54 protein-coding genes, 1 pseudogene and 1 other annotated feature (2 of these 56 cut by a window edge) are annotated in these 57,671 nt (G+C 52.4%); of the genes and pseudogenes, 29 read left to right on the top strand and 26 right to left on the bottom strand.

Features of this window, described 5'->3' with window-relative positions; genetic code table 11:
* From EH228_RS00490 to EH228_RS00510, 5 genes are all read left to right on the top strand, one after another.
* Nucleotides 1-690, top strand: the 3' portion of a protein-coding gene (locus EH228_RS00490; RefSeq protein WP_152319742.1) for an arabinose ABC transporter substrate-binding protein. 294 nt of this gene lie to the left of the window's left edge; 690 of the gene's 984 nt are visible here — the last part of the coding sequence; the start codon falls outside the window, past its left edge; it ends in the stop codon at nt 688-690.
* A 17-nt stretch (nt 691-707) separates the two neighbouring features.
* Complete coding sequence (gene araG, locus EH228_RS00495) at nt 708-2,231, top strand: L-arabinose ABC transporter ATP-binding protein AraG (RefSeq protein WP_152319743.1); 1,524 nt, start codon at nt 708-710, stop codon at nt 2,229-2,231.
* A 17-nt stretch (nt 2,232-2,248) separates the two neighbouring features.
* Nucleotides 2,249-3,238, top strand: a complete 990-nt coding sequence (gene araH / locus EH228_RS00500) for an L-arabinose ABC transporter permease AraH (RefSeq protein WP_152319744.1) — start codon at nt 2,249-2,251, stop codon at nt 3,236-3,238.
* 9 nt (nt 3,239-3,247) lie between these two features.
* A complete protein-coding gene (gene araC, locus EH228_RS00505) occupies nt 3,248-4,165 on the top strand; it encodes an arabinose operon transcriptional regulator AraC (protein WP_152319745.1) in 918 nt (305 codons plus the stop codon).
* Nucleotides 4,166-4,269: 104 nt separating this feature from the next.
* Nucleotides 4,270-5,310, top strand: coding sequence for an oxidoreductase (locus EH228_RS00510; RefSeq protein WP_152319746.1), 1,041 nt, complete (start codon nt 4,270-4,272; stop codon nt 5,308-5,310).
* Between the two features lie 44 nt (nt 5,311-5,354).
* On the opposite strand, the gene add is transcribed toward EH228_RS00510, so the two are convergent.
* The 3 genes from add to malX form a co-directional block, all read right to left on the bottom strand.
* Nucleotides 5,355-6,353, bottom strand: coding sequence for an adenosine deaminase (gene add / locus EH228_RS00515; protein ID WP_152319747.1), 999 nt, complete (start codon nt 6,351-6,353; stop codon nt 5,355-5,357).
* A gap of 95 nt (nt 6,354-6,448) precedes the next feature.
* Entirely contained in the window at nt 6,449-7,636 is a 1,188-nt protein-coding gene (locus EH228_RS00520) for a MalY/PatB family protein (protein WP_152319748.1), read from the bottom strand.
* Nucleotides 7,637-7,662: 26 nt separating this feature from the next.
* Nucleotides 7,663-9,267 carry a maltose/glucose-specific PTS transporter subunit IIBC gene (gene malX, locus EH228_RS00525; RefSeq protein ID WP_152319749.1) on the bottom strand — a complete coding sequence of 535 codons (1,605 nt, stop codon included), beginning with the start codon at nt 9,265-9,267 and terminating at the stop codon, nt 7,663-7,665.
* A 196-nt stretch (nt 9,268-9,463) separates the two neighbouring features.
* Here malX and malI point away from each other — a divergent pair, with 196 nt between their 5' ends.
* The gene (malI, locus tag EH228_RS00530; RefSeq protein WP_152319750.1) at nt 9,464-10,498 is read left to right on the top strand and encodes a Mal regulon transcriptional regulator MalI; all 1,035 of its coding nucleotides are present in this window, start codon (nt 9,464-9,466) and stop codon (nt 10,496-10,498) included.
* 35 nt (nt 10,499-10,533) lie between these two features.
* Here the strand turns inward: malI and EH228_RS00535 are convergent, their stop codons facing one another.
* From EH228_RS00535 to manA, 3 genes are all read right to left on the bottom strand, one after another.
* Nucleotides 10,534-11,706 carry a serine hydrolase domain-containing protein gene (locus EH228_RS00535; protein WP_193323243.1) on the bottom strand — a complete coding sequence of 391 codons (1,173 nt, stop codon included), beginning with the start codon at nt 11,704-11,706 and terminating at the stop codon, nt 10,534-10,536.
* A 353-nt stretch (nt 11,707-12,059) separates the two neighbouring features.
* Nucleotides 12,060-13,565: a YdgA family protein gene (locus tag EH228_RS00540; protein WP_152319752.1), complete on the bottom strand. Its 1,506-nt coding sequence runs from the start codon at nt 13,563-13,565 to the stop codon at nt 12,060-12,062.
* A gap of 134 nt (nt 13,566-13,699) precedes the next feature.
* Nucleotides 13,700-14,884, bottom strand: coding sequence for a mannose-6-phosphate isomerase (gene manA, locus EH228_RS00545; RefSeq protein WP_152319753.1), 1,185 nt, complete (start codon nt 14,882-14,884; stop codon nt 13,700-13,702).
* A gap of 198 nt (nt 14,885-15,082) precedes the next feature.
* Between manA and fumC the strand changes: the two genes are divergently transcribed.
* Nucleotides 15,083-16,480, top strand: a complete 1,398-nt coding sequence (gene fumC, locus EH228_RS00550) for a class II fumarate hydratase (RefSeq protein WP_152319754.1) — start codon at nt 15,083-15,085, stop codon at nt 16,478-16,480.
* 556 nt (nt 16,481-17,036) lie between these two features.
* Here fumC and EH228_RS00555 read toward each other — a convergent pair.
* A complete protein-coding gene (locus tag EH228_RS00555) occupies nt 17,037-17,438 on the bottom strand; it encodes an H-NS family histone-like protein (RefSeq protein ID WP_152319755.1) in 402 nt (133 codons plus the stop codon).
* 651 nt (nt 17,439-18,089) lie between these two features.
* Between EH228_RS00555 and EH228_RS00560 the strand changes: the two genes are divergently transcribed.
* Nucleotides 18,090-19,163 (top strand): AbrB family transcriptional regulator, encoded by a 1,074-nt coding sequence (locus tag EH228_RS00560; RefSeq protein ID WP_240116201.1) that lies wholly within the window; start codon nt 18,090-18,092, stop codon nt 19,161-19,163.
* Nucleotides 19,164-19,225: 62 nt separating this feature from the next.
* On the opposite strand, the gene bhsA (EH228_RS00565) is transcribed toward EH228_RS00560, so the two are convergent.
* On the bottom strand, nt 19,226-19,483 hold the full coding sequence (gene bhsA, locus EH228_RS00565; RefSeq protein WP_152319757.1) for a multiple stress resistance protein BhsA: 258 nt from the start codon (nt 19,481-19,483) through the stop codon (nt 19,226-19,228).
* A gap of 53 nt (nt 19,484-19,536) precedes the next feature.
* Nucleotides 19,537-19,791 carry a multiple stress resistance protein BhsA gene (gene bhsA, locus EH228_RS00570; RefSeq protein WP_152319758.1) on the bottom strand — a complete coding sequence of 85 codons (255 nt, stop codon included), beginning with the start codon at nt 19,789-19,791 and terminating at the stop codon, nt 19,537-19,539.
* Nucleotides 19,792-20,111: 320 nt separating this feature from the next.
* Here bhsA (EH228_RS00570) and EH228_RS00575 point away from each other — a divergent pair, with 320 nt between their 5' ends.
* Together EH228_RS00575 and msrA are read left to right on the top strand one after the other, a co-directional pair.
* Nucleotides 20,112-20,750, top strand: a complete 639-nt coding sequence (locus EH228_RS00575) for a TetR/AcrR family transcriptional regulator (protein WP_152319759.1) — start codon at nt 20,112-20,114, stop codon at nt 20,748-20,750.
* A gap of 34 nt (nt 20,751-20,784) precedes the next feature.
* Nucleotides 20,785-21,312, top strand: coding sequence for a peptide-methionine (S)-S-oxide reductase MsrA (msrA, locus tag EH228_RS00580; protein ID WP_152319760.1), 528 nt, complete (start codon nt 20,785-20,787; stop codon nt 21,310-21,312).
* Nucleotides 21,313-21,426: 114 nt separating this feature from the next.
* On the opposite strand, the gene EH228_RS00585 is transcribed toward msrA, so the two are convergent.
* On the bottom strand, nt 21,427-22,677 hold the full coding sequence (locus tag EH228_RS00585; RefSeq protein ID WP_152319761.1) for an MFS transporter: 1,251 nt from the start codon (nt 22,675-22,677) through the stop codon (nt 21,427-21,429).
* A gap of 100 nt (nt 22,678-22,777) precedes the next feature.
* Here EH228_RS00585 and EH228_RS00590 point away from each other — a divergent pair, with 100 nt between their 5' ends.
* From EH228_RS00590 to bioD, 3 genes are all read left to right on the top strand, one after another.
* Entirely contained in the window at nt 22,778-23,671 is an 894-nt protein-coding gene (locus EH228_RS00590; protein WP_152319762.1) for a LysR family transcriptional regulator, read from the top strand.
* 135 nt (nt 23,672-23,806) lie between these two features.
* The gene (gene mlc / locus EH228_RS00595) at nt 23,807-25,024 is read left to right on the top strand and encodes a sugar metabolism global transcriptional regulator Mlc (protein WP_152319763.1); all 1,218 of its coding nucleotides are present in this window, start codon (nt 23,807-23,809) and stop codon (nt 25,022-25,024) included.
* Nucleotides 25,025-25,162: 138 nt separating this feature from the next.
* Nucleotides 25,163-25,834, top strand: coding sequence for a dethiobiotin synthase (gene bioD, locus EH228_RS00600; RefSeq protein ID WP_152319961.1), 672 nt, complete (start codon nt 25,163-25,165; stop codon nt 25,832-25,834).
* Between the two features lie 220 nt (nt 25,835-26,054).
* On the opposite strand, the gene EH228_RS00605 is transcribed toward bioD, so the two are convergent.
* Nucleotides 26,055-26,354, bottom strand: a complete 300-nt coding sequence (locus tag EH228_RS00605) for a DUF1161 domain-containing protein (protein ID WP_152319764.1) — start codon at nt 26,352-26,354, stop codon at nt 26,055-26,057.
* 48 nt (nt 26,355-26,402) lie between these two features.
* Nucleotides 26,403-26,753 carry a DUF1283 family protein gene (locus tag EH228_RS00610; protein ID WP_152319765.1) on the bottom strand — a complete coding sequence of 117 codons (351 nt, stop codon included), beginning with the start codon at nt 26,751-26,753 and terminating at the stop codon, nt 26,403-26,405.
* Nucleotides 26,754-26,883: 130 nt separating this feature from the next.
* Between EH228_RS00610 and EH228_RS00615 the strand changes: the two genes are divergently transcribed.
* Nucleotides 26,884-27,213, top strand: a complete 330-nt coding sequence (locus EH228_RS00615) for a YnfA family protein (protein ID WP_152319766.1) — start codon at nt 26,884-26,886, stop codon at nt 27,211-27,213.
* Between the two features lie 182 nt (nt 27,214-27,395).
* On the opposite strand, the gene ydfG is transcribed toward EH228_RS00615, so the two are convergent.
* Complete coding sequence (ydfG, locus tag EH228_RS00620) at nt 27,396-28,145, bottom strand: bifunctional NADP-dependent 3-hydroxy acid dehydrogenase/3-hydroxypropionate dehydrogenase YdfG (protein WP_152319767.1); 750 nt, start codon at nt 28,143-28,145, stop codon at nt 27,396-27,398.
* A gap of 518 nt (nt 28,146-28,663) precedes the next feature.
* Between ydfG and guaD the strand changes: the two genes are divergently transcribed.
* The 8 genes from guaD to dcp all read left to right on the top strand — a co-directional run bounded on the left by guaD (nt 28,664) and on the right by dcp (nt 39,476).
* Nucleotides 28,664-29,995: a guanine deaminase gene (guaD, locus tag EH228_RS00625; protein WP_152319768.1), complete on the top strand. Its 1,332-nt coding sequence runs from the start codon at nt 28,664-28,666 to the stop codon at nt 29,993-29,995.
* Nucleotides 29,992-31,437 carry a xanthine dehydrogenase small subunit gene (gene xdhA, locus EH228_RS00630; protein ID WP_152319769.1) on the top strand — a complete coding sequence of 482 codons (1,446 nt, stop codon included), beginning with the start codon at nt 29,992-29,994 and terminating at the stop codon, nt 31,435-31,437. Before guaD ends, xdhA begins: the two co-directional genes overlap by 4 nt.
* Nucleotides 31,427-33,793 (top strand): xanthine dehydrogenase molybdopterin binding subunit, encoded by a 2,367-nt coding sequence (xdhB, locus tag EH228_RS00635; protein ID WP_152319770.1) that lies wholly within the window; start codon nt 31,427-31,429, stop codon nt 33,791-33,793. The genes xdhA and xdhB overlap by 11 nt, the downstream gene beginning before the upstream one ends.
* On the top strand, nt 33,783-34,565 hold the full coding sequence (gene xdhC, locus EH228_RS00640) for a xanthine dehydrogenase accessory protein XdhC (protein WP_152319771.1): 783 nt from the start codon (nt 33,783-33,785) through the stop codon (nt 34,563-34,565). The genes xdhB and xdhC overlap by 11 nt, the downstream gene beginning before the upstream one ends.
* 100 nt (nt 34,566-34,665) lie before the next feature.
* Nucleotides 34,666-35,229: an alkyl hydroperoxide reductase subunit C gene (ahpC, locus tag EH228_RS00645; RefSeq protein ID WP_152319772.1), complete on the top strand. Its 564-nt coding sequence runs from the start codon at nt 34,666-34,668 to the stop codon at nt 35,227-35,229.
* A gap of 68 nt (nt 35,230-35,297) precedes the next feature.
* Nucleotides 35,298-36,854, top strand: coding sequence for an alkyl hydroperoxide reductase subunit F (gene ahpF / locus EH228_RS00650; RefSeq protein WP_152319773.1), 1,557 nt, complete (start codon nt 35,298-35,300; stop codon nt 36,852-36,854).
* Between the two features lie 209 nt (nt 36,855-37,063).
* The gene (locus tag EH228_RS00655; RefSeq protein ID WP_152319774.1) at nt 37,064-37,312 is read left to right on the top strand and encodes a hypothetical protein; all 249 of its coding nucleotides are present in this window, start codon (nt 37,064-37,066) and stop codon (nt 37,310-37,312) included.
* A 118-nt stretch (nt 37,313-37,430) separates the two neighbouring features.
* Nucleotides 37,431-39,476, top strand: a complete 2,046-nt coding sequence (dcp, locus tag EH228_RS00660; RefSeq protein WP_152319775.1) for a peptidyl-dipeptidase Dcp — start codon at nt 37,431-37,433, stop codon at nt 39,474-39,476.
* A gap of 63 nt (nt 39,477-39,539) precedes the next feature.
* Here dcp and hpxO read toward each other — a convergent pair whose 3' ends face one another.
* Nucleotides 39,540-40,697 carry an FAD-dependent urate hydroxylase HpxO gene (hpxO, locus tag EH228_RS00665; protein ID WP_152319776.1) on the bottom strand — a complete coding sequence of 386 codons (1,158 nt, stop codon included), beginning with the start codon at nt 40,695-40,697 and terminating at the stop codon, nt 39,540-39,542.
* Nucleotides 40,698-40,973: 276 nt separating this feature from the next.
* On the opposite strand from hpxO, the gene EH228_RS00670 reads away from it, so the two are divergent.
* Both EH228_RS00670 and EH228_RS00675 read left to right on the top strand, forming a co-directional pair.
* Nucleotides 40,974-41,609: a hypothetical protein gene (locus EH228_RS00670; protein ID WP_152319777.1), complete on the top strand. Its 636-nt coding sequence runs from the start codon at nt 40,974-40,976 to the stop codon at nt 41,607-41,609.
* Between the two features lie 103 nt (nt 41,610-41,712).
* Nucleotides 41,713-42,159, top strand: a complete 447-nt coding sequence (locus EH228_RS00675) for a DUF441 domain-containing protein (protein ID WP_152319778.1) — start codon at nt 41,713-41,715, stop codon at nt 42,157-42,159.
* A 62-nt stretch (nt 42,160-42,221) separates the two neighbouring features.
* Here EH228_RS00675 and EH228_RS00680 read toward each other — a convergent pair whose 3' ends face one another.
* Nucleotides 42,222-43,496, bottom strand: a complete 1,275-nt coding sequence (locus EH228_RS00680; RefSeq protein ID WP_152319779.1) for a Glu/Leu/Phe/Val family dehydrogenase — start codon at nt 43,494-43,496, stop codon at nt 42,222-42,224.
* Between the two features lie 150 nt (nt 43,497-43,646).
* Between EH228_RS00680 and EH228_RS00685 the strand changes: the two genes are divergently transcribed.
* Nucleotides 43,647-44,009: a hypothetical protein gene (locus EH228_RS00685; RefSeq protein WP_152319780.1), complete on the top strand. Its 363-nt coding sequence runs from the start codon at nt 43,647-43,649 to the stop codon at nt 44,007-44,009.
* Nucleotides 44,006-45,202: an enoyl-ACP reductase FabV gene (fabV, locus tag EH228_RS00690; RefSeq protein ID WP_152319781.1), complete on the top strand. Its 1,197-nt coding sequence runs from the start codon at nt 44,006-44,008 to the stop codon at nt 45,200-45,202. The genes EH228_RS00685 and fabV overlap by 4 nt, the downstream gene beginning before the upstream one ends.
* A 231-nt stretch (nt 45,203-45,433) precedes the next feature.
* Here the strand turns inward: fabV and EH228_RS00695 are convergent, their stop codons facing one another.
* Complete coding sequence (locus tag EH228_RS00695) at nt 45,434-45,730, bottom strand: YciI family protein (protein ID WP_152319782.1); 297 nt, start codon at nt 45,728-45,730, stop codon at nt 45,434-45,436.
* 206 nt (nt 45,731-45,936) lie between these two features.
* Between EH228_RS00695 and tonB the strand changes: the two genes are divergently transcribed.
* Complete coding sequence (gene tonB / locus EH228_RS00700; RefSeq protein ID WP_152319783.1) at nt 45,937-46,701, top strand: TonB system transport protein TonB; 765 nt, start codon at nt 45,937-45,939, stop codon at nt 46,699-46,701.
* 211 nt (nt 46,702-46,912) lie between these two features.
* Here the strand turns inward: tonB and yciA are convergent, their stop codons facing one another.
* The 4 genes from yciA to EH228_RS00720 all read right to left on the bottom strand — a co-directional run bounded on the left by yciA (nt 46,913) and on the right by EH228_RS00720 (nt 49,194).
* A complete protein-coding gene (yciA, locus tag EH228_RS00705; protein ID WP_152319784.1) occupies nt 46,913-47,344 on the bottom strand; it encodes an acyl-CoA thioester hydrolase YciA in 432 nt (143 codons plus the stop codon).
* A 54-nt stretch (nt 47,345-47,398) separates the two neighbouring features.
* Nucleotides 47,399-47,938, bottom strand: a complete 540-nt coding sequence (locus tag EH228_RS00710; RefSeq protein ID WP_152319785.1) for a septation protein A — start codon at nt 47,936-47,938, stop codon at nt 47,399-47,401.
* Between the two features lie 75 nt (nt 47,939-48,013).
* On the bottom strand, nt 48,014-48,751 hold the full coding sequence (locus tag EH228_RS00715; protein WP_152319786.1) for a YciC family protein: 738 nt from the start codon (nt 48,749-48,751) through the stop codon (nt 48,014-48,016).
* Nucleotides 48,752-48,774: 23 nt separating this feature from the next.
* Nucleotides 48,775-49,194, bottom strand: a complete 420-nt coding sequence (locus EH228_RS00720) for a YkgJ family cysteine cluster protein (protein WP_152319787.1) — start codon at nt 49,192-49,194, stop codon at nt 48,775-48,777.
* A gap of 275 nt (nt 49,195-49,469) precedes the next feature.
* On the opposite strand from EH228_RS00720, the gene ompW reads away from it, so the two are divergent.
* A complete protein-coding gene (gene ompW, locus EH228_RS00725; protein WP_152319788.1) occupies nt 49,470-50,102 on the top strand; it encodes an outer membrane protein OmpW in 633 nt (210 codons plus the stop codon).
* Nucleotides 50,103-50,159: 57 nt separating this feature from the next.
* On the opposite strand, the gene EH228_RS00730 is transcribed toward ompW, so the two are convergent.
* The 6 genes and pseudogenes from EH228_RS00730 to EH228_RS00760 form a co-directional block, all read right to left on the bottom strand.
* Nucleotides 50,160-50,474 (bottom strand): BON domain-containing protein, encoded by a 315-nt coding sequence (locus EH228_RS00730; protein WP_152319789.1) that lies wholly within the window; start codon nt 50,472-50,474, stop codon nt 50,160-50,162.
* A gap of 156 nt (nt 50,475-50,630) precedes the next feature.
* Nucleotides 50,631-51,437, bottom strand: a complete 807-nt coding sequence (gene trpA / locus EH228_RS00735; RefSeq protein WP_152319790.1) for a tryptophan synthase subunit alpha — start codon at nt 51,435-51,437, stop codon at nt 50,631-50,633.
* Nucleotides 51,437-52,627, bottom strand: a complete 1,191-nt coding sequence (gene trpB, locus EH228_RS00740) for a tryptophan synthase subunit beta (RefSeq protein ID WP_152319791.1) — start codon at nt 52,625-52,627, stop codon at nt 51,437-51,439. Before trpB ends, trpA begins: the two co-directional genes overlap by 1 nt.
* Nucleotides 52,628-52,675: 48 nt before the next feature.
* Entirely contained in the window at nt 52,676-54,037 is a 1,362-nt protein-coding gene (gene trpCF, locus EH228_RS00745) for a bifunctional indole-3-glycerol-phosphate synthase TrpC/phosphoribosylanthranilate isomerase TrpF (protein ID WP_152319792.1), read from the bottom strand.
* Between the two features lie 2 nt (nt 54,038-54,039).
* Nucleotides 54,040-55,633: pseudogene (gene trpD, locus EH228_RS20355) on the bottom strand (bifunctional anthranilate synthase glutamate amidotransferase component TrpG/anthranilate phosphoribosyltransferase TrpD).
* Entirely contained in the window at nt 55,633-57,195 is a 1,563-nt protein-coding gene (locus EH228_RS00760; RefSeq protein WP_152319795.1) for an anthranilate synthase component 1, read from the bottom strand. The pseudogene trpD and the gene EH228_RS00760 overlap by 1 nt, the downstream one beginning before the upstream one ends.
* A 24-nt stretch (nt 57,196-57,219) precedes the next feature.
* Nucleotides 57,220-57,320: a sequence feature (Trp leader region), on the bottom strand.
* A 122-nt stretch (nt 57,321-57,442) separates the two neighbouring features.
* On the opposite strand from EH228_RS00760, the gene rnm reads away from it, so the two are divergent.
* A protein-coding gene (gene rnm / locus EH228_RS00765; RefSeq protein WP_152319796.1) for an RNase RNM crosses the window boundary here: on the top strand, nt 57,443-57,671 show its start. Its footprint extends 683 nt past the window's final position; 229 of the gene's 912 nt are visible here — the first part of the coding sequence; its start codon is at nt 57,443-57,445; the stop codon falls past the right edge of the window.

A 57,671-nucleotide genomic window follows, 5' to 3' on the forward strand; every position in this document is an offset into this window, starting at 1 on the left:
GCGAAGGCGCGCAGTTATGGTTTAAAGGTGATTGCGGTTGACGATCAGTTTGTTACCGCGAAAGGCAAGCCGATGGATACGGTGCCGCTGGTGATGATGGCCGCCAGCAAAATCGGCGAACGCCAGGGGCAGGAACTGTATAAAGAGATGCAAAAACGCGGCTGGGAGGTGAAAGATACCGCGGTAATGGCCATCACCGCAGATGAGTTGGATACCGCCCGTCGTCGCACTACCGGCTCAATGGACGCGCTGAAAGCGGCGGGTTTCCCCGTGGCACAAATCTTCAAAGTCCCGACTAAATCCAATGATATCCCTGGTGCGTTTGATGCCGGTAACTCATTGCTGGTACAGCATCCGGGGGTCAAACACTGGTTGATCATCGGGATGAATGACAACACGGTGCTCGGCGGCGTACGGGCGACGGAAGGTCAGGGTTTCAAGGCGGCGGATGTGATTGGCATTGGTATTAACGGCGTGGATGCTGTCAGCGAATTATCCAAGAGCGAAGCCACCGGTTTCTATGGTTCTCTGCTACCCAGTCCCGACGTGCATGGCTACAAAAGTATCCAGATGCTCTACAACTGGGTGACCAAAGGCGTTGAGCCGCCGAAATTTACCGAAGTGACCGACGTGGTGCTGATAACCCGTGACAACTTCAAAACCGAGTTGGCTAAAAAAGGCCTGATGTAACGTTCGCCGGAGGATTAATGAGTATGCAACCCCCTTATCTCAGCTTTCACGGCATCGGCAAAACTTTTCCGGGCGTGAAGGCGCTGCAGGATATCAGCTTCGACTGTGCCGCGGGTCAGATCCATGCATTGATGGGCGAAAATGGCGCCGGTAAGTCCACGCTGCTGAAGATCCTCAGTGGCAGCTATCAGCCCAGCAGTGGCGAGATCCGCATTAAGGGCCAACCCGTCAGTTTCAGCCAGGCTACCGATGCGCTGGATGCCGGCATTGCCATTATCTACCAGGAACTGCACCTGGTGCCTGAAATGTCGATCGCTGAAAATATCTACCTTGGACAGTTACCGCAACGGGCGGGTTTGGTTAACCGCTCGCTGTTGCGTTATGAAGCAGGGCAGCAACTGGAAAATTTAGGGATGGATATCGATCCGGATACGCCGCTGAAAAACCTCTCGTTGGGGCAGTGGCAGATGGTGGAAATTGCCAAGGCGTTGGCGCGCAACGCCAAAATTATTGCTTTCGATGAACCGACCAGTTCACTTTCCGCACGTGAGATTGAACATCTGTTCCGGGTTATTCGCAAACTGCGTTCACTGGGCAGGGTGGTCTTGTATGTTTCGCACCGTATGGAAGAAATTTTCGCGCTCAGCGATGCCATTACCGTCTTTAAAGACGGACGCTATGTCCGGACTTTCACTGACGTGGCCAATACCAGCCATGATCAACTGGTGCAGGCGATGGTGGGGCGTGAAATCGGCGACATTTACGGCTATACGCCGCGTCAAATCGGCGAGGTACGGCTGAAACTGGACAATGTACAGGCGAAAGGCGTGCGCATGCCCATTTCGCTGAGTGTAAGAGCAGGCGAAATCGTTGGCCTGTTCGGTCTGGTCGGTGCCGGACGTAGTGAATTGATGAAAGGGTTGTTCGGCGCGACAAAACTGACCGGCGGTGAACTGTGGCTGGATGGTCAGAAGGTGGTGATAACCGAACCCATCCATGCAATTCGGGCCGGTATTTTACTGTGTCCGGAAGACCGTAAAGCCGATGGCATTATCGCCGTGCACTCGGTACGTGACAATATTAACATCAGCGCCAGACGTAATAATCTCCTTGCCGGATACCTGATCAATAATCAGTGGGAAAACCACAATGCGCAAAGCCATATCCGCGCCCTGAATATCAAAACCCCGTCGGCGGATCAGCCGATCATCAACCTTTCTGGCGGTAATCAACAGAAGGCTATTCTTGGTCGCTGGTTGTCGGAAGAGATGAAAGTGATCCTGCTGGATGAGCCCACCCGCGGTATTGACGTCGGCGCGAAGCATGAAATCTACACCCTGATTTATGCGCTGGCTAAACAGGGCATAGCGGTGCTGTTCGCCTCCAGCGACCTGCCTGAAGTGATGGGGGTTGCCGATCGTATTGTGGTCATGCGCGAAGGGGAAATTGCGGGTGAACTGAGCCATGACGATGCGACCGAAGCCAGGACGCTGAGTCTGGCGATGCCCAAAACAACGCAACAAATTGCCGCTGTGGCCTGATCTGAAGGAGATCTATTATGTCATCTTCTACCACGTCTTCTGCAACACCGCCGGGAAGATCTCAGCGTGTTAACCTGACTCGCATCTGGGATAACTTCGGCATGCTGGTGGTGTTCGCCGTACTGTTTATTGGTTGTACCGTGTTTGTGCCGAACTTTGGCACCCTGATCAATATGAAAGGGCTCGGTCTGGCGATGTCGATGTCTGGCATGGTGGCCTGCGGCATGTTGTTTTGCCTGGCTTCCGGCGACTTTGACCTCTCCGTCGCCTCGGTGATTGCCTGCGCGGGCGTCACCACGGCGGTGGTCATTAATATGACCGAGAGTCTGTGGATCGGCATTTTTGCGGGGTTGCTGCTGGGTGTGGCGTGCGGATTTGTTAATGGTTTTGTGATAGCCAGGTTGAAGATCAATGCGCTGATCACTACCCTGGCGACCATGCAGATTGTTCGCGGGCTGGCCTATATTTTCTCCGACGGTAAAGCGGTGGGGATTGAGGATGAGCGTTTTTTCACCCTGGGCTATGCCAACTGGCTGGGGGTGCCTGCGCCGGTCTGGCTGACCATCGTGACGATGGTGATTTTTGGTTTTCTGTTGAATAAAACCACTTTTGGCCGCAACACGTTGGCGATCGGGGGAAATGAAGAAGCCGCGAGGCTGGCTGGGGTGCCCGTGGTACGCACCCGCATCATTATTTTTATTCTTTCCGGACTGGTTTCGGCGGCGGCGGGGATAATCCTGGCTTCGCGTATGACCAGCGGACAGCCGATGACCTCGCTGGGCTATGAGCTGATTGTCATTTCGGCCTGTGTATTGGGCGGGGTTTCTCTGAAGGGCGGTATTGGTAAAATTTCCTATGTGGTGGCGGGGGTCCTGATCCTCGGAACGGTTGAGAATGCGATGAATCTTCTTAATATTTCGCCTTTTTCACAGTACGTGGTGCGCGGTTTGATACTGTTAGCCGCGGTGATTTTCGACCGTTATAAACAGAAAGCGAAAGCGGCCTGAGGAAAGATCATGTACCACCGTTTAGCGCCGATGGCACAATCGAATCCATTGCTCCCCGGTTATCCTTTTGATGCCTGGCTGGTGGCCGGGCTGACCCCCATTAACGCGGGTGATCCGCTGGATTTCTTTGTTGACCGCCCACTCGGAATGAAGGGGTACATCATTAACCTGACACTCAAAGGACAAGGGCAGATCTTCAGTGGTGAAGAGGCTTTTCACTGTCAACCTGGCGATCTGTTGTTGTTCCAGCCCAAAACGCCCCATTATTATGGCCGGTCACCAGAAAGTGACTGTTGGCATCACCGCTGGATTTATTTTCGACCGCGTGCATACTGGAACGACTGGCTGGTATGGCAGGACCTGACCCGTGGAGTAGGACGATTGCGTTTGCCAGAACGGTTGTGTGGGGAGTTCGAGCGATTATTCGCCAATATTGAACGGACCCATACTTCCGGGCGTCGCTTTGCTGAAGAGTTGGCGATGAATCTGTTGGAAAGACTGCTATTGCGGGCAGTAGAGGAAGACCCCCGTAGTCATCAACAGATCCGTGATCCGCGAGTCATTGAGGCCTGTCAGTATGTCACCAGCAATCTTGCCGGAGAGTTGAAGATTGAGGCAGTGGCAAATCATGTCTGCCTTTCTCCGTCACGGCTGGCACACCTGTTTCGTGAGCAGATGGGGGTTAATTTACTGCGTTGGCGTGAGGACCAGCGGGTGATCCGCGCTAAGCTGTTGCTGCAAACCACCCAGGAGCCGATAGCGACGATCGGTCGTATTGTCGGCTATGACGATCAGTTGTATTTTTCCCGCGTATTTCGTAAAAGGGTTGGGGTCAGCCCCAGTGATTTCCGCCGTCGCGCACTTGATACTCATGATTCGTTGGCAGGGCATGAGAACTGGGATTTGACCAGCAGCGTTACCCTGTAACGTATTTCGTCTACTTTACGTGCAGAACATTTCAGGTAATTTTCACTTGTTGTTAGCCAGACGATAGTCTTAAATCATCAGGGTAAGCGACAAGAGGAATACCGATGAGCGATAAAATTCGTGTTGGGCTGGTGGGTTATGGTTTTGCCAGCAAAACCTTTCATGCCCCGTTAATCGCTGGAACCGCCGGGATGGAACTGGCGGCCATTTCCAGCAGCGATGCCGGTAAAGTCCATGCCGACTGGCCACAGACCCTGGCTGTATCGTCCCCGCAGGCGCTGTTCGATGATCCTTCGCTTCAGCTCATTGTCATCCCCACGCCGAATGATACCCATTTCCCGCTGGCAAAAGCCGCCCTCAATGCCGGTAAGCATGTGGTGGTCGATAAACCCTTTACCGTCACCTTGTCACAGGCTCGTGAACTGGGCGCGCTGGCGAAAGCGAAAGGACGGTTGCTGTCCGTTTTCCATAACCGCCGTTGGGACAGTGATTTCCTGACACTGAAGGCGTTACTGGCAGCAGGCACATTAGGTGAAGTCCGTTATTTTGAGTCACATTTCGATCGTTTCCGTCCAGAGGTGCGCAACCGCTGGCGTGAACAGCAGGGGGCGGGTAGCGGCATTTGGTATGATTTAGGGCCGCACCTGGTTGACCAGGCACTGCAACTGTTCGGTTCGCCGGTCGCTATCAATGTCGATATGGCCGAGCTGCGTCCGGGTGCGCAAACCACGGATTATTTCCATGCGGTGCTGACTTATCCGCAACGCCGGGTGGTATTGCACGCCAGTATGCTGGTCGCGGCGGAGTCCTCGCGTTACCGGGTGCATGGCACGAAAGGTAGCTATGTGAAATACGGCCTCGATCCGCAGGAAGATAATTTGAAAGCAGGTGCCCGCCCACCGCAGGAAGACTGGGGTTATGATATGCGCGATGGTGTGCTGACGTTAGCCAGCGGCGAGCTTATGACGGAAAAGACCCTGCTGACCTCGCCGGGCAACTATCCGGCTTATTATGCCGCTATTCGTAATGCGCTTAACGGCACTGGCGACAATCCGGTCACGGTGGCGGAGGCTATTCAGGTCATGGAACTTATCGAGCTGGGTTTGCAATCGGCAGAAAAACGCCAGACCATGACCCTGAAATGAGAGAACAGCCATCTGCCGCTCACTGCGGCAGATGGCTGAGTGGCTTACGCAGCCACTTTTGCGCGGATCGCCGCTTTCTCAGCGTCAGTTAAAAACGCCATTTTCAGGCCATTCTCCTGCGCCGTGCGGATCTGGGCTTTGCTCAGGCCAGCCGCCGGTGCGGCTATCTGATATTCATGCGCCAGCTCAATCCCCTGTACCGCCGGATCATCCGTGTTAATGGTGGCAAGTATCCCGTTATCGAGGAAAGTCGCCAGGGGATGTTGCGCCAGGGATGATACGGTGCTGGTCTGGATATTGGAGGTCAGGCAGGACTCTACGCCAATGTGGTGGGTGGCGAGGAAATCCATCAATGCCGGATCTTCTACGGCCTTCACGCCATGACCGATACGTTCAGCGCCCAATTCGCGAATGGCCTGCCAGATGCTCTCCGGGCCGGCGGCTTCGCCAGCGTGCACGGTAATGCGGAAACCGGCATCACGGGCCCGGTTAAAGTGGCTGAGGAACAAGCGACCAGGGAAGCCCAGCTCATCGCCAGCCAGATCGAGTGCGGTGATGTGGTCGCGGTGAGCCAGCAGTCCTTCCAGCTCGCGCAGACAGGCTTCTTCACCAAAGGTCCGGCTCATTATCCCGATCAGGCGCACCGTAATATCATGCTGTTGACACCCGGCGCGAACCCCGTCAATCACCGCTTCCACCACACCTGCGACCGGCAGGTTGTGCGTCATCGCCATATAACCAGGCGAAAAACGCAGCTCCACATAGTGAATACCGGCCCGGGCGGCATCTTCGACGTTTTCCCGGGCCACGCGGCGGCAGGCGTCCAGTGAGCCCAGCATTTTTACGCCCCAGTCCAGTTTTTGCAGGAAGCTGACCAAATCAGGCTCGTGTTGGGTGACCTGGACATGTGGACGCAGCGTTTCCAGCGTGGAAGCGGGCAGGGTAAGGTTAAACTCGCGGCCTAAATCGAGGATGGTTTGTGCACGGATATTGCCATCAAGGTGGCGATGAATATCGGTGAGGGGAAGCTGACTGTCGATCATGTGGCTGCACTCTGTAACCGTAATGTGCAGATCAGTATAAAAACATTTTGCGCAACTCCGCCAGTGAATTGCGCCATCTCCGGGTTAACTGCCGATTATTTAAGCCTGGCGGCACGACAACGCGTCAGTCCCGCGATTAACCGCGTCAGTCCGTCATCGACTTTACTGCGCGGGCAGCCGACGTTCAGTCGTATATAACTTTCACTGTGCTGGCCATAGGTATAACCCGGCATGATCGCCACTTTTTGTTCCTCGATGAGTCCTTTTTGCAACTGATATGGCTCAATGTGCAGTGGATCCAGATCGATCCACGCCAGATAGGTCGCCTGTGGCGGCTGCCAGTTGAGTTCTGGAAAGGCCTGATTGAGCCGTTGCGCCACATGGTGCAGATTGTCATGCAGATAGCGGCGTAGCGCATCCAGCCAGGCACTGCCGTGGCGATAAGCGGCAATGTGTGCGGCGACCGACAATACGGCGGGAGAGGACAGACCATCGGCATTTTTCAGCGCCTGGAACCAGGCGAGACGGTCCGGCTGATCACTGATAAAGCCATAAGCACCGGTCAGTGCCGGAATATTGAAACTCTTCGAGGCCGAGGTAAACAGTGCCCAGCGATCACTGCCGACTTGTGACCAGGGGATATGCTGCACCTCGTCCATTACCATATCCATGTGAATTTCATCACTGATCACCTGCACATGATGGCGTTGGCACAGGGCGGCGATGTGCTCCAGTTCCTGACGCCGCCAGACTTTACCGGTTGGATTGTGTGGGTTGCACAGTAACAGAATTTTGCACTCATCCCGCGCCAGTAATCTTGCCAGCCCGGTCATATCGCACTGCCACTCAGCCCCATGACGCTGTAGCGGAAGCGCCAGAACTTTACGCTGATTGCCTTCGATCGTTTTATAAAATGCGTCGTAAGCGGGAGTATGGATGACCACGCCATCACCCGGTTGCGACCAGTGACGGATCATCTGCGCCACCATATACATTACCGATGGGCCGTAGACTATCTGTTCCGGAGAGACGTTGACGGCGAAACGCTGTTGATACCAGTGGGCAATAGCGGAAAGAAAATCGTCATGCTGCCAGCGACTGTAGCCCAGCACACCGTGCGCCACACGTCGGTGCAGCTCTGCGATGACGCAGGGCGCGGTAGCGAAATCCATATCAGAAATAGTGAAGGGCAGTAAATCCGCATGGCCAAAGCGGTCGGCGACAAAATCCCATTGGGTACACCAACTGCCGCGGCGGTCCACCACGTGGTCAAAATCAAACATAGCAACCTCAAGGTAAAACAGCGCCGTTATGGCGCCGTATTCGATCCGGCCGATGCAGACGACATCAGGCTGACCATTTCATCTTTGACGGACTGAACCTGGGGGCCAATGACCACTTGCAGGCTGTGCTGGTCCAGATGCACCACGCCAATCACTCGGTTAGCCTTCAGCACGGCATCATCCACCCGACACATATCCTTAACTTGCAGACGCAGACGCGTCAGACAGTTATCCAGCGAGGTAATGTTATCCATGCCGCCCAGCGCCGCCAGAATGGCGGGGGTGTTATAGCCTGATTTTCCGCTGGTGAGGGGATTTCCGGTGCTGCTGTTATCGCTATCGCGTCCTGGTGTTTTGATATCAAAGCGGATAATGGCGAAACGGAAAATCAGGTAGTAGGCGGTAAACCAGATAGCCGCCACCAGCGGCACATAATACCATTGGGTCGACAAGCCATGCAGGATACCAAACACCACGAAGTCGATGACGTTACCGTCGGTGTTACCGATAGTCACGCCCAGTATCGCCATCACGGTAAAGCCCAACCCGGTCAACAGCGCGTGGACGACATACAGCACCGGGGCGACGAAAAGGAACAGGAATTCGATGGGTTCGGTCGTTCCACCGACCATGCAGGCCACCACACCGGAAATCAACAGGCCTTTAATTTTATGGCGGTTCTCTGGGCGGGCACAGTGATACATCGCCAGTGCCGCGCCAGGCAGACCGCCCAGAAATGCCGGCATCTTACCCTGCGAAAGGAAGCGGGTCGCGCTTTCCGAGAAGCCAGTGGTGGTCGGGCAGGAGAGCTGTGCCTGGAATATGGTCAATGCGCCGCTCACGCTACGGCCACAGACATCCAGGGTGCCGCCGGCATCGGTGAAACGGATGATTGCCACCAGAATATGCTGTAGTCCAAATGGCAGCAGCAGGCGTTCGCCCGTGCCGAAAATCATCGGACCCAATTCGCCCGCCTCATTGATGAGCTGCCCCAGACCGCTGATCGCGGCGGCAAACCATGGCCAGATTAACGGGATAACCAGCCCCAGCAGTCCCATCACCAGGGTGGTGATAATGGGCACAAAGCGCGTCCCGCCGAAAAAGGCCAGCGCATCAGGCAGACGGACGGTGTGGAAACGTTGGTGCAGATAAAAGACCATGATGCCGACGAGCACCGCACCGAGAATACCGGTATCAATTGACTGAATACCGATAATATTCTGGATGTTATTGGCTTTCAGCACCACATTATCGTTGGTCGGCAGTACGCCTTTGGCATGCAGCCAGAAGTTGACCGCCAGGTTCATCACCGCAAAACCCACGAAACCTGAAAATGCCGCCACACCTTTGTTATCACGTGCCATACCCAGAGGAATGGCAATGGCGAACATCACCGGTAGATAGCTAAAAGCAAAGGACCCCACCTTACTCATCCAGGTGAAAACCAGCTGTAAAACAGGATTGCCAAGAAACGGGAGTAAGCTAATGACATTGTGGCTGCTCAGTGAGCTGCCAATACCCAGCATGATGCCGCAAAATGACAACAGTGCGACGGGCAACATGAAGGTTTTTCCGAGACTCTGAAAGAATTCCCAGAGGGTGATCTTGTGTTTGGCGGGGCTGTCTGACATGGATGCTCCTTGCTTAAAGACTTCAGCCGCGGTACGGAAGTAAAAATGATAAAACGTTTTATCATGAGTTAATGAGAGTTAAATCAAAATATATCGCGACCCGTGGTTTTATTTATTTAATGACAGGTGTAACGTTTTATCTCCTGTTTTTTTACTGTACAGCGTGGCGTTGTCCCTCTGTTTGAATCCGCTAATTATGTCGCTGAAAAAAAACACCACGATTAATGATGTTGCCGCTGAAGCCGGGGTTTCCGTCACCACCGTCTCGCTGGTGCTTAGCGGAAAAGGCCGGATCTCTCCGCTTACCGCCGCGCGCGTCAATCAGGCTATCGAAACGCTGGGATTTGTGCGTAACCGCTCCGCCGCTATGCTGCGTGGTGGTGGGAGTGGGGTCATCGGACTCATTGTGCAGGATATTTGTCAGCCATTTTATGCCGAGATGACGGCGGGACTGAGTGAAACGCTGGAAAAAAATGGCAAGGTGCTGTTTCTTACCCAGAGTGGTCATCGGGGACAGAATATTGATCGCTGCTTTGATTCTCTGGTGGCGCAAGGTGTGGAAGGGATTGTGCTGGGCGGCGGCGCAGAGAATGCCGCACATTTGGTTGACAAGGCGCGTGAGCAGGGCATGGCGCTAATCTGTGCTTCGCGAGCCCGCAGCCTTGATGGTGTCGACGCAGTCCGTCCGGACAACCAGTATGCCGCGAAGAGGGCGACCGAATACCTGATTAAGCGTGGTCATCATTGTATTGCCTGGCTGGGAGGATCAAGTGCTTCACTGACTCGCGCAGAGCGTATCGGTGGATATTGTGCCACGCTGTTGCAATATGGGCTGCCGTTTCGCAGTGAATGGATTGTTGAATGCGGGCGTCACCAGCGTGATGTTGCCGCTATCACTGAACAGTTAATTCACCAGTATCCCACTATTACCGCCATTCTCTGTCATAACGCGACCGTGACGCTGGGCTGCTATTTTGGTTTGCAGCATACCGGCAGAACCATCGGTAATGGCGCGGTGGACAGCTATTACGGTCAGCAGATGGCGCTGGTGGGATTTGGCGACACGCCGCAGGCGGAACTGACTGACCCTGCGTTGACCTTTATCAGCAGTTCAGCGCGGGAAATTGGCCGCAGTGCAGCGACACGCATATTGCAAAGAATGGCGGAACCAGACGCGGCGGTGCAGAATGTCATTCTGTCACCGCGGTTGATCGAACGGGGATCAGCGTAAAACAGGGCGCTAAATTCCCCCCTTTGCAGGTTATATCATGGCGTTTTTTGCGGATCTGGCTGACCGAGCCATTTAATAATGACCGCCACGGCGCTAAAAAAATCATTGTCATCCCTGTTCATCGCGACCTTGCGCGAGGTCTGTTTCACAATAACGACTTTCTCGGCGGGATCGACATAAATCGTTTGGCCGTAGATACCGATAGCGGCAAAAGCATGATTGCTGCTGATCCACCATTGATCTTTATACGTCCAGTTTTTCATGAAAGGGAGATGGCTGAAATGGCTTTGCTCAAACGCCTGATGCGAGCCGCCTTGTTGTAACGTGGCGATAAACGATGGCGAGATGATTTGTCGGCCGTTAAGCTTACCGCCCTCTGCCATGATGTTACCGAAACGCGCCAGATCACGCGCGGTTGCATTAAGTCCGGCGCCACAGAACGGGGTGTTGTATTGATCGAGCAAGATATATGCATCGCGCTCTGCCCCTATTTTTGACCAGACATTTTTCTCAATAAGCTGATAAGCCGGTTGGCCCGTAACGCGTGCCGCGATCCAACATAATACGTCGGTGTTAGGGGTGGCATAAAAAAGTATCTGACCATGGGGCCCCTGGCCTTTTTTTATCGACTGCAGGAAAGCGCGCATGCCTTTTCTGCCACCCGGTTCATGGTTGTCGCCAGCCAGATTCATCGCCTGCAGATACTGATTAAATCCAGAATGGGGATCATCGTAGTCTTCAGTGTAATCCAGCGAAACCGTCATATTGAGTACCTGATCCACCGTGGCGTCATCCCAGGCGCTGCCTGCCAGTTCAGGAACATAGGTTGTCACTTTTTCCCCGGGATCAATTTTTCCCTGCTTAATGAGAGGATAAATAGCGGTGGCGCTGATGGATTTAGTGACCGACATCATCTGGTGGCGGGATCGTGCATTTTGTCCGTTGAAATACTTTTCGTAAACGATTTTGCCATCCTTCACCACGACAAAGGCATCGGTGAACGTGTCGGCCAGCACCTGCTTCAGCGGAAGGGTTTGTCCATCGCTGACCTTAACGGGTAAATTATCCAGATTTAGCAATGCTACCGGTAAGGAAGAGACCGCGCCTGCGCCTTTATCCAGTGAGGCCGTGGGATAGAGATGATTCATATGCTGCCAGGACCAGCGATTCTCCGGATAGTAAAATCCATTACTGGCAGTAATTGTCATTGCCTGTTGGGATCCCTCGCTGGGAAGGGGGGGAGAGGAGAGAGCCGATGTTGATAAAAAAGTAAGAGAAATTAACGCTATTTTGTATGTTCCTTTCATTTTAACGCCTCCATGTCATGCAGTCGTTACTGCACATTCGGGGTATCAGGGATATGTCATCCCTTTTATGGTGCAATAGTAAGGTAAGCATCATTTATTAATTTGACGGCCTGCACTGTTTTGCAAACTCACCGGGGCTTTCTGTGCGATTTTTTGTCGGGGGGGAGAATTCAGAATAAGACTGGCTGCCAGCATGATGCTGGCAGAGAGAACAGCAGCATAAAAGGCGCGACATGCACGCCCTGTGATGTGTGTTACTGCGGTGCTTTCGCGGGGGATGTATCGCTATCCTGCATATAATAGCGGGACAGGAACTGGTCGAGCGGCATTTTCTCACCATTCATCGTCACCTGGCCCGCCGCGTACTGCAGACTGGTCACGATGTTATTGTCCTGCTGAGTGGTCAGTTTGAACAACTGTCCCAGCGCCGCCACGCCTTTCACCTGCTGATCAGCCAATTTAGCGGCATCTTCCTGCTTATAGCCTTCCGCTATCGCAACCCGGGTCATCAGTTCGGTTGCCATACCCATTGAAATTGACAACTTGCCGTCCAGTTTTTTCAGCACGTTATCCACGTTCAGGAGAATATTTTGCGGCTGTGCGGCATTGGATGCGGGATCGTTGAAGTCGATGGCAAGGTTCAGAGTGCTTTCACCCTGGTCATTTTTCCAGCTCAATGGCGCGATATTCACGGTGGGAGAGCCTTTTAACAACAATGGCATGTTAGCGCTGAGTACCTGGCTCATACGCTGTTGATACAGCGCAGGGTTGTCACTGATGCCCGGCTCACTTATCAGCGCCTGTACCTGACGGTTATAGTTATCGGAGAAGGCTTTGACGCCGTTGGCATCAAACTGGGCCAGCTTGATGAAGAGTTTACCCTGACCGAAGTTCTGATCCTGTACCTTCAACGCATCCAGGGTGTAATCGATAGTACCGCTAATCAGGTTTTTTTCAGAGTTGAAAGAGGATTTACCCTTCAGTCCTTCTACGGTGAAGGCTTCCTGACCGTTAACCGCCGCAGTCAGTGTTTTCAGATTAACGCTCTGGTCGCCAATGCGCATCCCTTCCTGGGTCAGATGGGTGTTGGCATCCAGTTGCAGGCCGTTGGCGGTGAACAACACGGGCATATTGAGCTGGTTTTTGGTGGTCAATGCCAGACTGTCCAGATGACCGTTGAAATTAACTTTGTCACCTTCATTATCAGCGCTAATGTTTAGTGTACCGCCATGCGAAGCGAAACGCTCGCCAGTCTGGGCATCGCTGTAATCAACCGGTAATAAGGTGATTTCAGAGGTGGTCGCCCCACTGTAGCTAATCCGGGTATCAGCCTGAATGACTGATTTGCCTTGCGCCATGCTAAATAACGCCTTCACTGCATCGGTATTTTCCAACTGAGAGTGTACGGAAGCCATGCCGGGGATCAGATGGAATTTTTTAAGCTGGGCGAAAGGGAAAGGACCGTGGTCGATCTTTTCATCAAAAACAATACTCTGTCCTGGTTTGAGCAGGGAGTTATCTTCAGTCTGCGAACTCGACTGCAACACAATACGGGCGGAACTGCTGAATATGCCGCGCTGGAAATCCTGATAGCTCAGTCGCAAGCGACTTTCCGGCGCCATATTGTCAATCTGGGCATTCGCGTTTTGTACCAGCTGATCCATATTTTTTTCCAGTTGTTTTCCGGTAAGCCAGGCGGCTCCGGTCCAAATCACGCCAAGGGCGACAACCACGCCGATAGCTATTTTGGTTTTCTTCATCTGTAAGGTCATCCTTATTCAATCACTGGCACCGGTAATTTATTCCTGCGGGCAAAAGTCCGGCGAACTAAAAACGCCATAAAGACGTTTTTGTTTAATAACTTAAATCATCATAGCAACTGTAGCTTACACAGTCAGCCGTAATCGCTTAGATCGTTATAAACCCGGGCAATACGGCCTGTACCAGCCAGCGTTATCGGCGATTGACAGGCAGGGATAAAGCAGGATTCGCCTGGTTTCAGCACCAGATGATTGTCGCGCTGGCTGACCTCGGCCTGGCCCTCAACGCAGAACAGAATGGCGGCGCTTTGCTGACTGACCGTTTGTGGCGTGGCGCTGAGTGGGTGCAGTGAGAAAGCAAAGTCCTTCACTGGGACCGGAAAAGAGAGGGTTTCTCCCTGGCGTACCGGCTGGGTCAGGAGGCTGGCACAGGGTTTGGCCTCGAACTTCAGATTGGCCATCAGTTCCGGAATATCGATGTATTTGGGCGTCAGCCCTGCGCGTAGTACGTTATCGGAATTCGCCATCACCTCCAGCGCGACACCTTTCAGGTAAGCATGGGGGGTCTCAGCAAACAGGAACATCGCTTCACCTGGCTGGAGTTCAATCACGTTTAACAACAGCGGGGCGAACAGGCCGCTGTCTTGCGGATAGAACTCGGCGATCAACTGTATGGTGTCCCATGGTTCGCCATGCTGGCTGTGTCGTACGGTTTTGAGAATATCCAGCGCCTGGCGTTTTTCTTTACCCTGCATAGCGAGCAGAGAAGGGAACAACTGAGCCAGCCCACTGATCGCAGGAGAGTGGAGGAAATGGGCGATGGCAGGGTGCGCTGCGGCGACAGGTTGCAGTAGCGAGACGATTTCGTGCAGTTCCCGGAAGCCATTCATCGCGCGAAATGGCGTCAGGGCAAACACCAGTTCCGGCTTGTGGTTGGCATCCTTATAATTGCGTCTGGCATCAGAAAGTGGAATGCCGGCAGCGTTTTCTTTTGCAAAGCCCGCTTCAGCGGCGGATTTGCCTGGATGGACCTGGATGGAGAGTGGCTGGTCGGCACACAATACCTTAAAAAGAAACGGTAACTCGCCAAACTGCTCCGCGACTGCGTTGCCGAGTAAGCGCGCTTTATCTTCCTCTATAACCTCACGCAGCGAGCGCCGCTGCCCATCAACGTCGATAAAGGAAGGGCTTTTGGGATGCGCACCCATCCACAGTTCGGCCATCGGCTGATGGTCAGGGTTAGCAATGCCATAAAGTTCAGTCAGGGCCTGGCGGCTGCCCCATGCATAATTTTGCAGCGAATTGATTAATTTTTGCATGTGTACTCACAGATAATCCAGTTATCACTGCGGCTATTAAAGCAGAAAACCAGGTCAAAAAGACAATCCTCAGTGCAGGAAGGAAGAATTGATCGCATAATGTTAAATTATTGTATATCAGAGTATGGCCTGCGCATGATGCCCTGAAGGGCGCAGGATGGGTCAATAATTCATATAATGAAGCCAGAGGAGACAGTAATGGCCGCTAATCGCATTGAAAAAGATTCGATGGGCTCGATTGAAGTACCTGCGGATAAACTTTGGGGCGCTCAGACTCAGCGCTCGCTGGAACACTTTCGCATCTCCACGGAAAAAATGCCGGTTGAGTTGATCCACGCACTGGCGCTAACCAAGCGTGCCGCCGCAAAAGTTAACCTGGATTTAGGATTGTTGCCGCAAGATCGTGCTCAGGCGATTATTAAAGCGGCAGATGAAGTGTTGGATAATCGCCACAGCGGTGAATTTCCTTTGGCGATCTGGCAGACGGGGTCCGGCACTCAGACCAACATGAATATGAATGAAGTGCTGGCAAACCGCGCCAGTGAATTGCTTGGTGGTGAGCGCGGCATGTCTCGTCTGGTTCACCCGAATGACGATGTGAACAAAAGTCAGAGTTCAAACGATGTCTTTCCTACGGCGATGCACGTTGCGGCGGTCATTGCGCTGAAAGCGCATCTCTTGCCACAGTTAAAAGTGCTGCAAAACACTCTGTGTCATAAGGCGGAAACCTTCAAAGACATTGTTAAAATTGGTCGTACCCACCTGCAGGACGCGACGCCATTGACGCTGGGCCAGGAGATCTCCGGTTGGGTGGCAATGCTGAATCACAACCTGACGCATATTGAGCAAAATATTTCTCACGTGGCAGAACTGGCGCTGGGGGGGACGGCTGTCGGCACAGGGCTGAACACCCATCCGGAATATGCGGTTCGCGTAGCAAAAGAACTGGCGGAACTGACTGGCCAGCCATTTGTGACCGCGCCAAATAAATTTGAAGCGCTGGCGACCTGTGACGCGCTGGTACATGCGCACGGCGCGTTAAAAGGCCTGGCGGCCTCGTTGATGAAAATTGCTAATGATGTACGCTGGTTGTCTTCGGGTCCGCGCTGTGGGATTGGCGAAATATCGATACCGGAAAATGAACCTGGCAGTTCTATCATGCCGGGGAAAGTCAACCCGACTCAGTGTGAAGCCATGACCATGTTGTGCTGCCAGGTCATGGGGAATGACGTGACGGTAAATATGGGGGGGGCTTCTGGTAATTTCGAGCTGAACGTTTATCGCCCGATGATAGTCCACAACTTCCTGCAATCGGTACGAATGCTTGCTGACGGGATGGACAGTTTTAATCATCACTGTGCGGTGGGAATCGAACCTAATCGTGACCGTATTACCCAGTTGTTGAATGAATCACTGATGCTGGTTACGGCATTAAATACCCATATTGGCTATGATAAAGCGGCGGAAATAGCCAAAAAAGCCCATAAGGAAGGGCTGACGCTAAAAGGATCTGCGATGAAGTTGGGTTATCTGACGGAAGAAGAGTTTGATGCCTGGGTTCGTCCGGAAGATATGGTCGGTAGCATGAAGTCATAATCACTATCACCGATATAACCTGTTACTCAATGGAGCGGAAAATATTCCGCTCTTTTGTTGCGGTTTAACCGCTGAACCCGGTCAGTCTGCTGCTAAATAACGTCTAATGGCATTCGCTGAGAGTTCCTTCCCTCCTGACTATCAGCTTATCCTTAATCAACCGCTTAAATCTTCAGCTGTTCCTGGAAATAAACGAGCATCTCAGCCTTTAATTTATCTGCCCACAATTCATGAGTCGAACCGGGTGTATCGACAGACCTGGACGTCGTTTTAGTTTATCGGGACTCAGCTTGCTGATGGATATTTTTAATAACGGGTGATTCGCTCAGCTCAGAGGTAATGAAGTCTGCTGGGGCGTGTTATTTGTAATTCGGGTCGTGCCAGAGAGGGGCTATACCCTTCATATTTCTGGATTTTATTAAAAGCAAGAGGCCCGAAAATACGGACGATAAGCAAGCGTTACTGGTGATAGCCGAACAGTGGAAGGGCACATCTAAAAGAGAATTTATGGAAAAAAAACGGCCACGCTGAAGGTGATCACCAGCGTGGCGGAAGATTAAATCAGGAAATCTTCCAGTTTTTTACCCTGTTCCAGGGCTTGTTTAATCACTGCTGGCGTCCGGCCTTGCCCCGTCCATGATTTGATTTCGCCGTTTTCGTCGGTGTACTGATATTTAGCCGGACGAGGTGCACGTTTGGAGCGAGATTTACCGGAAGAATTATCAATAGCAGTCAATTCGCTTAAATCAATGCCGTCATCCAGTAGCATCTGGCGGTATTTCGCCAACTTCTCTTCTTTTTCCTTGAGCTCGGAAGCGATAGCGGCTTCTGCTTCTCGACGTTCGTTGACAACCACTTCGAGCTTTTCCAGCATCTCTTCAAGTTCGGTTAAAGAAACTTCACGAGCCTGTGCGCGAAGGGTTCGAATGTTATTTAATACTTTCAGAGTTTCGCTCATAAGGGAATCCGTAGCATTGGGTGGTTTAAATTTAATCAGTGTATCGTTCAGGGATCAGTGTACAGATAAATTTGTCAGTTAAAAATACCTTATTCAAGAAATATCTCTTTGTGTACCCGCTTTTTCGTATTTTTTGCAAATATCCCAGGGAAAGAGGGATATTATTTACATTCTTGAGAATAGTCTTACGCCTTAAAGCACACGGTAACAGACGCGCGTGTAGCCTGAGTGCAACCCTCAACAGATAATTTCCATGGATGAGCCCCTATTCTTTAATTATTGAATCAAACCGCCAGGTTAGTGTTATCTGTCTGGTTTAAGAGCCGATATTTATTAAAAAAACTGAGAGCAGGGCATCTTCCATATACATGCCATCCTGTCTGTCGCCGTTCATAAGATGATTAACCGTATGACGAGCAACAGCAAAGGAGAGAGACGATATACAGCAAGTCTTTGTCGTTTTCTGGGGCTTATGTCAGGATAACCATCTTCTTTTTTGTGGGCGGATTATCATGCACAATCGCCTGATTACCGATGCCGATTGCAGCACAGGGCGGGCGACGCAGTCGGTGTGAACTGGCAACGCTTCCCGGGAAACGGTAGGGCTATTAGCTTGCCGTGCTGACGCTTAATTTATTATTGGAGTCCATGATGAAAACGTCTCCCTCGCGCTGGTTCTGGCTGATCGTGTTTTCGGGCGTGGCGGTTGCTCTCCTGGAAAGTCTGCATTTACCCGCTGCGTTGTTGCTGGGGCCCATGGTTGCGGCGATAGTTTTTGCCGCCAGAGATAAGCCCGTCACCATTCATCGGCATTGGTTTTATCTGGCGCAAGGTGTGGTCGGCTGTATGATTGCCAGAGCCATTCCGTCTTCGGTATTTATTGAGATGGCAAAGAACTGGCCGCTGTTTATTGCCTGTGTGCTTTCAGCCATTATTGCCAGTACTTTTCTCGGTTGGCTGCTAACCCACTATCAGGTGTTGCCAGGATCCACCGCCATTTGGGGGTCATCGCCTGGCGCTGCATCGGCAATGACGTTAATGGCGGAAAGCTATGGGGCAGATGTCCGGCTGGTGGCTTTTATGCAATATTTGCGGGTCGTGATTGTGGCGATTACCGCCACGCTGGTTGCGCAATTCTGGGCACCGCCATCGACGGCATCCACGCCTGCTGTTTTCAATATTATCCAGCCGATCGCCTGGGGGCCTTTTGGCGCGACGCTGGTATTAATTATTGCTGGTGTGATGACCAGCCGTTATCTGCGTATTCCTGCGGGGCCATTATTAATTTCACTGGTATGCGGCATGATCGTGCAAGATACGCATCTGTTGAAGCTCGAATTACCGCCAGTATTGCTGATGGCGTCCTATGCCATCATTGGCTGGAATATTGGCCTGCGGTTTAATCGCGAGATTCTGTTGTATGCCGCAAAGGCGTTACCGCGTTTACTATTGTCGATATTTAGCCTGGTCGCCATCTGTGGTGGTTTCGCTTTTATGTTGGTGCATTATGCCGGTATCGATCCACTGACGGCTTATCTGGCCACCAGTCCTGGCGGGGCTGATTCGGTCGCGATTATCGCCTCTTCCAGCAAGGTGGATATTTCGTTTGTGATGTCGATGCAAACTGGCCGTTTTCTGCTGGTGTTGATAACCGGTCCGGCGTTGGCGAAGTGGGTGACGAATTCAATGGCGGCTCGTCAGATGAAGCACCGTGACCACCACTGAGTTATAGCGACAGACGGGAAAAGAACGCCGCCAGCAGGCTAACTCTGGCGGCAGGCGGGCGATTATTTATAAATGATAGCGGTGCCATGCAGGTTGTTCTGACCAGAGGTCGAAGTGATGCAGAAAGATTTCGCGCCCGCCCGATCGGCCTTTACTGAGAGTTGATTCTCCAGCGAGGTCAGATTGCTGCTACCGGTTGCGCTGATCACGCCAATTTTCTGCTGACTGGCGGGGGCTTCGTCAACCTGTTCGGCTGCCAGGCTGGCAAAAGAAAGGCAACCTAAAATCATTGCAGCTCCATATAATTTGATGTTTTTCATGATAATACCTCTAATTTTTAAATTGGGTTTCTGCCAGCAAAGCTCAAACGGCCTTACTGATAAATGACCGCGGTACCATGCATGCAGTTGTTGCCGCTGGTCGAGGTAATGCGAAATGATTTTGCCCCTGCGGCATCGGCTTTTGCCGCCAGATGTGATTCCAGCGTTGATAAGTCTGAGCCACTGGCGGAGACAACGCCGACTTCTTGTTGCTGAGTGGGGGGGCTATCGACCCCCTCAGCGGCCAAACCGCTAAAGGAAACGGTGGACAGTGCCATCGCGAGCAGGATCATTTTGGTGCTGTTCATGGTGCGTTCTCTCTTGGTATTCGGTAGATTTCAAATCGGCATCATTATTAATTAATGATCGATAATTAAATGTTATTCCTGAACGGAAAAGGCGTCAATTATATTTTATTATCGATCGTTAGTTTAATTGTTATTGCTTTGATAAATAACAATTTATTTTTACCTCCCCCAGCAGGAAGTCACACTTCATGTCGACGAAAATGTTATCTGACAAGTAAGTTGAGGCAGACGGTGTAGAAGGGGCTCGACAGTTGCGTGAAGATTTTTTTATAATGATTGATAATTTATTCGCCAGCGCAGTAGCCGGTAAGTGAGGAACGATGACTGACCAGGACATCTGCACGCGTAAAGGTCGGGGACGACCAAAAACGTTTGATCGGGACGCGGCATTAGATAAAGCACTGGAGCTCTTTTGGCGTCATGGCTATGAAGCCACGTCATTGTCCGATCTGGTCGAAGCCACGGGTGCCAAGGCCCCCACGTTGTATGCGGAATTTACTAATAAAGAGGGCATGTTCCGGGCGGCGGTTGAACGCTATATTGAACAGTACGCTGACCAGCGTAAGGCCGCGCTGGTATGCCCGGAAAGCTGTGTGGCGAAGGGCGTTGAACGCTATTTCCGCTTGACGGCGGCCAGTTATACCGATTGCAGCAAACCGGCGGGCTGCTTCTTTATCTGTACTTCAACGGTGTTGTCTGCGGAGTCAACTGATGTCGCGGATATGCTGCGTGATTGTCATACCAGCCAGAAAGACGATCTGAAAAGGTTTCTGCTGACAAGGCAGCAAAGTGGTGAACTGAATTCACAAACCAATATTGACGCACTCTGTGACTACCTTGTCTGTTTGCTGCAGGGGATGTCGGTACGTGCCCGTGAAGGGGCGAGTCGCGCCGATCTGGATAGCATTATTGATACACTTATGCTGCAATGGCCCACATTAAGCCAACTGGGTATCTGAGTACCGGTCGGCACAGATAAAAAAGGAGTTAACCGTGACAATTGAGTATGCAATCATCGCCGGAGGCTGCTTCTGGTGTACGGAGGCCGTTTTCAAACAAATTCACGGCGTGGAATCGGTAGAGAGTGGTTATATCGGTGGGCATCTGCCAAATCCGACTTATCGTCAGGTTTGTACTGGTGAAACCGGCCACGCAGAAGCGATTCGCCTGGGTTTTGATCCGGAGAAAATCAGCTACGGCGAGCTGCTTGATATCAGCTTTGCCACGCATGATCCCACTCAGTTGAATCGTCAGGGTGACGATATTGGTACGCAGTACCGTTCGGCGATTTTTCCGCTTGATGAGGTACAGAGGGCCGAAGCGGAAGCGGCAATCGCCCGCGCTCAGGCCGAGCACAGCTCCCCGATTGTGACCACTATTGAGACAGGCGAATGGTATCCGGCTGAGGATTATCATCAGAACTACTGGGAAGGTGACGGGCAGGAAAACCGTTACTGTCTGGCCGTTATCCCACCGAAATTGCAGAAGCTGCGCAAGCGCTACGCTAACCGTACTAAATAAAGCGCGGGTAAATATTCTCAGTGATAAAGACACTCGGGTTACTAAAAAACGTAACCCGTTAGCGTCCGTCTTGCGTTATTGCTGGCGCGCAATGTGATTGACGCAGTTTGCTGTTTACAGCTGTTTATTCCTGAGTCGAATCCCTACCAACAGCGCGAGCGCCAATAATGTGGCGATAAAGGCAGTGATGCCATGCCAGCCAAAATGGTGCCAGAAGACGCCACCCAGCGTACCCGCCAGGCTCGATCCCAGATAGTAGCTGAATAAATAGAGTGAGGAGGCCTGCCCTTTGGCTCGACGGGCTCGGGGGCCAATCCAACCGCTTGCCACCGCGTGCGCAGCGAAAAAACCCGCAGTGAACAGGAGCATCCCCAACAGGATCAACCCGATTGAACTGAACAGGGTAATCAGTACGCCAGTCGCCATTGTTGCCGTCGAAAACAGCAATACCGTGGCGCGACCATATTTTGCGGTCATCGCGCCTGCCTTTGGCGAGCTCCATGACCCCGTCAGATACACCACCGATAACAGGCCGACGGTGGCCTGGCTCAGCGACCAGGGCGGTGCCAGTAAGCGATAACCAATGTAGTTAAACAGGGTGACAAAAGCCCCCATCAATAAAAACCCCTCGGCAAACAGCAGTGGTAAGCCGCTGTCGCGCCAGTGCAGGCGAAAATTAATCAGCAGGGTGTGTGGTTTCAGCGGAATAGGGCGGAAATGGCGTGAAGGCGGTAATATTTTCCAGAACATCAGCGCCGAGGCCAGGGCGAAACAGCCAATGATGGCAATGGCCACGCGCCAGGAACTGAAATCAGTGATCACACCGGTGACTAAACGTCCGCTCATGCCACCAATTGAGTTACCACTGATATATAGCCCCATCGAAAAAGCAACCATGCTGGGGTGAATTTCCTCACTAAGATAGGTCATTCCCACCGCCGCAACCCCGCTTAGCGCCAGTCCGGTCAGCGCCCGCATGAGCAGAATGCCATGCCAACTGGTCATCGTGGCTGACAGCAACGTGCAGCATGCTGCCAGAAGCAGGGCGGTAACCATCACTGATTTCCGCCCAATGGCATCAGACAACGGGCCGGTTACCAGCAGGCCAAGCGCCAGTAAGCCGGTAGAAATAGACAACGAAAGACTGCTGGTGGCGGGAGAAACGCCGAATTCCTGAGAGAGCACCGGCAAAACAGGTTGTACGCAATAGAGCAGGGCAAAAGTGGCCAGACCGGCGGAAAACAGGGCCAGAGTAACCCGCATGAATTGCGGTGTGCCGCGTTTAATGTATTCATTGCCCGTCGAGAGGGCTGGGGGGTGTCTGACACTGTCATCCAGTGAGGCGGCTTGCGAGGAACGATTCACTGCAAATCCTTTGAAGAGATGATAAATCATTCTCTTAACTGTAATGAGCGATTAATATGATGTCTAATCTATTAATAATCTCGAATGATATGTTTAAAGTATGAATATCGAACTGCGTCACCTGCGCTACTTCATTGCTGTTGCGGAAGAGTTGCATTTTGGCCGGGCCGCCCAACGGTTGAATATTTCTCAACCCCCGCTGAGCCAGCAAATCCAGAACCTGGAGCAGCAGATCGGTGCCCGATTGTTTGCCCGCACCAACCGCAATGTGCAACTGACGGCCGCCGGTATGCAGTTTCTGACGGATGCCCGGCAGATTATGCAAAACGTTTCCTCTGCCGCTGACAAAGCCGCAAGGCTGCATCGGGGAGATGAAGGCGAGCTGCGGATAGGGTTCACGTCTTCAGCACCTTTTATTAGCACGGTTTCTGATGCGCTGTTTACCTTCCGCCAGCGTTATCCTGGCGTACATATACGGATGCAGGAAATCAATACGCGCCAGCAGATCGCACCGCTGAATGAGGGAAGGCTGGATCTGGGCGTGATGCGAAATACACCGTTGTCTGAGACGCTGGACCATCAGTTGATGTTGCGTGAGCCTTTGTTTGCGGTGGTGCATCGGGCGCACCGACTGGCGGGGCGTGACATGATTTCGGTGAGGGATTTGGACGGAGAGCCTCTGGTGTTTTTCGACCCACAGGTAGGCACTGCGTTGTATTCGGAAACAATGGCCTTGTTACAACGTTACGCGATACACCCGGCAATAACCCAGGAAGCAGGAGAAGCGATGACCATACTGGGGCTCGTCGCTACCGGTATGGGGGTCTCGATTTTGCCTGCATCTTTTCGTCGTGCCCGCCTGGAGGAAGTCAACTGGATCCCACTACAGGAACAGGATGCCTGGTCCGAAGTTTGGTTAGTCTGGTCAAAGCAGCGTGAGGCCAGCGCGGCGATGAAGCATATGAAAAATCTGATGCTGAAAACGCTGTCGTGAACGTTAAATGGATTTTAATTGCTATTTATGTGCGGTAAATCACATTCCTAATCAAATATTTGACGCACTCAGGGAAGTGTTTCACCATGACTGGACGGTTTTATTTTGCAGCGCGAAAATAAGTGAGTACAGGGCGTGATAACGGACAGTCAACCAGGCCATATCGACCAGATTAAGCAGACTAATGCAGGTGCGGTTTATCGGCTAATTGATCGGTTTGGTCCCATCTCGCGTATCGAACTGGCCCGTAAGGCTCAGTTAGCGCCAGCCAGCATCACCAAGATTGTGCGGGAAATGCTGGAGGCGCATCTGGTACAGGAAACGGAATTTCAGGAACCCGGTAGTCGTGGGCGCCCGGCTATTGGGCTGATCCTCGATACTGTCGCCTGGCACTATCTGTCGGCCCGTATCGGCAACGGCGACATTACACTTGCGCTGAGAGATTTAAGTAGTCTGCTGGTGGTGGAAGAAACGTTGCCGTTACCGGTTGACGCCACTCAGCCCCTCCTTGTCCGCATCATTACTGAGATCGATAGTTTTTTTATTCGCCACCAGAAGAAACTGGAGCGACTAACCGCGATCGCCATCACCCTGCCGGGTATTTTGGATACGGCACGGGGTATTGTGCAGCGAATGCCTTTTTATCATGTCAATGATATGCAACTCGGGCCGGCGCTGGAAAAACGTACCGGCTTGCCAATCTATATTCAACATGATGTCTGCGCCTGGACCCTGGCGGAAGCACTGTTTGGTGCATCGCAGGATACCAGTGATGTCATTCAGGTTGTTATCGATCATCACGTCGGGGCCGGGGTTATCACTGGTGGTCGCCTGTTACACAGCGGTAGCAGCGCGTTGGTGGAAATGGGCCATACCCAGGTCGATCCTTGCGGCAAACAGTGCTACTGCGGTAATCATGGCTGTCTGGAAACCGTCGCCAGCACAGCGAGCGTGCTGGAAATGGCGGCTAAACGGATGTTGGGCTCACTGAGTTCACAACTGCATAACCAGCCGCTGACCACTGAAACATTGTGTGATGCGGCGCTGGCGGGCGATCAATTGGCAAAAGATATTATTATTGATGTCGGCCACAGCGTGGGCCGCATTTTGGCCATTATGGTTAATCTATTTAATCCGCAAAAGATCTTGATTGGTTCGCCTCTGAACCGTGCAAAGGTCATTTTACATCCAGCCATTTCTGACTGTATTCGTCGTCAGTCGTTCCCGGCGTACAGCGCCGAAATTGAAGTCCAATCCACCTGGTTTCATAATCAGGGTACTATGCCTGGTGCTGCGCTGGTGAAAGATGCGCTGTATAACGGCTCGTTATTGGTGAAATTGTTGCAAGGCTGATGTCTTAACGCTAACGCTAATGCTAAAAAAATTGCGCTAACGCAAGCCTCTTTTCAGGCCCTTATCCTAAAATGCCCCTTCTGAAAATGTTAATTATTACTTATTATTTTGTGTCGGGAGTGGATTGTGGAAAGCAGCATATTGAAGCATTTATTTGTCACTGGCACCGATACAGGCGTGGGTAAAACAGTGGTCAGCCATGCGCTGCTGCAAAAATTGTCCACAGGGAATAAGCGTGTGGCGGGATACAAGCCCGTCGCAAAAGGCAGCCAGCAAACTGAAGCCGGTCTGCGCAATGAAGATGCGCTGGTCCTGCAGTCTTCTTCCTCGCCCGGACTTCCCTATGCTGCCATCAATCCTGTCACGCTGCTGGATGATGAGATTAGCACCAGCCGTGATGCCATCATCGATTACCGTACTTTAAGTCAGGGTCTGCACTCGTTGTGTGAACAGATGGATCATGTGGTGGTGGAAGGAACCGGCGGTTGGCGCAGCCTGATGAATGATATGCGTCCGCTGTCCTGCTGGGTGGTGGAAGAAAAGCTGCCGGTGGTGATGGTGGTTGGGATTAAGCAGGGCTGTATCAGCCATGCATTGTTAACGGCACAGGCGATTATCAGCGATGGATTGCCTCTGTTGGGGTGGGTGGCTAACCGGATTAACCCAGGGTTGGCGCATTATGCCGAGATTATCACGGTCCTGAGCAACAATATTCCAGCTCCGTTACTGGGAGAATTACCTTATCTTCCAAAAGCGGAAACGCGGGATCTGACAAAGTATCTGGATTTGGGCGTGATAGGGAAGGACTGATCAAGAAATCGCGACGTTCCCGCCGTATTCACGTCATACCTTTAGGCATCTTCAGCCGGTGGCGTACCTGTTTGATAATCAGCCATTGTTTTCTTGTCTTGCAATCGAATCTCCCATTCCTGAAGGGGGAGTCGCTAACGCCACCGGTGTTGCGGTTTTCGCGACAAAACGTAAAAAGGGGCTGCCTGAGCAACCCCTTTTGGTGACTGCTGAGTTTAACTTAAGATGACGGTGCGTCCTGCGAGGTGCCGGCACTGGCAGGTGCAGGGGCATCACTGTCACTGCCGTTACGTTTGTAGACAATCTTCTGCGTATCATTCTCGCAGTGCCCCACGACCTGACCACCAGCCTGATCGGCCTGATCATCGGGTACAATATCCAGTGAAAAACCGGAAGCGGGTACACCATTTTTGATAATTTTCTGATTAATCTCCGCCTTGACGGTTTCACATGATGCCTGTACTGCCAGCGGAGTAGCAATAATCAGTGCAGTTAACATCCACTTCAACCTTTTCATCATCCTTTCCTTTTGTATGAAACTGGCGATAACTATAGCAGCAATATGTTATTAAGGCGCTATAGGTCTGCCAGTACGGCGATCAAGGCAACGCAGGGTATTGGCTTCCCAATAAGCGTTAGTGTTCAGACTTTTCTCACAAGCATCACGAGTATCGGTAGCTTTATCGTACTTGTCGAAGTCTTTTTCATTACGCAGATTTTCTTTGTTACGCAGGCGCTGAGTTTGATCCCATTGCTGCTTCTGCTGACGCGCTTGTTCATTGCTCATCGCATTATCGCCGCCCTGAATAACCAGAGTGTCCGTTTTGGCCTGAACACTGTGTTGGATGCCAAACAGAGTACCAAACAACACCAGTGGCAACGCCGCGGCGCGAAGCTTCTTCTTCATTGTCATTTTCATCATCGGTTCCTTTGTTTCCCGTTCACAGGCTGAAAAGGTGCTGCGACGGCTATAACGAGTAGTATATCATTAGGTTATCGTGGCTCGCAGTCAAGCCAGTGCTATCGTTTAGATTTTCAGAGATGTTTCTATGCTTCTTAAAACAATCTTGCTTTTTTTCCTGACCGCGCTGGCGGAAATTATTGGCTGTTTCCTTCCCTGGCTATGGTTGAGAAAGGGCGCGTCTGTGCTGTTGTTGCTGCCGGCGGCGGCGAGTCTGGCTTTGTTTGTCTGGTTGCTGACTTTGCATCCCACAGCAAGCGGACGCGTTTACGCGGCATACGGTGGCGTGTATGTGGTGACGGCGTTGCTGTGGCTGCGTTTTGTCGATGGCGTCAGGCTGAGCCACTATGACTGGCTGGGCGCCGCGGTGGCATTTTGCGGGATGTTGATTATCGTGGCGGGATGGGGGCGGGTTTGAGCCTGAAAAGCCAATCCATTGTGGTTGGTCATGGCACGGTAAGTACAGCGTGGAGGTAATACTGGAAGGCGACCCGCGACCCGCGAACGGATGCGGTAAGGTACAACCAATCTGTGGCAGGGAGGGGATGCCATTCAGCCGGATAACATTATGGTGGCGAACATGAAGTCCGCCACCATAAGTTAGTTATTTTTATGCACTTTAAGGCCCGCCAGCGTTTGGCTTACCGGCATCATTTCCAGCGTGTTGATATTGACGTGTTTCGGCAGCGTCGCCACCCAGAACACGGCTTCGGTGACATCTTCAGCTGTCAACGGATCGGTGCCGTCATACACGCTGTCGGCTTTAGCCCCATCCCCCTTGAAGCGTACATTGGAGAATTCTGTTCCGCCAACCAGACCCGGCTCAATATTGGTGACGCGCAATGCGGTACCGTGCAGATCGGTACGCAGATTAAGACTGAATTGCCGTACGAAGGCTTTCGTCGCGCCATAAACGTTGCCGCCTGCATATGGCCAGTTACCCGCAGTGGAACCAATATTGATGATATGACCACGGTTGCGTTCCACCATGGCGGGCAATACGGCGCGAGTCATATACACCAGTCCTTTGTTGTTAGTGTCGATCATCGCTTCCCAGTCATCAAGACTGGCTTTGTGGGCGGGTTCAAGGCCCAGCGCCAGGCCGGCGTTGTTGACCAACACATCAATATTACGCCAGTCAGCGGGTAGGCTGGCCAGCGCCTCTTCAATACCGGCACGGTTGCGGACATCCAACTGCAGCGTATAAAGGTTATCACCCAGTTGGTCTTTCAGCGTTTGCAGGCGCTCCTGACGGCGACCGGTGGCAATCACTTTATGGCCTTCAGCGATAAAACGGCGAGCGATACTCTCGCCAAAGCCAGCGGTAGCGCCAGTAACAAATATAATCATCTCACTGTTCCTCAACACATTTTGGGGTACATCACCATATCATTTCCCCTGCGGACTGGTAAGGCGCGAATGGTGAAGAATGATAAGAAATTATGCACAACGATGGTGCGTGCAGGGGGCCAGTTGCTTACTGATAGTGCGTAAAAGCGCTGGTATCAGCGTTGTTTTTAATATCAGCCGTGCTATTAATCGAAAGCAATCGTTTGCCAACCATAGCGAACGGTTGCGCATACGATTGCATGCAGAATAAAAGAGCATTGCCACTATTTTTGTTTTAACTAATTGAATTTAATAATTTAATTGTCACCTTGCCAGCTGGCATAACTATTGCTATTGCTTTAAGTAACCATTATTCCTTACCGACTTCGCCTTGCAGGATAAAAACGTCGAGACGGTTTTTGAACCGTGTTTGTATCAGTCCCACAGGGACGAGAACAATGCACTGGCAAGGTGAAGTATGAGTGAGATAACACCTGCAATAATATTCAGAGAGCCGCAGACTCTCACAAGGAATTCCTATGTCAGTGTCAGTAACTCAGGCTATTCGGGGCAGCTTCTTTGACCTCACCTCGACAGTCACCACTCCTGAGCAGTTACCGCAATGCGCACGTTATATAGAAGACGGGCTACTGCTGCTTGATGGCGGCAATATTGTCTCGCTGCAAACCTGGCAAGAGGGGCGACACCAGTTGGCGGATGAGCGCATGGTGACTGACTATCGCGGTAAATTGATCATACCGGGTTTTGTTGATACCCATATTCACTATCCGCAAACGGAAATGATCGGCGCTTTTGGTGAACAACTACTGGAATGGCTGCAACAGTATACCTTTCCGGTTGAAAGCCAGTATCACTGTCCGCAACATGCGGCAAAGATGTCGTCTTTCTTTCTGCAACAATTATTGAGTAACGGTACCACCACCGCGTTAGTCTTCGGGACGGTTCACCCTCAGTCGGTGGAGGCGCTGTTCAGCGCGGCGGAGACACTCAACATGCGTCTGATCGCCGGTAAGGTGATGATGGATCGCAATGCGCCGGATACGCTGACCGAAACGCCAGAGCAAAGTTATCAGCAAACGCGTGAACTGATTGAGCGTTGGCACAATCGGGGCCGCCTGAGCTATGCCTTGACGCCGCGCTTTGCTCCGACGTCTTCGCCGGAATTGTTGGCCAGAGTCTGTCAACTAAAAAAGGAATATCCGGATATCTGGCTGCATACTCATTTGAGTGAGAATCCGCAGGAAGTGGCGTGGGTTAAAGCGTTGTTCCCCGACCATGAAGGTTATCTTGACGTCTATCACCAGTACCAGCTCACCGGCCGTCGCAGCGTCTTTGCGCATTGCCTCCATCTGGAAGATAAGGAGTGGGACTGTCTGCATCACACCGATTCGGCGGTGGCGTTTTGTCCGACGTCAAACCTGTTTTTAGGGAGCGGTTTATTTAATCTGAAAACCTGCTGGAAGAAGAGGGTGAGATTGGGGATCGGCACGGATGTGGGGGCCGGAACCACCTTCAATATGCTGAAAACGCTGGGTGAGGCTTATAAGGTGGGGCAGTTGCAGCATTATAAGCTGGCGGCCTGTGAGGCGTTCTACCATGCGACGTTGGGGGGAGCCCAGGCGCTGGATCTGCATGATCGCATTGGCAATTTTATGCCAGGCAAAGAAGCCGATTTTGTGGTGCTGGATCCCATGGTTTCCGCCCTGCAAAGGATGCGCTATGCCAGCAGCGGTGATATCTGGGAAAAGCTGTTTGTACTGATGACGCTGGGTGATGACCGCAATATCGCCAGCACCTGGGTCAACGGGCAATGCCGCTGGTCGTTAAATCATGAGGAGCAAGCCGCATGATCCAGTTCTTACTTAACCAAACCCTGATCAGTGTGCAGGCGATCGATCCCAATCTGACGGTCCTTAACTACCTGCGTCAGCATCAACATCGTTGCGGCAGTAAAGAAGGGTGTGCATCGGGCGATTGTGGCGCTTGTACGGTGACGCTGGGCCGCGTTGAACAGGGGAAAATGGTTTACGAAACCGCGAATAGCTGCATGACGTTTGTCAGTAACTTACAGGGTAAGCAACTGATTACGGTCGAAGATTTAAAACAGGGAGGGCAGTTGCATCCCGTGCAGCAGGCCATGGTTGATTGCCATGCTTCTCAGTGCGGTTTTTGTACGCCTGGTTTTGTGATGTCGCTTTTTACGCTGCAAAAAAACAGTCGTGGCTGGCAACATAAAGACGCTGAACAGGCGCTGGCCGGGAATCTCTGTCGTTGTACAGGCTACCGTCCTATTGTGGATGCCGCCCGGCAGGCCTGTGAGCATTCGCAACAGGACATTTTTCAGCAGCAGGAGGCGCTGACAGTAAAACGCCTCATGGACCTGCAAAATGACCAGATTCAGGAAATCTCGTTCAATGGCCATCGTTGTCTGCTACCTAAAACCACCTCTCAGCTTGTGGCATTGCTGGATGAGTATCCTGACGCGAAACTCTTGGCGGGGGGAACCGATTTGGCGCTGCAGGTCACGCAGCAATACCGCACGCTGCCACTGATTGTTGCGCTGCAACAGATTGATGAATTGAAAATCTGCCAGGTGAACGAGACGGAAATCGTGCTGGGGGCGGGCGTATCATTACAGCATTGCTACCGGTTGCTGAGCGAGCATATTCCCCCATTTGCCCACATCCTTGAGCGCTTTGCCTCGTTGCAGATACGCAATCAGGGCACACTGGGTGGGAATATCGCCAATGGTTCACCGATTGGCGACACCCCACCGATGCTGCTGGCGCTGAATGCGACAGTGGCGTTGCAAAAAGGATCGACGGTACGCCGTCTGCCGCTGGCTGATTTTTTCATCTCTTATCGCCAGACTGCGTTGCAGGAGCGCGAGTTTATTCGTGCTATCATTATACCAAAAGTGACATTGTCACAAAATTTTCAGGCATGGAAAGTCTCCAAACGACGGGAAGATGATATCTCTGCGGTATTTGCCGCTTTTCTGCTGGAGACAGACAGTTCGGGGAGAGTGACTGAGGCGCGTGTCGCTTTCGGTGGCATGGCGGAAATTCCCAAACGGGCAACGCAGTGTGAGCGGCAATTACTGGGTAAACCACTGACGACAAGTTCGGTTGAACAAGCCTGCGCTGCGCTTGAGCAGGATTTCAGTCCGCTGAGCGACTTTCGCGCCAGTGCGGATTACCGTTTGCAGGTGGCAAAAAACCTGCTGCGTCGCTATCACGCTTCGCTGACTGATGGACTGAATGTGCTGGAGGTATCACGCTATGTCTCATAACCGTCCGGTGGTAGCGGAAGAGGTGATCGCCAAACAATATCAGGCTGGTATACAGAGCGGCCCGGGGAAAAGTCACAAACATGAAAGTGCGGAGAAGCATGTTTCCGGTGAGGCGGTCTACATTGATGATCGGCTGGAACTGCCAGGAATGTTGCACCTTTGCCCACGGTTGAGTGAGCATGCGCATGCCCGTATTCGCAGTATCAATGTGGCACCTTGCTATGCCATTCCTGGCGTGGTTAAGGTGCTGACCTGGCAGTCGGTACCAGGAGAACTGGATATTGGTCCACTGGAGCCGGGGGACCCGCTGATGGCGAAAGACGTAGTGAATTATGCCGGACAGATGGTGCTGGTGGTTGCCGCCGAAACCCCGCAGGCCGCCCGCCTTGCCGCAGAGGCCGCGGTGATTGAATACGAGGTGTTGACGCCGATTCTCGATGTTAAAGACGCGCTGGAAAAGCAGAGTTTTGTGCAGCAGCCGCATGTTCATCAACGCGGCAATGCCGATGAAGCTCTGACGCGGGCTGCCCACCGGTTGCAAGGGGCGTTCCACATTGGGGGACAGGAGCATTTCTATCTGGAAACTCAGGTGGCATTGGTTATCCCTGGCGAAGATCAGTCGCTGCAGGTATTTTCCTCCACCCAGAATCCGACAGAAGTCCAGAAACTGGTGGCCTCCGTTATGGGGATAACCATGAACAAAGTCACCATTGATATGCGGCGCATGGGCGGCGGTTTTGGCGGAAAAGAGACGCAAGCCGCCGGGATTGCCTGCCTGTGTGCCGTCGCGGCACAGATGACTAACCGTCCGGCAAAGATGCGCCTCTCTCGCCGGGATGATATGCGGATCACTGGCAAGCGCCATCCGTTTTATGTCCGTTATGATGTGGGGGTCGATCAGCAGGGGCGCTTCTGCGGTGTGAAGATCGATCTGGCGGGAAATTGTGGTTACTCGTTGGATCTTTCTGGTTCGATTGTTGACCGGGCGATGTTTCACGCGGATAACGCCTATTACCTCGGCGATGCGACGATTACCGGCTATCGTTGCCGGACCAATATCGCGTCTAACACCGCGTATCGCGGTTTCGGCGGCCCGCAGGGCATGGTGGCGATTGAACAAATCATCGAACATATCGCCAGGCATTTGCAGCTCGATCCTCTGGAGGTACGCAAACGTAATTACTATGGCAAAGAGAGCCGTAATATCACCCATTACTATCAGCAGGTAGAAGATAACCTGCTGGATGAAATGACCGCCGAATTGGAGAAAAGCAGTGAATATGCCGCCCGACGACAAGAGATTCGCACCTTTAACCAGCGCAATTCTTATCTCAAGCGAGGTCTGGCCCTTACACCGGTGAAGTTTGGTATTTCTTTTACGTCCAGTTTTCTTAATCAGGCGGGGGCGCTGCTGCTGATATATACCGATGGTACGGTGCAGTTAAATCATGGCGGTACGGAGATGGGGCAAGGGCTGCATACCAAAGTGGCTCAGGTGGTGGCGGACGTGTTGCAAATCGAGGTGGATCAGATTCAGATTACCGCGACGGATACCGGAAAAGTTCCGAACACCTCACCGACAGCGGCCTCCAGCGGCGCTGATCTTAATGGTAAAGCGGCGCAGAATGCCGCGGAAATTCTGCGGGACAGGCTGACAGCAATGCTTTGTCGATTACACCATTGTACGCCGGCAGAGGTGAGCTTCAGCAATGGCGTCGTCAAAGTGCAGGCGCGGTATTTTACCTTCCCGGAGGTGGCACAAATGGCCTGGCTGAATCAGGTTCCGCTCTCGGCCACCGGATACTATAAAGTACCGGGGATCCATTACGATCGGCAGGCCGGGCGGGGAACCCCATTTTATTACTATGCCTATGGCGCGGCGTGTGCAGAAGTCATTATCGATACCCTGACGGGGGAATATCGTCTGCTGCGGACGGATATTTTGCATGATGTGGGCGCCTCGCTTAATCCAGCCATTGATATCGGCCAGGTTGAAGGGGGCTTTGTTCAAGGGGTTGGCTGGTTAACCAGTGAGGAACTGGTGTGGAATGCGCAGGGGCGTTTAATGACCGATGGTCCCGCCGGTTACAAAATTCCGGCCATTGGTGATGTGCCGACGGATTTAAACGTCAGGCTGGTTGAGAACCGTAAAAACCCGAAAGACACCGTATTCCATTCGAAAGCTGTGGGTGAGCCGCCGTTTATGCTGGGGATTTCAGTATGGTGCGCATTACAGGACGCCATCTCCAGCATCAGTAATTATCAGCAGCACCCGTTACTTGATGCACCCGCTACGCCAGAAAGGGTGTTTTGGGGAGCAGCAAAAATGCGGGCAGAGGTGAGTGATGAACGCTGATGAGTGGATTTCGATTCTGGCCGCATTACGGGAAAAACGTGAGCCCTGCGTATTGCTGACGGTGCTGGATGAAAAAGGCTCGGTACCACGTGACCGGGGCAGCAAAATGGTGGTAACGAGCGATCAGTCTTTCCTGACCATCGGCGGCGGACACCTGGAATTCAACTGTATCGCGACGGCCAGGGAGATGCTGAAAGTGCGCCACAGCCAGCCAAAAACCGAGCATTTCAATCTTGGCGCCAGGCTGGGACAGTGCTGTGGTGGGGTCACCACCGTGCTGTTTGAGCCACTGTTGCAGCAACAGCCGCACATTGTGGTTTTTGGCGCCGGGCATGTCGGTCAGGCGTTGGTCAATTTGTTGTCTACGTTACCCTGTCACATATATTGGGTAGATGAACGATCGGAGCAGTTCCACAGCGTGCCGACAGGCGTGACAGTCTGCTGTCTGGAAGACCCTGCGGAGCAAATCGGCTTGATGCCGCCGCAAAGCTATTATGTGGTGATGACTCACCATCATCCGCGAGATCTGGAATTGTGCGAGAAAATTTTGCGCCGCGGAGACTACCACTATTTTGGTCTGATCGGCTCCCGGACCAAACGGCAGCGCTTTGAGTACCGCCTTGAAGGGAAAGGGTTCAGCCGCCAGCGACTGGATACCATGCGTTGCCCGATCGGGTTGCCGGATGTGAAGGGAAAATTACCGGCGGAAATCGCGGTGGCGGTTGCCGGTGAGATCATTGCCCATTATAGCCAAAATAATGCAGCGTGTTGACGGTTGTAAGGTTTCACTGATTGATTTGATATGTTTAAGAAATTGGTTCGGGGGCCTGTTTTTGATTAGTTTATCTTCCAAAACCAACGGAGGAAAAACCATGTCCCTGATTAACACTAAGATTAAGCCATTCAAAAACCAGGCTTTTAAAGATGGTCAATTCATCGAAGTAACCGAAAAAGATACTGAAGGCCGCTGGAGTGTTTTCTTCTTCTATCCGGCTGACTTTACCTTCGTGTGCCCAACCGAATTAGGTGATGTGGCCGATCACTACGAGGAATTTCAGAAGCTGGGCGTCGATATCTACTCTGTTTCTACCGATACCCATTTCACCCACAAAGCGTGGCATAGCAGCTCTGAAACTATCGCCAAAATAAAATACGCGATGATCGGCGATCCAACCGGTACGCTGACCCGCAACTTCGACAACCTGCGTGAAGACGAAGGTCTGGCTGATCGCGGTACTTTCATCGTTGACCCTCAGGGGATTATCCAGGCGATTGAAGTGACGGCAGAAGGCATCGGCCGTGACGCCTCCGACCTGCTGCGTAAAGTGAAAGCCGCGCAGTATGTGGCATCGCATCCTGGCGAAGTTTGCCCGGCAAAATGGAAAGAAGGCGACGCTACCCTGGCCCCCTCTCTGGACCTGGTCGGTAAAATCTAAGCTTGTATCACATTTTCAGTACAACATTCACGGATGCGCTGCATCCGTTTTTTTTCCGGGAGTAGCTTATGCTCGACAATAATATGAAAACCCAGTTACAGGCTTATCTGGAAAAACTCACTAAGCCGGTTGAACTGATTGCGACACTGGACGATAGCAAAGCGTCGGCTGAGATCCGTGAATTGTTGTTGCAGATAGCGGATCTGTCACCAAAAGTCAGCTACAGCGAACAAAATGATCGTCAGGTGCGCAAACCTTCTTTCCTGATAACCAATCCCGGCTCAGAGCAGGGACCGCGTTTTGCTGGTTCGCCGCTGGGTCATGAATTTACCTCACTGGTGCTGGCTTTGTTGCAGAGCGGTGGGCACCCCGCAAAAGAGGCGCAGGAACTGCTGGCGCAGGTAAGCGCTCTGCAAGGGGCGTTCCATTTTGAAACCTATTATTCGCTTTCCTGCCATAACTGCCCGGATGTCGTTCAGGCACTCAATCTGATGGCTATCCTTAATCCTGGCGTGAAGCACACCGCAATTGACGGGGCGCTATTCCAGAACGAGATCAACGAACGCAATATCATGGGGGTTCCGGCGGTGTTCCTCAATGGTAAGGCGTTTGCTCAGGGACGTCTGACGTTGGCGGAAATCGTCAGCAAGATAGATGTGAATGCTGATAAGCGCGCGGCTGAGGAACTGAGTGCGCGTGATGCTTATGATGTGCTGGTTATCGGCAGTGGTCCGGCAGGCGCGTCTGCCGCTATTTACTCGGCACGTAAAGGGATCCGTACGGGTTTGATGGGTGAACGATTTGGTGGCCAGATACTGGATACTGTCGATATCGAAAACTACATCTCCGTTCCCAGGACTGAAGGGGCGAAACTGGCCGGCGCGTTGAAAGCACACGTTGATGATTACGCTATTGATGTTATTGATACGCAGAGTGCGGCCAAACTGACTCCGGCTATAACTGAAGGCGGCTTGCACCAGATTGAAACCGCGTCCGGCGCGGTGCTAAAGGCCCGCAGTTTGATCATCGCCACCGGTGCTCGCTGGCGCAACATGAATGTGCCGGGTGAAGAAGAATACCGTACTCGTGGCGTGACCTATTGTCCTCACTGTGATGGACCGTTGTTTAAAGGTAAGCGTGTCGCAGTCATTGGCGGCGGTAATTCTGGGGTAGAAGCGGCCATTGATTTAGCCGGTATCGTGGAACACGTCACGTTGCTGGAATTCGCTGCGGAAATGAAAGCCGATCAGGTATTGCAGAATAAAGTGCGCCAGTTGAGCAATGTCGACATCATCCTTAACGCGCAAACCACCGAAGTGAAGGGCGATGGCAGCAGAGTAACGGGCGTTGATTATCTGGATCGCGTTAGCGGTGCCACCCAGCATATTGCGGTTGCCGGCATCTTTGTGCAGATTGGCCTGTTACCTAATACCAACTGGCTGGAAGGGGCGATTGAGCGTAACCGTATGGGCGAGATTATCATTGACGCCAAATGTGAAACGAGTGTGAAAGGTATCTTCGCGGCGGGTGACTGCACTACGGTTCCTTATAAGCAAATTATCATTGCCAGCGGTGAAGGCGCAAAAGCATCCCTGAGTGCGTTTGATTATCTGATCCGCTCATAATTATCATCAGTGTTGCCGTTTACGCCTGATTTGAGGGGTAAACGGCGGCAAAAGTTTATTTAGTTGTTTTTTTTACTCAATTTCCCCTGGACATATCTTGATCTAACTCGCTCTGCGAACGGGTGGCATCCGCTCAAGTCGATAAATATTTTCGATTGAAAAGATAAATGAAAAGTTTATAGTAAAAAAGCTATCGGGAGATTGAATATATGTTGCGTGATCATATAAATATTGATGTTGAAGATCGTCTTCAGCAGTTACAACGTGTTTCTTTGCACAATCGAGGCCAGGAAGATATTACCGAATGGGAAATTATTGGAAAAACAGGAGAGCGGAAAGGATCCGTCACGCTATTTGATAAATTGAGCAACCGGCGTTCATATCGCGTGAGCTACCGGGTTATCCAAAAAGATGCTGAAGGAAAAGTAGTTATTGATCTACTGCTTGATAAGCTCTAATCCCTTATTTACTGTGTCTCTCTCCTGGTTGACGGAATCCGACATGTCGCCAGGCAGGGGCTGGCTTGCGTCGCTCGCCTTCCTGTGCTGAAGTGTGGCTCAGATAAGGAGATATAACATGCCTACCCATCCATTCAGCCAGCCATCTGTTTTGCCTTTTCAGGCGCCGCCGTTCGATAAAATTAGCACAAATGATTACCGCTCCGCACTGGAAGAAGGAATGCGGCAAAAGCGTGAAGAAGTGCACCGCATAGCTGATAACCCGGACGCGCCAACGTTTGAAAATACTTATCAGGCTCTGGAGCTGTGTGGTCAGATGCTGAGGCGTGTCGAAAACGTTTTTAGCGCGATGACGGCGGCCAATTCCAGTGAGGCGTTGCAAGCGCTGGATGAAGAAATGGCCCCGAAACTGACCGGGCTGGAAGACGATATCATGCTGAATGCCAGACTGTTCGCCCGCCTGAACACAGTCTGGCGGCAACGCGATAGTTTGCCACTGGATGCCGAGTCTCAGCGGTTGATGGCGATCACCTGGCAGCGTTTTCAGTTGGCCGGGGCCAGCCTGAATGAGCAGCAGAAGGCCCAGTTGAAAATCCTCAACCAACAGGCAGCAAGCCTGAGCACCCAATTCACCCATCGACTGCTGGCCGCCACTAAATCGGGCGGACTGTCCGTGGACGATCCGGCCGTATTGGCCGGACTGAGCACTGCGGAACTTGATGCGGCCGCGCAGGCAGCCAGCGAGAAAGGGCTACAGGGGAAATGGCTGCTTGTGTTGCAAAACACGACCCAGCAACCCGCATTGCAGGATCTCTGTGAGCGTAAAACGCGTGAAACGTTATTCAGCCAGGCCTGGCGGCGGGCGGAAAAAAACGATGATAATGATACCCGTAGTCTGATTGCTCAGCTGGCCAGCGTACGTGCTCGTCAGGCGCAACTGCTGGGATTTGACAGCTTTGCGCACTGGAATTTGCAGGATCAAATGGCGAAGACGCCACAGGCTGCTCTGTCCTTTATGCGGGAAATCGTTCCGGCGGCGACTGCGCGAGCCAGGCGCGAAGCGGCTGATATTCAGCAAATTATCGATGATCAGCAGGGCGGATTCAGGCTTGCGCCATGGGACTGGCTGTTTTATGCCGAACAGGTGCGTAAAGCGAAGTACGCGCTGGATGATAGCCAGATCACGCCTTATTTTGAGCTTAACAGCGCGCTGGAAAACGGGGTGTTTTATGCCGCCACGCAGTTGTTCGGTATCACTTTTAAATCGCGTTCCGATATCCCGGTCTATCATCCGGAGGTGCGGGTGTATGAGATAATCGACCACGATGGCACGCCAATGGCGCTGTTCTATGCCGATTTTTTCAGCCGTGATAACAAAGGCGGCGGAGCCTGGATGGGCAATTTTGTTGGGCAATCGACCTTGTTAGGCACCCGGCCGGTTATCTACAACGTCTGTAACTTTAGTAAGCCGCCAGCCGGCCAACCCGCGTTGCTCTCCTGGGATGATGTTATCACGCTGTTCCATGAATTTGGCCACACGCTGCACGGTCTGTTTGCTGAACAGCGTTACCCCAGCCTGTCTGGCACTGAAACGCCGCGCGATTTTGTTGAATTTCCTTCTCAGTGCAATGAGCATTGGGCCAGCGATCCGCAGGTCTTTCGAAACTTTGCCCGCCACTATCAAACTGGCGAACCCCTGCCTGCGGCGCTGCACGAGAAAATCATCAAAGCCAGTAAATTTAACAAAGGTTATGATATGACCGAGCTGCTTGCCGCCGCGCTACTGGATATGCACTGGCACAGTCTGGCGGCAGGTGAGGCGATGCCGGATGTCGACAGCATCGAGAAAAACGCCTTACAGGCAGAAGGCGTTGACCTGGCTGAAGTGCCGCCGCGTTATCGCTCCAGTTATTTTCAACACATCTGGGGAGGCGGCTATGCCTCGGGTTATTACGCCTATCTGTGGACGCAAATGCTGGCCGATGACGGCTTCGAATGGTTCCGCGAACGGGGAGGATTGAACCGTGAGAATGGTCAAATTTATCGCGACAGGATCCTGTCACGCGGCAACAGTGAAGATCTGAAAAAATGCTATGCTGACTGGCGCGGTCACGACCCGGAAATTGAGCCGATGCTGATTAACCGGGGGCTGAAAGAGGCGTGAGTCATTGAGCAACGCGACGGAACCCGCGGCAAGGTATCACGGGGGATGACTCCCCCGTTTTTATCAGGACAGCGGTCCACCCTGAATGGTGTGGCACATACCATTGATGATGTGTTCACCGGTTTCACTTTTCAGCTCTTCATACCATTGTTCCGTCACCGCCTTCTCTTTGCCGTGCGTCACGTCGCAGCGCTTACGGGCCTTCAGCACCAGATCTTTAACTCGATCGGCGCGTTTATGCTGGTAACGCAGCAGGGCGTCTTCAATCCCCAGCGAATTGATCTGTAGCTCGTTCGCCAGCACGACGGCATCTTCCATTGCGGCGCAACCGCCCTGACCGATATCCGGTGTGGTACTGTGGGCGGCATCGCCCAGTAACGCAACGCGGCCTTTTACCAACTGCGCAAACGGCTCGATGTCGTGGATTTCCACTCGGTTAGTGGTGTCTGGATTGAGCTGATCAATCAGTCTTTGTACCGGCTCTGCCCAACCGCTGAAGTAGCGTTTCAGATCATTACGCAACGTACTGCGATCTTCCGCCAGTCCGAGTGGCAGCGGCACATCAAAGAAGAAATAGAAGCGATTACCCGCCACTGGCATCACTGAGACACGCTTGCCCTCGCCAACAAAGGTGGTCCATTGTTGCGCCGGGGCGATGCTTTCGTCGATCGTCACCAGACCATTCCAGTTCACATAGCCTGCATAACGGCGTTCAGCCGTATAACCCAGCACATAGCGGCGTACGATGGAATGGGTGCCGTCACAGGCGATCAGCAAATCGCCATGAGCTTTACTGCCGTCCTCGAAGCTGGCGGTGACGCCGTTTTCATTCTGTTCGACCGCCACCAGGCGTTTACCAAATTGCACTTTTTCACGGCCATAATTATCTATTAGCATCGCCTGCAACTCAGCGCGGGCGACCGGATAAGGACGCTCGCCAGTGGTTGCCACCAGCGGATCAAGACTAAATTGCGTGAGGGCCTTCCCATGCTGAAAATCGTTGTAGGCCATCGAGCGCATTGTACCGCCGAGTGCGCGAATTTGTTCTTTCAGACCAAGAAAGTTGAGGCATTTGACGCCGTTGGGCCAGAGAGAAAGCGCCGCGCCAACCGGTTTGATCTCTTTTATTGCTTCGAAAACCTCTGTGTCGATACCAAAACGCTGTAAGGCGATTGCGGTACACATGCCACCCATACCTGATCCGATGATTAGTGCTTTCATTTGTTTCTCCTGTTGGATTTATGAACTATTTCTCCTGTCGAGCGCATTAACAATGAAGCAATTTCCATACCAGTTTCTTATGAATCAAAAGTGCCATGCTGGTGGGAATTTTGGGATGATGAAACGAGTGTTTCAAAAAAATGCTGCATCAAGATGGGGCGGTGCACTATTTTGGTTATTGATCAGTGAAACATTTGCAATTTTTGTCGGCGGATAAGTTGGCAAAATCCAGGGAATTTGTCACAGTGTCAGTATACCCCTGCCGGAGAGACCAGGATGGAGACGATAGCGTGCTTGCATACGACAAAAAGCAGTATTGCGGTGTTTGAAGAGGCGTTGCGTGCACTGGATTATGACGGTATCCAGTTGCTACATCGTGTGGAAAGCGAATTGCTGGCCGGTGCAATAGAGGGCCAGAAGGTGATGCCTGCCGTTGCCGCAAGCATCCAACAGATCCTTGTGGAGATGTGCCAGCATGCGGATGCCGTGATTGTTAGCAGCACGACGCTCGGCGAAGTGGCATGGGATGCGACGCAGTTCAGCAAGCCGGTGCTGCGGGTTGATGTGTCTCTGGCTAAATTGGCTTCCCGTTATCATGGCCCGATCCTGGTGCTTTGCACCTCGGATGCCAGTATGGCAATGACCACTCGCCTTTTCAGTGCCTTTATTCCCGCGGAGCGACTCTGTGTTGAGCTGGTTCCGCGTGCCTGGGCCTGGTTCAATAATAACGATATCGCCGGGTATCACCGTGAAATTGCCCGTTACATTCAACAGCGTCCTGAATCTCCTCTGGGCTGTATTGTGCTGGCACAGCTCTCTATGGCGGGGGCGGAAAAATATATTAACAGTACTCTGGCGGTGCTGACGGGGCCCTCGGTCAGCCTGCAGATGGCAATTGAGGCTATTTACTGAGCGGCAATGGCAATATTAATAGTGTTAAAAATACTAGAGTAGAGTAAGAAACCGTTTTAAGGTGTAGGACCAATAAGTTACCCCTACACCTGTGGGAAAAATCATGTTCGACCTGACACTGTTTATTCTGCTGTTTCTGGCCGCGCTGAGTTACTTCAGTCATAATTTGACCGTCGCTATTGCGTTGCTGGTGTTGATCGTGGTGCGAATGACGCCGCTCAACAGCCTCTTTCCCTGGATTGAAAAGCAGGGAGTGACGCTGGGGATCATCATCCTGACCATTGGCGTCATGGCCCCGATCGCCAGCGGCGCGATCCCAACCAGCACGTTGATGCATTCTTTTATGAACTGGAAGTCACTGCTCGCTATTGCGGTGGGGATCTTTGTTTCCTGGGTGGGTGGCCGTGGCGTGAATCTGATGAGTTCGCAACCTACGGTGGTTGGCGGTTTGTTGATCGGCACGATTATCGGCGTCTCACTGTTTCGTGGCGTACCGGTCGGGCCGTTGATTGCGGCGGGGCTGGTCTCCCTGTTTATCGGCAAAATGTAGCCGTCTTGCCGTGGTGATGGAGAGCGGACGACATATTTCCGTCCGCTCTTTACTAAAAAGCGTTAACCTGGATAAATTCCGCGATCTTTCCGTGCCAGCAGAATACGCTCGCAGGCCACGATATAAGCGGCGGTACGCAGGCTGCACTCTTTTTCTCTGGCCTTGTCCCAAATGTGGACCATCGCGTCAGTCATGAGCTTGTCCATTCGCTGGTTGATTTCATTCTCGCTCCAGAAAAAACTGGCCATGTCCTGCACCCATTCGAAGTAACTGACCGTCACACCGCCAGCATTGCAGATAACATCTGGTACGACGGTGATGCCGCGTGCGCTGAGTACATCGTCAGCTTCCGGATAGGTTGGGCCGTTTGCACCTTCCAGCACCAACTTGCAGCTCAGCTTCTCTGCGCGTTCGCGGGTAATCTGGCCTTCCAGCGCCGCCGGGATCAATATATCCATTTGTACGTGCCAGAATGCGTCGCTGGCAATCTCTTCGGCGCCGTTGAATCCGGCTATTTTCTTGTGCCGGGCTTGCCATGCGGACAGGGCCGGCAGATCAATGCCACTGGCGTTAAACAGCGTGGCAGAATGGTCCTGGACAGCCACCACACGCGCGCCGGTAGCGACAAACAGTCGTGCGGCCTCGCTACCCACATTACCGTATCCTTGCAGCGCGACTCTGCTGTCCGCAATCTCAATGCCCAAACGGCGTGCTACTTCGCAGCCAGTGACAAAGACTCCGCGTCCGGTGGCTTTCTCCCGGCCCAGCGACCCGCCGAGATGGACCGGTTTGCCCGTTACCACGCCGGTGACGGTGGTGCCGTGGTTCATGGAATAGGTGTCCATCATCCACGCCATCACTTTGCTATTGGTACCAACATCGGGGGCCGGAATATCCTTCTGCGGTCCGATGATTACGCCAATTTCACTGGTGTAGCGACGGGTCAGCCGTTCAAGCTCACTTTCTGAAAGCGTAAAGGGATCAACGCGAATACCGCCTTTGGCACCGCCATAAGGCAGATTCACTGCCGCGCATTTAATGGTCATCCAGGCGGAAAGCGCCATGACTTCGTTCAGGTCAACATTCGGATGATAGCGAATACCGCCTTTACCTGGCCCACGAGAAAGATTGTGTTGAACACGGAAACCTTCAAAGTGACGGATGGAACCGTCGTCCATTTGTAATGGAATATCAACAATCAGCGCGCGTTTGGGATGCCGGAGAGTCTCTATCCAGCGGGCAAGATCACCCAGATAGGGAGCGACACGGTCGATTTGTTGCAAATAAGTTGACCATGCGGTTGTGCTGCTGTCGGAAACGTAGGATAGCTTGTTCATAACAAACCTTTATTTAGTTAGTTATATATGCTGGAAATAAGACGTATTGTGAGTTCATATGACTAATGCACGGCTGAATCTATCATTAAAATTATGTGTTTAATATATTAAATCAATGTTAAGTTCTGCAAAAAGGGGACAGGAAGAGTAATGAATTGCGCCAATGAGTCCCTGCGCGCCAGAGATAATCTCGCTTTTCATATTTTTTATGCAGATAAAGTGCATATCAATGGTGTTGGTATTATTTTGCAAAACTTTGAATGCGATCAAATTCAGCCACAGTTGCGGCGTCGGCGCTCATGGTCGGGCGACAATCAATCGCCAGGAGCGGCTTTTACCATGATGCTCGCTGGCAGCAACGGCTACAGTGGGAAAATGGATGAAGAATGTGCAAAAAGACGGTTTGAATGGTGGAAGCGGGGGAGAAACAACGCTCATCTTTGCCTGAATCGTCGCAAGCAGGTATTCTGTTGCCCGTATTTACTGAGACAGTTTCAATTGAGGTCGACATGATTATTAAACCACGTATCCGTGGCTTCATCTGTGTTACTGCCCATCCGGCGGGTTGCAAAGCTAACGTTGAAAAACAGATCGAGTACGTCACTCAGCATGGACAGATCCCCCATGGTCCGAAAAAAGTGCTGGTGATTGGCGCTTCTACCGGTTACGGCATGGCAGCCCGTATTTCCGCGGCCTTTGGTTGCGGTGCCGCTACGTTGGGTGTGTTCTTTGAGCGTCCAGGCGAAGAAAACAAACCCGCTACCGCTGGCTGGTATAACTCTGCGGCGTTTACCGAGTTTGCTGAAGCGAAAGGACTGTATGCAAAAAGCATCAACGGCGACGCTTACTCTGATGAAGTGAAGCAGCGAACGATTGAACTGATTAAACAGGATTTAGGGCAGGTTGATCTGGTGGTGTACAGCCTGGCCGCGCCGCGCCGTACTCATCCGAAAACCGGTGAAGTGTTTAACTCTACCCTGAAACCCGTGGGTAAGACCCTGACTACCCGTGGTCTGAACACGGATAAAGAGACGATCACTGACATCACGCTGGAGCCTGCCAGCCAGGAAGAGATCGAAGGTACGGTGGCGGTGATGGGCGGTGAAGACTGGCAAATGTGGATTGACGCGCTGAAAGAGGCCGGGGTGTTGGCTGACGGAGCGAAGACCACCGCCTTTACCTATTTGGGCGAGCAGATCACTCACGATATCTACTGGAACGGTTCAATCGGTGAAGCGAAAAAGGATCTGGACAAGCGCGTACTGACCCTTCGCGAGACGCTGGCCGAAAAAGGCGGCGATGCGCGCGTTGCAGTACTGAAAGCAGTGGTGACCCAGGCCAGTTCAGCGATCCCGGTGATGCCGCTGTATCTGTCACTGTTGTTCAAAGTGATGAAAGAGAAAGGCACACACGAAGGTTGTATTGAACAGGTTTATGGCTTGTTCAAAGACAGTCTGTATGGCGCCTCGCCGATTCTGGATGATGCCGGTCGTCTGCGTGCGGACTATAAAGAGCTGAAGTCAGACGTACAGGATGAGGTGGTCAGACTGTGGCCGACGGTGACCAATGAAAATCTGCATGAACTCACTGATTTCAGTGGTTATAAAACGGAATTCATGCAGCTGTTTGGTTTCGGCCTGCCAGGCGTGGATTATGATGCTGACGTCAATCCAGACGTGAAAATCAAAAACCTGGTACAAATGTAATTCTGTCGGATGTAACGACAAATACATGCCGGTCATACGATCGGCATTATTTTTATCTCTATTGGGTTCCCATCGCTCATTACAGAATTGACCCTTTTTTTGCTCATTATGTGGTGTTTAAGTTCAGCGATGGCTTCCTGGATGACCAGGAATCAAGTGTGCTTAATTATGTGCAGGTGTTTTTTTTGCACACTTCTCCAATGCGCTGATTTTAAACAGTTTAGCCTGGTATCAGAATGTTCGTTTGAACGGCTTAACGGTGACCTGCTTATAAACGCCCGCCGCGATATACGGGTCATCCTGCGCCCAGGATTGCGCCGCCTCCAGCGATGGGAACTCGGCAATGATTGTCGAACCGCTGAAGCCAGCCGCGCCAGGGTCATTACTGTCTACGGTGGGCATCGGGCCCGCAACGATCAGACGGCCTTCATCTCGCAGTAATTGCAGACGTGCGAGATGAGCAGGGCGTACGGCAGTACGCTTTTCCAGTGAGTCGGCATTATCTTCTGCATAAATTACGTAGAGCACGTTTATAACTCCTGTCGGGTCAGTAAGATTTGTCCATCACGTTAAGTCATCATTAAGGATTCTGCAAACGAAAGATAGCCAGGTTTTGCTTCCGATAGTTTTGGGAAATTTTTTGACGGAAACAGACTGACTCATGCAGGGTAGTTATTGAAACTGATTGCTATTTGCATTTAAAATCACGCTTCAATACTTACAGCAGAAAGATTATGACGACGCTGACCGAAAATTCTTTACCCCGCCATGTTTCGCTGCCGGTGCTGTTCTCTATTGGGCTGCATGCGGTGGTGATAGGGGGAATACTTTATGCTTCTTTTCACCAGGTTGCTGAAGTGCCTAAAGCGTCTCAGCCCATGAGTGTTTCGCTGGTGGCGCCAGAGGTGCAACCAGAGCCACAGGCTGCACCTCAGCCCGCGGCCGAGCCGGTCCCTGAACCTAAATCAGAGCCGGAACCACAACCAGAACCAGAACCAGAACCAGAGCCACCCAAAGCGGAGCCAGTCGTTATCCCTAAACCGCTACCAAAACCCCGGCCGAAACCGAAGCCGCTGAAAAAGGAAGCGGTAAAACCGAAAAAAGAGTTGAAGCCGCATACGGAACCGCGTCAGACCACGCTGTTTAAAGACGATAAGACTGCCACCGCAGATAAACCGTCTACCGCGCCGCAAACGTCATCAACACCCGCACCGGCCTCTGCGGCTTCAACCGGACCGAAGGCGCTGCATGTGACTAAACCCACCTATCCGGCCCGGGCTTCTGCATTGCGGATAGAAGGGCGGGTGCGGGTGCAGTTCGACGTGGACAGTTCTGGTCAGGTCGATAATATCCGTATTCTCTCAGCCGAGCCGCGTAATATGTTTGAGCGTGCAGTGAGAACGGCGATGAAGACATGGCGTTATCAGTCTGGTAAGCCAGGGAAAGATTTAACGATGAGCATCGTCTTCAAAATCAACGGTGGTTCCAGCATTGAATAACGCGATAGCGGCTTCCTCTCGCAAAACGTCAGACAAGGGGGGAGGCGGTGCAAGAAAGAGGATGTAGAAAAGTATCGGGAGAATGCAGTCCGGGCATCAAAGAACAAACATTGTCTTGCATGGCGCGCAGTTCCTGACTGGTGCCCGGTCTATCATGCTCAGCGTCTGTTGACTTCAGAGAAGTATCCTTTATAGCGATAAAATGCGCTTTTCAGTTCTGCACATCGGCCTGAAAATGGCTTTTCTCCGGAGGCAGCGGGCGGGATTTGCCGTTAGCGTCCACCGCGACGTAGATAAACACCGCTTCGGTCGTACAGTAATGTTGTCCGAGCGGCTCGGAAGCGACTTTCTTAATCCACACTTCGACATTGATAGTGATTGAACTGCTGCCGGTACGAATGCAGCGGGCATGACAACTCACTACATCCCCGACGGCAACCGGTTTAAGAAACGTCATGCCATCAGCTCGTACAGTAACCACACGTCCTCCAGCAATTTCTTTTGCCAGGATCGCGCCCCCCATATCCATCTGCGACATCAGCCAACCACCAAAAATATCACCATTGGCATTGGTGTCGGCAGGCATGGCCAGGGTTCGCAGTACCATCTCACCCTGCGGGAGTCTGTTTTTATCGTCGTTCATTGTCTTGCTTCCAGGAATTTAAAGATAAGCCCGACAGGTGCCGGACCCGATGATTTATTTTTCTTCTTGTTGTGGCATCAGACGGTAGATATACAGACCGCTGATAAGGGTAAAGAGCAGCGTCAGGCCTGTCAGACCAAACACTTTAAAATTAACCCAAAACGCCTGAGATAACCAAAATGCGACATAAATATTTGCCAGGCCGCAGGCGAGGAAGAATATCGCCCAGGCAATGTTCAGCTTACGCCAGGCAAATTCGGGCAGTTGCAGCTCTTTTCCCAGCATGCTCTGGATCAACGGCTGTTTCATCCAGAACTGGCTGAACAGTAAAGCCAGTGCGAACAGTGAGTAGATGACGGTGACTTTCCACTTGATGAACTCATCATTGTGGAATACCAGCGTCAGGGTGCCGAACACCGCGACCAACACGAAGGTGAAGATGGTCATTTTTTCAACTTTACGGAACAGCAGCCAACTGGCGCCCAGCGCCAGTGCGGTTGCCACAATCAGCGCCCCGGAGGCGACAAAGATATCGTACAGTTTGTAGAAAATGAAAAAGACCACGAGTGGAAGGAAATCGAGCAATTGTTTCATGAGGGATCCCAAATACCAGACGGATACAAAATATCAGGTTATCACTGCGTGCCCCTCAGGACACGCAACCGCAGGTTAACGTAACAACATATACAGGCGATAAAGATAAATAATCAGTATGGCTGAAAGGAGGTTACTCACGGCGTTCATTGCTACCGACGCGACATTAGCCGGTAGTACGGTCAATGACGATGCCAGCAGTAATACCGCAATCTTCGCCAGTAGCCAGACAGCCACGCCAGGTGCGACAACCTTCATTTGTCCCCACACCAGACGCATACTGAGGCGCATTGCCGCGAAGATACCGGTTTGTTCGGTGGTGAGGATAATCGGCGCCAGGGCCAGAACGATAGCGAGAATGATCCCCGGAACAACCAGTACCATGAAACCCAATTGCACCACCAGCGTCATAATAAAGACCAACAGCAGCAGGCGGGGCAGCCGTGGGGCAGAGGTCCCAATGGCGTGTAGCGCACTGACGCGCTGGCCGGCAGAAACCATCGGTATCAGACTTAACATGGCACCCAGCAGCAGGGTGTTGCCGACCAGTGAAGCAAAGGTACCGGCAGCAGAAGCGCGCAGCAGGATGCGCTGCTGGTCTGGTGACATATTTTGCACCATTTCCAGCAGGCTCATGCCGGAGTCACTGCCGCCGTCAGCAAGAATAGAAAGTTGATCGGCATCGGGCGTCAGCGCGTGACCGATCAAGACGGTAATAAATGAAGTCAGTAGTGAAATCAGCACGATAGTGATCAACTGATGACGAAAAAAATTTCCCGTGTCACGGTATAAAGAACCTGCCGTGAAAGACATGTACACTCCTTGAAAAACTGGAATTAGCGATCCGGTGATTGTACATGGTCTGACGCTAACCTGGCACCCTGACTTGCATAACTTTCGATTAAAGATGAGGTGATCGGTTCAAATAACGGGGGAAGACCATAATGCGCTCTGGCGCGGTCACAGGCCTCGTTACGTACGCCACCCTCGCCAGAAGGCGTGAACTCTCGACAGGGTGTCGGTCGTTGTGCATAAATTCCACAGGAAACACATTGGCCGATTTCGCCTTCCAGCGCCACACAACGGGACGAGCGAGTATTGGTTCCCCGCATATTGCGCATAAACAGGTTCAGCGGTTCGGTTAACGCTGTCGGGACCCATCCGCCGCCATCATCGGCTTCTGCCCAATAAAACGAAACACGAAAATGAGCGCAGCAAGCGCCGCAGTTGAGACAAGAATTGAGGTTTTCGCTCATCTGATTACCCGCCCCCCCTGAGGCATCGAACCAAAATCACATTATGGGAGATCGTTAACATAGGCTGGTGCCCCGGGGGGCACAAGTACAAATTATGCGTTTACGCAACGGCAAAATTTGATCTAAATCAATTCATTGTTTTTTAAGAACTTTAAAAGAAATGATTTACATGATCTTTCTGCAAATAAGGGTAAAGATAGCGCAGATAAAATTCACCGTAGTGTAAAAGTGCTTAAATATAACGAGCGCTTAAATATAATTACAGAGGAGTGGTTATGAAATTCAAAGCATTGGCACTGGCAGTTGCGACTCTGTTACCAGGGATCGCTTCCGCCCATCAGGCGGGCGATTTTTTCATCCGTGCGGGAACCGCCACCGTGCGTCCTACCGGTGGGTCTGATAATGTTCTGGGGTTGGGCGAGTTTGATGTCAGTAACAATACTCAACTGGGTCTGACCTTTACCTATATGGCGACCGATAATATCGGTATTGAACTGCTGGGGGCGACGCCTTTTCGTCATAAAGTCGGTCTGGACGCTACCGGCACTCTGGCGACGGTGCATCAGTTGCCGCCGACCTTAATGGCGCAGTGGTATTTTATGGGCAATACCAGCAAATGGCAGCCCTATGTCGGTGTCGGTATTAATTACACGATGTTCTATAACTCGGATTTCAACCAGACCGGCCGCGATGCGGGACTGAGTAATCTTAGTGTGAAAAACTCCTGGGGTGTGGCTGGGCAGGTGGGGCTGGATTACCAGTTAACGCCAGACTGGATGCTGAACGCTTCACTGTGGTACATGGACATTGACACCAAAGTACGCTTCAACGCGGGCGAGAGCCGCCAGAGCATTGATACGAATATCAACCCGTTTGTGTTCTTCTTTGGCGCGGGTTACCGTTTCTGATCGGATGTCATGAGATAAAAAAGGCGCGGTTCCGCGCCTTTTCTGTTTATTTAGAAATTACTTGATCTGCATATTGTTGATAACCGAGGTCACGCCTTTGACGTTACGCGTGATGGAAACGGCACGACTAGCCATTTGTGATGAACTGACAAAACCGCTCAGTTGTACGCGACCTTTAAATGTTTCAACGTTGATCTCTGTCGATTTGAGCGTAGCGTCTTTCAGCAATTCAGCTTTTACTTTGGTGGTAATCACAGTGTCATCAATGTAGCCACCGGTACCTTCTTTGGTCGGCCCAGGTGCGCAAGCGCTGACCGAAAGAGCCACTACTGCCGCAATAACCATGCCGGTCAGGATTCTCATCAACTTCATTGTATTTCTCCCTGTTATAGTCGATTGGCTTTCGCCGTGATTACAAAACATTTGGTAGAAGAATCTTAGTCCTGAGTGAAAAATTCGCAATATAATAATAGTAAAAAGATTTTTAAAATAATGCCTTACCAGAAAAGTAAGGCATCATGCGGGGGATTAACGAGTGGCAGCTTTAAGCGCGGAGACAAACGTCTGCAATGCGGCCAGCATTACCGATGGATTGTGGTGATTTTTCTCGATGATTTTGACGATAGCCGAGCCGGAAATCGCTCCGGAAGCCCCGGCAGCCAGGGCCTCTTTCACCTGGTCCGGCTCGGAGATACCAAAGCCCTGGATCGGCGGAGCGGCATTGTATTCACGCAGTTTGGTCACCAGATGTTGCAATGACAGGCTTTCACCGCGGGTTTCGGCCCCGGTCACGCCAGATCGTGAGAGCAGATAAGTGTAGCCGCGGCCATGGGAAGCAATTTCACGTAGCAAATCATCATCGGCATTCGGTGGGCAGATGAATATTGGTGCAATACCATGGCGCATCGCTGACTGACGGAACGGAGCCGATTCCTCAACCGGTACATCAGCAACCAGTACTGAATCCACCCCTGCAGACTGACAACGGGCATAGAAATTGTCGATGCCGTTAGAGAAGACCAGGTTAGCATACATCAGCAGGCCGATGGGTATTTCCGGGTATTTCTGCCGGATGGTCGCCAGCATCTCGAAGCATTGTGACGGTGTCACGCCTGCCGCAAAAGCGCGCAGATTAGCGTTCTGAATAGTCGGACCATCGGCCAGCGGATCAGAGAAGGGAATGCCCAGTTCCAGCGCATCAGCACCGCCGGCGACCAGTGCATCAATAATTTGCAGTGAAAGCTCAGGAGAAGGATCGCCCAGCGTGACGAAAGGAACGAATGCGCCTTCTTTGCGATCTTTCAGGCGTTTAAAAAGCTGATCATAACGTTCCATCAAATTTCTCCCTTAGCGGTCAGAATGTCGTGAACGGTGAAAATATCTTTATCGCCTCGCCCGGAAAGGTTAACCACCAGTAATTGATCTTTTTCCGGTGCCGCCCGCATCATTTTCAATGCATGGGCCAGCGCATGGGACGATTCCAGCGCCGGGATAATCCCCTCACTGCGGCTGAGTGTTTTGAAGGCATCGAGTGCTTCATCATCGGTAACCGAAACATAGTCCGCGCGGCCGGTACTGTTCAGATACGCGTGTTGTGGTCCCACTGACGGGAAGTCCAGACCGGCAGAAATAGAGTAGGATTCTTCAATCTGACCGTCTTTCGTCTGCATCATCGGCGATTTCATGCCGAAATAGATCCCCACACGACCATGTTTCAATGGCGCGCCATGCTCACCAGTTTCAATGCCGTGGCCAGCGGGCTCAACGCCAATCAGACCAACGGAAGGTTCATCGATAAAGTCGGCAAACATGCCGATAGCATTGGAGCCCCCGCCGACACAGGCGATGACGGCATCAGGCAGACGGCCTTCTCGCGCCAGGATCTGTTCTTTGGTCTCTTCACCGATCATGCGTTGAAATTCACGCACAATGGTTGGGAACGGATGGGGGCCAGCCGCGGTACCTAACATGTAGTGGGCGGTTTCATAGCTGCCGGACCAGTCACGCAGCGCTTCGTTACAGGCATCCTTCAGCGTCGATGACCCGCTGTGCACGGGAATAACTTCCGCACCCATCAGCCGCATCCTGAAAACATTGGGGGACTGGCGCTCAATGTCTTTAGCCCCCATATAAATGCGGCACTTCAGGCCCAGCAACGCACTGGCGAGCGCGGACGCCACACCATGCTGGCCAGCGCCGGTCTCGGCGATGATCTCCGTTTTGCCCATGCGTTTTGCCAGCAGAGCCTGGCCCAGTACCTGGTTGGTTTTGTGCGCGCCGCCGTGTAGCAGATCTTCACGCTTCAGATAAAGGCGAGTACGAGTGCCTTTGGTCAGATTCTTACACTGGGTCAACGCTGTCGGGCGGCCAGCATAGTTTTGCAGCAGGTCGGTAAACTCGGCCTGAAACGCCGGATCGCGCTGAGCGCTGACGAAGGCTTCTTCCAACTGGCGCAGGGCTGGCATCAGGATCTGCGGCACATACATACCGCCAAATTCACCAAAATAGGGGTTGAGTAAAGTCATATCACTTCTCTTTTCGCTAGACGGTGCCGACACGGCGGCACCGGTCGGTCAGTACGCCTTCAGCGTTTGAAAGACTGAGGCAATCTTCGAGGCATCTTTGATCCCAGGGGCCGTTTCCACGCCAGAATTGAAATCCAAACCGGCACAGCCCAGTTGGGCGGCTTCAACACAATTATCTGCTCCCAGACCGCCTGCCAGCAGGACATTATCCAGTTGTTGACCATTGAGTAGGGACCAGTCAAAGCGTTTGCCGCTGCCGCCATTGCCATTATCAAACAGGTAGCGGTCCACATGCTGCCAGTGACGGACCGGCAGGGTATCTTTAATACTGAACGCCTTCCAGATTTTCACCCCGGTGGGCAGTTGACGGCGTAGTTCAGTCACAAATGTCTGGTCTTCATCGCCATGAAGCTGTACCGCATGGAGTTGCAGTTGTTGGGTAATTGTGACAATGTCACCTATAGTATGATTGCGAAATACGCCAACATACTTCAGTGCCGCTGCGGCGATTATCGCCCTGGCTTGCTCAATGCCTACTTTGCGAGGGGAGCCTTCAGCAAAGATCAGTCCGCCGTAAATGGCGCCGGATTCAAGCGCGCAGCGCGCATCTTCCGTACGGGTCAGGCCACAAACTTTGTTTTCTCCGATAATAACGCGGCGCACAGCGGCGGCCAGATCGTCTTCTGACATCAGTGCGGAGCCGATCAGGAAGCCATTAGCAAAGTGGCTCAGTTCTCGTACCTGTGCATAGCTATTGATGCCTGATTCGCTGATCACCGTCACGCCATGAGATACTTTCGGCGCAAGGCGGCGCGTACGATCCAGGTCAATGGACAGGTCGCGCAGGTCGCGGTTATTAATGCCGATCACTTTTGCGCCCAGCCGAGTGGCACGTTCCAGTTCTTCATCGCTGATGACTTCAGTCAGTACGCCCATGTTCAGACTGTGCGCCACGGCGGATAATTGGCGATACTGCTCATCATTCAGCACCGAAAGCATCAACAAGATAGCATCGGCCTGGTAGAAACGGGCCAGGTAGATTTGATAAGGATCGATGATGAAATCTTTGCACAGCACCGGTTGGGTGATGGCGGCACTGACTATGGGCAGAAAATCAAAACTACCCTGAAAATATTTCTCGTCGGTCAGCACCGATACTGCGGAAGCGTAGTGTCGGTAAATCCCGGCGATGGTTGCCGGATCAAAATCTTCCCGAATCAGCCCTTTAGATGGCGAGGCTTTCTTACATTCAAGGATAAAGACCGTTCGGGTGCCCTGCAACGCGTGATAAAAGCTGCGGGTGGACAATGTTATCTGGCTCTGGAACGTCTCCAGCGGTTGCTGCCGTTGACGTTCCGCCAGCCATACCGCTTTGTCCCGAACAATTTTGTTAAGTACGGTTTCCTGCATGATTATCCTCTTGCTGCCAGTGCGACAACTCGCTCGTAAGCCTGACCACTGCGGATGACGTTCAGCGCCGTGCGGGCGTTTTCCTGTAAATCTTCATTACCGAAAATCTTCAGCAGCAACGCCACGTTAGCCGCAACAGCTTCTTCGTGCGCGCGTTCGCCTTTACCCTGGAGTAATCGGGCCAGAATATCACGATTTTGTTCCGGTGTGCCGCCCGCCAGTGCTTCCTGCGGGTGGAAACTCAGCCCGAAGTCTTCTGGTGTCAGTTGATAGCAGGTTATCTCTCCGTCGCGCAGTTCGGCCACCTGGGTTGCGCTGTGCAGCGCCACCTCATCCATGCCGCCGCCATGGACTACCGCCGCGCGCTGATAGCCCAGCATCTTCAGCGTTTTGGCCACCGGCAGCACCAGTTCCGGGCTGTAGACGCCGATCACTGCCAGCGGTGGGCGCGCAGGGTTAATCAGCGGGCCGAGCACATTAAACAGTGTACGGGTTTTCAACTGCTGGCGCACTGGCATGGCATGACGAAAACCGGTGTGATACTGCGGGGCAAACAGGAAACAGACATTCAACTCATCCAACGCCAGACGCGCCTGTTCCGCTGGCAAATCCAGACTGATGCCAAACGCCGCCAGTAGATCAGACGATCCCGACTTGCTTGAAACGCTGCGATTACCGTGCTTCGCGACTTTAAGACCGCAGGCTGAGGCCACGAAAGCACTGGCGGTGGAAATGTTAATGCTGTTGCTGCCATCGCCGCCCGTTCCCACGATATCCGCAAAAGCATAGTCGGGGCGGGGGAATGCTCTGGCGTCTTCCAGCAGCGCGGTGGCGGCGCCAGCGATTTCTTCCGGACGTTCGCCACGCACTTTCATCGCAATCAGCGCAGCTGCCAGTTGGGTTGGCTCCAGTTGGCCGGTAATGATCGCCGAGAAAAGCTGATGGCTTTCGGCCTGAGTCAGGATCTGGGCCTGATAAAGTTTTTCCAGAATCGCGTTCATCTGTGTTTCCTTGTTGTTACGCCAGCGCCCAGGCGAGCGTTTGTTCCAGAAGGCGAGCGCCCTGGGTCGTCAGGATGGACTCAGGGTGGAACTGAAAGCCGCAGACACGATCGGCATCATGGCGCACGGCCATCACCATGCCATTGAATGTGGCGTTAACGGTCAGTTCATCCGGGATATTACTGCCGACCAGTGAGTGATAGCGCGCGACGGGCAGTGGATTGCTCAACCCGGCAAACATCGCGGTATCATCATGCGTGATGGCTGAGGCTTTACCGTGCAGGATTTCCCCCGCCTGACCAACATGGCCGCCATACGCTTCGACAATCGCCTGATGTCCCAGACAGATACCAATGATTGGCAGGCGACCGCGCAAACGCTGCAATAATTCCGGCATACAGCCTGCTTGCGATGGCGTACCAGGCCCAGGCGACAGCATCAGCACCGGGTTCTCCATCTCCTGTAGCCGGGCAATTAATGTGTCGGTCGGCACGTTGTTACGGTAAATCACCACGTTATGGTCAAAAGCGCGTAACTGGTCGACGAGGTTATAGGTAAAGGAGTCAATATTGTCGAGCAGCAGAATATCAGCCATTAGAAAATCTCCTTGCAATGATGAGCCGTGGCGATAGCACGAAGAACGGCGCGGGCTTTATTACGGCTCTCATCCGCTTCTGCTTGTGGGATTGAGTCCAGAACCACTCCCGCGCCTGCCTGAACGGTCGCGACGCCGTCTTCGACATAAGCGGAGCGGATAACGATACAGGTATCCAGATCGCCACTGGCGGTGAAATAGCCTACCGCGCCGCCGTAGGTGCCGCGCCGCGTACCTTCCGCTTCAGCAATCAGTTGCATGGCGCGAACTTTTGGCGCGCCGCTCAGCGTGCCCATATTCATACAGGCGCGGTAAGCATGCAGCACATCCAAATCTTCCCGTAGATGGCCCACCACGCGGGAAACCAGGTGCATGACGAATGAGTAACGGTCAACTTTGGTCAGGTCGGCGACGTAGCGGCTACCGGGTTGGCAAATCCGCGCAAGGTCGTTACGGGCCAAGTCAACCAGCATCAGATGCTCCGCCAGTTCTTTATGATCGGTACGCATTTCCAGCTCGATGCGGCTGTCCAGGTCCCGGTCCAGAGAACCATCGGCGTGACGTCCGCGAGGGCGGGTACCGGCAATCGGATAGATTTCAATCTGCCGGCTGGCGGCATCGTATTTCAGCGAGCTCTCCGGTGAGGCGCCAAACAGGCTGAATTCCTGATCCTGCATAAAGAACATATACGGACTTGGATTGCTGTTTTTTAGTGTGTCATACGCCGCCAGCGGTGACGGGCAAGGCAGTGAAAAACGGCGGGAGGGCACCACCTGGAAAATCTCGCCAACGCGAATGGCTTCCTGCAATTGACGCACGACATGGCAGTATTCTTCATCACTCTGGTTGCAACTCAGCACCATGTTTTCAACCTGCTGCACGGGCAGCGGAGAGGCTGGCTGCAACATCTGCGTTTTAAGCTGTTCGATGCGGCTCTGCAGGCGTAAAAATTCACCGGGCGCTGGGGTAAACAGGCTGGCCTGTAACCGGGCGGTCTGGCTCTGGTGATCGATAACCAGCAATGTTTCAGCCAGATAGAAACAATAATCCGGGCAGCGTTGCTCATTACTGAGTGCGGGCAGGTTCTCGAAACCCGCCACCAGGTCGTAAGCGAACAGCCCGCCGAGCAGCATGGCTTCGCGCTCCCCCCCCGGGTTGTTAAACAACTGAGGGATCAGGCGCAACGCATCAAAGACGGAGAGCGACTTCAGACGCGAATCTTCATCCTGGACGTCGGTGCTGGTGGGGAACGTTAATTCACGCCCATTGGGGCTGACATTGTTGATAACGCTGGCGGGCAATGCGGCATCGAGCAACGGGAGTATCGCATGACCATTTTCTGACAGTGCCTGCACGGTAACGGTATTACCTAGTGCGGTGATGCGCAGCGCACTGTCAAGAATCAGCAGACTTTTCAGGTTGTGCTTACTGTCAATATCGGCGGATTCGAGTAGCAGCGTGGACGGGCGCGCGCCACACAACTGATGAAAGACGGCAGCCGGATCCTCGCGGTAGGGGGCGCTACCGGTTATCAACTTCACTCCAGGTTTGGCATTTTGCATGAGGTCAGTTCTCTAAAATTTGCTAAAAAAAAACCCGCTTTAGGCGGGCCTGGGTATCTGCACAACGGTGGGGTGTATGCATGATTCCTTCGCCCATCTCAGGGAGAAGTGCGCCACCAACCTGTCATTATTGAATATATCATCGTCATGATTCAGATACCCTTGCTTGTGAACTTTTGTACTAGTTAACTGGTCCGAGATAAAAAAGTCAATACTCTTTTTTCTCCTGGACAAAAAACTGAGTATCATGCAGCGACATTCATCCGCTGATGCCGGAGCCGTTTTGACCGATCCAATTCCGCTTAATCCCTGGCCTCTGTACGATCTTCACAGCCACACTCGCGCTTCTGACGGATTACTTACCCCGGAAGCGTTGGTGCAGCGGGCCGTTGCGCATCGCGTGGATGTGCTGGCTATTACTGATCACGACACGGTTGATGGCATATCGCCCGCGCGTGACGCTATCGCCAGGCTAC

This window comes from Erwinia endophytica, assembly GCF_009295515.1.
Classification (GTDB): Bacteria; Pseudomonadota; Gammaproteobacteria; order Enterobacterales; family Enterobacteriaceae; genus Erwinia; species Erwinia endophytica.

Excerpts from the sequence above, each read along its gene's own strand:
- araG (WP_152319743.1), top strand. The coding sequence starts at position 708 with ATGAGTATGCAACCCCCTTATCTCAGCTTTCACGGCATCGGCAAAACT.
- araH (WP_152319744.1), top strand. The coding sequence starts at position 2,249 with ATGTCATCTTCTACCACGTCTTCTGCAACACCGCCGGGAAGATCTCAG.
- araC (WP_152319745.1), top strand. The coding sequence starts at position 3,248 with ATGTACCACCGTTTAGCGCCGATGGCACAATCGAATCCATTGCTCCCC.
- EH228_RS00510 (WP_152319746.1), top strand. The coding sequence starts at position 4,270 with ATGAGCGATAAAATTCGTGTTGGGCTGGTGGGTTATGGTTTTGCCAGC.
- add (WP_152319747.1), bottom strand. The coding sequence starts at position 6,353 with ATGATCGACAGTCAGCTTCCCCTCACCGATATTCATCGCCACCTTGAT.
- EH228_RS00520 (WP_152319748.1), bottom strand. The coding sequence starts at position 7,636 with ATGTTTGATTTTGACCACGTGGTGGACCGCCGCGGCAGTTGGTGTACC.
- malX (WP_152319749.1), bottom strand. The coding sequence starts at position 9,267 with ATGTCAGACAGCCCCGCCAAACACAAGATCACCCTCTGGGAATTCTTT.
- malI (WP_152319750.1), top strand. The coding sequence starts at position 9,464 with ATGTCGCTGAAAAAAAACACCACGATTAATGATGTTGCCGCTGAAGCC.
- EH228_RS00535 (WP_193323243.1), bottom strand. The coding sequence starts at position 11,706 with ATGACAATTACTGCCAGTAATGGATTTTACTATCCGGAGAATCGCTGG.
- EH228_RS00540 (WP_152319752.1), bottom strand. The coding sequence starts at position 13,565 with ATGAAGAAAACCAAAATAGCTATCGGCGTGGTTGTCGCCCTTGGCGTG.
- manA (WP_152319753.1), bottom strand. The coding sequence starts at position 14,884 with ATGCAAAAATTAATCAATTCGCTGCAAAATTATGCATGGGGCAGCCGC.
- fumC (WP_152319754.1), top strand. The coding sequence starts at position 15,083 with ATGGCCGCTAATCGCATTGAAAAAGATTCGATGGGCTCGATTGAAGTA.
- EH228_RS00555 (WP_152319755.1), bottom strand. The coding sequence starts at position 17,438 with ATGAGCGAAACTCTGAAAGTATTAAATAACATTCGAACCCTTCGCGCA.
- EH228_RS00560 (WP_240116201.1), top strand. The coding sequence starts at position 18,090 with ATGAAAACGTCTCCCTCGCGCTGGTTCTGGCTGATCGTGTTTTCGGGC.
- bhsA (WP_152319757.1), bottom strand. The coding sequence starts at position 19,483 with ATGAAAAACATCAAATTATATGGAGCTGCAATGATTTTAGGTTGCCTT.
- bhsA (WP_152319758.1), bottom strand. The coding sequence starts at position 19,791 with ATGAACAGCACCAAAATGATCCTGCTCGCGATGGCACTGTCCACCGTT.
- EH228_RS00575 (WP_152319759.1), top strand. The coding sequence starts at position 20,112 with ATGACTGACCAGGACATCTGCACGCGTAAAGGTCGGGGACGACCAAAA.
- EH228_RS00590 (WP_152319762.1), top strand. The coding sequence starts at position 22,778 with ATGAATATCGAACTGCGTCACCTGCGCTACTTCATTGCTGTTGCGGAA.
- EH228_RS00605 (WP_152319764.1), bottom strand. The coding sequence starts at position 26,354 with ATGATGAAAAGGTTGAAGTGGATGTTAACTGCACTGATTATTGCTACT.
- EH228_RS00610 (WP_152319765.1), bottom strand. The coding sequence starts at position 26,753 with ATGAAAATGACAATGAAGAAGAAGCTTCGCGCCGCGGCGTTGCCACTG.
- EH228_RS00615 (WP_152319766.1), top strand. The coding sequence starts at position 26,884 with ATGCTTCTTAAAACAATCTTGCTTTTTTTCCTGACCGCGCTGGCGGAA.
- ydfG (WP_152319767.1), bottom strand. The coding sequence starts at position 28,145 with ATGATTATATTTGTTACTGGCGCTACCGCTGGCTTTGGCGAGAGTATC.
- guaD (WP_152319768.1), top strand. The coding sequence starts at position 28,664 with ATGTCAGTGTCAGTAACTCAGGCTATTCGGGGCAGCTTCTTTGACCTC.
- xdhA (WP_152319769.1), top strand. The coding sequence starts at position 29,992 with ATGATCCAGTTCTTACTTAACCAAACCCTGATCAGTGTGCAGGCGATC.
- xdhB (WP_152319770.1), top strand. The coding sequence starts at position 31,427 with ATGTCTCATAACCGTCCGGTGGTAGCGGAAGAGGTGATCGCCAAACAA.
- xdhC (WP_152319771.1), top strand. The coding sequence starts at position 33,783 with ATGAACGCTGATGAGTGGATTTCGATTCTGGCCGCATTACGGGAAAAA.
- ahpC (WP_152319772.1), top strand. The coding sequence starts at position 34,666 with ATGTCCCTGATTAACACTAAGATTAAGCCATTCAAAAACCAGGCTTTT.
- ahpF (WP_152319773.1), top strand. The coding sequence starts at position 35,298 with ATGCTCGACAATAATATGAAAACCCAGTTACAGGCTTATCTGGAAAAA.
- EH228_RS00655 (WP_152319774.1), top strand. The coding sequence starts at position 37,064 with ATGTTGCGTGATCATATAAATATTGATGTTGAAGATCGTCTTCAGCAG.
- dcp (WP_152319775.1), top strand. The coding sequence starts at position 37,431 with ATGCCTACCCATCCATTCAGCCAGCCATCTGTTTTGCCTTTTCAGGCG.
- hpxO (WP_152319776.1), bottom strand. The coding sequence starts at position 40,697 with ATGAAAGCACTAATCATCGGATCAGGTATGGGTGGCATGTGTACCGCA.
- EH228_RS00670 (WP_152319777.1), top strand. The coding sequence starts at position 40,974 with ATGGAGACGATAGCGTGCTTGCATACGACAAAAAGCAGTATTGCGGTG.
- EH228_RS00675 (WP_152319778.1), top strand. The coding sequence starts at position 41,713 with ATGTTCGACCTGACACTGTTTATTCTGCTGTTTCTGGCCGCGCTGAGT.
- EH228_RS00680 (WP_152319779.1), bottom strand. The coding sequence starts at position 43,496 with ATGAACAAGCTATCCTACGTTTCCGACAGCAGCACAACCGCATGGTCA.
- EH228_RS00685 (WP_152319780.1), top strand. The coding sequence starts at position 43,647 with ATGAATTGCGCCAATGAGTCCCTGCGCGCCAGAGATAATCTCGCTTTT.
- fabV (WP_152319781.1), top strand. The coding sequence starts at position 44,006 with ATGATTATTAAACCACGTATCCGTGGCTTCATCTGTGTTACTGCCCAT.
- tonB (WP_152319783.1), top strand. The coding sequence starts at position 45,937 with ATGACGACGCTGACCGAAAATTCTTTACCCCGCCATGTTTCGCTGCCG.
- yciA (WP_152319784.1), bottom strand. The coding sequence starts at position 47,344 with ATGAACGACGATAAAAACAGACTCCCGCAGGGTGAGATGGTACTGCGA.
- EH228_RS00710 (WP_152319785.1), bottom strand. The coding sequence starts at position 47,938 with ATGAAACAATTGCTCGATTTCCTTCCACTCGTGGTCTTTTTCATTTTC.
- EH228_RS00715 (WP_152319786.1), bottom strand. The coding sequence starts at position 48,751 with ATGTCTTTCACGGCAGGTTCTTTATACCGTGACACGGGAAATTTTTTT.
- EH228_RS00720 (WP_152319787.1), bottom strand. The coding sequence starts at position 49,194 with ATGAGCGAAAACCTCAATTCTTGTCTCAACTGCGGCGCTTGCTGCGCT.
- ompW (WP_152319788.1), top strand. The coding sequence starts at position 49,470 with ATGAAATTCAAAGCATTGGCACTGGCAGTTGCGACTCTGTTACCAGGG.
- EH228_RS00730 (WP_152319789.1), bottom strand. The coding sequence starts at position 50,474 with ATGAAGTTGATGAGAATCCTGACCGGCATGGTTATTGCGGCAGTAGTG.
- trpA (WP_152319790.1), bottom strand. The coding sequence starts at position 51,437 with ATGGAACGTTATGATCAGCTTTTTAAACGCCTGAAAGATCGCAAAGAA.
- trpB (WP_152319791.1), bottom strand. The coding sequence starts at position 52,627 with ATGACTTTACTCAACCCCTATTTTGGTGAATTTGGCGGTATGTATGTG.
- trpCF (WP_152319792.1), bottom strand. The coding sequence starts at position 54,037 with ATGCAGGAAACCGTACTTAACAAAATTGTTCGGGACAAAGCGGTATGG.
- EH228_RS00760 (WP_152319795.1), bottom strand. The coding sequence starts at position 57,195 with ATGCAAAATGCCAAACCTGGAGTGAAGTTGATAACCGGTAGCGCCCCC.